A 51047-nucleotide genomic window follows, 5' to 3' on the forward strand; every position below is an offset into this window, starting at 1 on the left:
CGCTGGCAGCGATACCACTGCGGTTTATGCCAATAATATGGCAACCAAGTACTGTTCCAACCTTTGCTAAGTGTTGACCTATAGTACCAGTACCGATAATTACCATGGTTTTACCCACCATGGATTGATAAGGATGTGATTGCCAATGTGATCGCAGCTGCTGCGCTTTATACTGAGGAAGATGACGCTGGTGGTTGAGAATGTGACCCAAGATATATTCGGCGATCAACGGACCAAAGATCCCGCGAATATTGGTGAGTTGATAATCTTGTCTAATCTCGGGTTTAATGAGCGTATCAATACCGGCATAAGTGGATTGTAGCCATTGTAAATGTGGATATTTTGCTAAATGGGGGGCTATCAATGGAGGATCAGCAAGCAATACGGTAGCTTGTTGCGGATCTTCTGTTATTTTCAACAGAGGTAGCTGCGCGTTAGTCAGCAATTGTACATAACGTTGCTGTTGGCGAGAGACGATCTTAATTTTGATCATGCTTTTCCTTTTGTAGCCTTCGTTTATCAAGTAAACTTCAATCTAAATCACTACTGTAGATTATCCCATGCTTAAGAATCCAATCCAGTTACGTTTAGAAAAATTAGAACCTTGGCAACATCTGACTTTTATGGTGTCGTTATGTGAGCGTATGTATCCTAACTATGCCTTTTTCTGTGCAGAAACACAGTTTACAGATGGCCAACGTTACCGAGTGATCTTAGATAGTGTGTGGGAGATCCTCACGATTAAAAGTGCCAAAATTAACTTTGAAGGTCAGCTTGAAAAGTTAGAAGACATGGTACCAAGTGAAAATGATTACGATCTATATGCTGTACGTCCAGCGATTGATGCTTGTGTAGCACTTGCGGATCTTTTACATGCGATGTTAGATCGTGATCTGATGCTGGAAACTGTCGTTAAGTTAAGTGCTTTATCTGCTGAAACCGTGGCGGATTTAGAATCTGCGCAAACAGGCATTGAAATCACTAACGACAATCAAAAACAAAATGAAGCGGTATGTGCTGAGTGGGATACTCAGTGGGAAATTTTCCGTGCGTTAAAAGAAGCGGAAGGCCGTGATATTGATTTGATTAAAGATTTACGTGCGGAGTTACGTGATGAGCCAATCAGTAATATTGGCATTGAATTATAATTAGCCATTAAATGGTTAAATAAAAAAAGAAGCCTATGGGCTTCTTTTTTTTATTTGGTGTTATTTTTTTAGTGTAATTTAGGTTAATTATTATTTGAATTGTAATGAATAAATGGTGTTTATGATGTGATAATTAGGCAATGGATATTTTATGTTAAAAAAATGTTGAATTCACTTCAGTTGTTTATGCTAATTTGAAACTTTAAAAGCAGTGAATGTGACTGCTTGGCGGATAAAGTTTACGCCATTCCACTTATTTTGTTTTGGCTCTTGTAATCGTAGTCCGTTGGCGTTTATAACATAACCATTGCGTAGCACTTCAGTTACGCCATTCGTGGTCTGTTAGTTAGAAGGAGGCAAATATGAAACATTCTACTGTAACCGTTGTTATATCTTGCTTCAGTCCAACTATCGTTGCTATTTGCAAATCAATGGCGACTTCGCTCCTCCTGCTCTCTTTGAATCTTATTCAAGGCTGACAGGCCATACCTATTTTTCTGTCAGCTTGTGAGCAAGCTAGCAGGATCTACTACGTAACATCCCATCTCGCTTTCTCCAAGCTGCAAAGTAATTACCAAGGAATACTATGTTAAGTGCACGTAATATCGCCGCCTTAGGCTTCATGACTTTCGCCATGTATTTAGGCGCGGGAAATTTAATTTTTCCTCCTTATTTAGGTTACCAAGCTGGAGATAATTTTCTTAGCGGTATGGCGGGCTTTTTATTAACAGGTGTTGGCTTACCTGCAATAGCATTGGTGATTGTCGCTTGGGTACGTGGTTCTGATAATTTAACCGCTGCGTTGCCTAAACCATTAGCAACCGGCTTTTGGGTGATGCTGTTTATTGTTATTGGGCCAGCCTTTATTATTCCTCGGACTATTACCGTTGCTTATCAATTTAGTTTGGCGCCATTTATTGGTGATAGTGGCTTAATTCCATTTTCAATTGTGTTTTGTTTCGCGGCAATTTTATTTTCGTTATATCCCGGAAAGTTAGTTGATAGCTTAGGGAAATGGTTAACACCAGTATTGTTGACTATTTTAACGATTATGGCGGTAGTTGCATTGTTGTACCCCTCTGGTGAAGTACATGTTGCTTCTGGACCGTATGCGACTGGCGCAATGGCTGAGGGAATGACACAAGGTTACATGACCATGGATGCACTTGGCTCAATTGGTTTTGGGTGGGTTATCTTTAGAGCGATTGAAGGGATGGGGGTTAAGTGTCCTAAAGCTATCGCAAAATATACTTTTATTGCTGCGATCATGTATGCATCAGCGATGGCATTAGTGTATTTGTCATTGGCGTATATTGGTGTGACCAGTGCAGACTTAGGCACAGGCTTTGCAAATGGCGGTGAAATATTAACGGCATTTACTAACTTACATTTTGGCGCTTTTGGTACCATCATTTTAGGGTCGGTATTGGTGCTAGCTTGTTTGACTACCGCGATTGGTGTGACAACGGCAGGCAGTGAATTTTATAGTCGCAGCTTTAGTAAAGTCACTTACTCTAAAAGTGTGTGGGTAATTATGGCGCTATCAGGTCTTATTGCGAATGTTGGTTTAGCACAGTTATTAGAAGTGACCTTACCTGTTGTGGTGGCATTACACCCCATTGCGATTGCGTTATTAATGATTGCGCCACTGCGGCACCAATTATCTCAAGCAGCGGTATTGACGGTGGTGGCAACCGCTGCGGTATTTGGTTGTGTTGATGCTGCTCATATTCTAGGGGTCATGCCAACAGCTGTTGATAATGCGTTAAATGTATATTTACCACTGTATCATTATTATGCTGGTTGGGTTTTACCAACAGTATTGGTATTGATGCTTGGCTGGATCGTCAGTCGTATGAGTGGTTATAGTTATTGTGTGGATAATAACTGATCAATACATTGTGATTAACCGGTGTGGTTATTCTGAAATCTGAATAATAAAAAGGGACCGTTTATGGTCCCTTTTTTGTGGTTAGTATTAATGATGTGTTTTAAATATCGTCATCATTATTTTCAATCATCTTATGTTTTTTCTTCCACTTATCCCAACGTTGATAAGCTAACTGCTGCATGTCGGTGTTTTTATCGGCTTCATCAACGATTTCTTCGCCAACTAAACTTTCAAAAATATCCTCCAGAGTAACAAGCCCTTGGACAGTGCCGTATTCATCAACGATAAGAATTAACTGTGAACGCTCTTTCATTAAGCGCTCAAATGCCTTTGGTACACTGACATTATTCATTATTACTGGTAGAGGGCGCATTAATGCTCCCAGCTCTTGACCACCTTTACCTGCTTGGCTTTCTGCAAACAATTCTAAGCGATGCACAAACCCGACAATGTTGTCGCTTTGCTCGCTGAACACTAATGGGCGTGAGAACGGGCTACTTTTATGTTTGGTTAAAAATTCGTTGATGGTTTGCTCAGCATTGACACGGAATAATACCGGACGCGGGGTCATGATCTTGGTGACGCTGACATCTTTAAATTGCAGTAGGTTGGTGAGGATTTTCGACTCGCCAGCACCCAATTCGCCTGATTCGTGGGCTAGCATTGCCATGGCTGATAATTCATCTCGTAGTTTGGGTTGGACGTGACCATGCGCCAAACGACGGGTGATTTGTTCTGATATCCATACGAGTGGCATTAATACAATCACCATCCAACGTAATAAAATGGCACTGGTTGGTGCTAATTGGCGCCAATAGGTTGCACCAATAGTTTTAGGAATGATTTCTGACAGTAATAAAATACCAACGGTAAGTGCACCAGAGAATACCCCCAGCCATTCACTACCAAAGACAACGGTTGCTTGCGCACCTGCGGTTGCAGCACCCACGGTATGGGCCACAGTATTTAGGGTTAAGATTGAGGCTAAGGGTCGATCTATATTATCTTTGAGTGCGGCAAGTTTAGCTGCTGCGGGGTGGTTTTGTTGACGTAAAGTACCGATATATCCCGGCGAAATACTCAATAAAACCGCTTCTAAAACGGAACAAATAAACGACACCCCTATTGCTACAGAGATGTAAATCGTAAGCAGTACCATATCAACCTGTCAATTAATCAGCGAATTTCGGCTATATTAATCGGGGCTGGTGGAAATAAAAACAACTCTTTTTTGAATGTTATTAGTAACATTTTGTGAACTTTAGCTCAGTTTATGGTTAAAGAGTCTCCATTTAGACAGATAAAAGCCGACAAACCTTTGCCACACAGGCTTCTTTTGAATTAGAGTTGGGCGGTATTAAGCCCAAAACCTTAGAAGGGAAACCTAATGAACAAGACCCAACTGATTGACCTGATCGCAGAAAAAGCAGATTTGTCGAAAGCACAAGCAAAATTAGCATTGGAAGCTACTCTTGAAGGCGTTACTGATGCGCTTAAAGATGGCGACCAGGTTCAACTAATTGGCTTTGGTACATTTAAAGTGAATCATCGTGCAGCTCGCACTGGCCGTAACCCTCAAACAGGTGCGGAAATTCAAATTGCTGCTGCTAACGTTCCTGCGTTTGTAGCGGGCAAGGCACTTAAAGACGCGTTAAAGTAATTGAAAATAGCGCCGGTTTGCATTTGCGACTGGCGTTTTTTTTATGACACGTCTAACGCTTTCTCTGGCGGTTGTATTTTTACTTACAGGCTGTGCGGCAAGCGACATGGCTGAAAATGCAGTAATTACGCCTAAAACTGTCACTGTTGCTCAAATGGCAACTGATGGCCCTCATTTTTATTGGTATACCTTTCGTCCTGATCAGCCTATAACGCTCAGTGAGCGTGTTTTCACTCCAAATCAAGGACAATATCAAGCTAACTACCGTTGGCGTTCAGGACAGCTGTTTGAGCTCTATCAACAGGGTCAGCAACGTATCGATGGCAGCCTTATTCCATTTCAGTTGCAATTGCGATTTGATAGCCATGGTTTAGCGGTATTTCAGCGTTACCAGCAAGGGCAAAATATCCTTCCGTTATCCAACGAGAAAATTGATAAATTACGCCAGCAAGTACAAGCATTAGCAGCCACCGTCGAACAACTGTCTGATCGTCAGCAAACATGGGTACAAGGGCATTGGCAACAGCAGCAATTTATTCCGTGTCAGCAGCAACAACCGATCGAGGTAGTTGCTCAAGTGTCGGCTGAAAAATTATCAGGTCAGGGGTATATGGCCATCAGTGGTCAATTACGACAACAGCAATTGGTGGTTGATGATGTGTTACTGCAACGCCAACAGCAGCAGTGTTTGGTGGCACCCAACTTATTGAAAGACTGATCTGTTTCACTTCTGTCAATATTTATTCGTTATAAAAAACGCGCTTTATGAGCGCGTTTTTTTGGGATTGACGTGGAGGGGTTATTGTTCGCGAGCAATGGCACGATAGCCAATATCATCACGATAGAACATGCCATTCCATGAGATTTGCTGTGCTAATGCATAAGCACGTTGTTGTGCAGCTAGAACGGTATCACCCATTGCCGTCGCACATAACACTCGGCCACCATTAGTGATGACATCACCGTGAGCATTATTGGTGGTACCTGCATGGAAGATTTTTTCTCCCGCTAATTCTTGTTGAGGTAAGCCGTTAATAATATCGCCTTTGTTATAATCGGCAGGATAACCGCCAGCAGCTAGTACAATTCCAATAGCCGCGCGAGGATCCCATTTAGATTCAACACTATCAAGCTTGCCATCAATGGCCGCTAAACAAAGCTCAACCAAATCTGATTGCATCCGTAGCATAATCGGTTGCGTTTCTGGATCACCAAAACGGCAGTTATATTCAATTACTTTTGGGGTGCCGTCAGCCATTACCATCAAACCTGCGTAGAGAAAGCCAGTGTAAGGGGCGCCTTCTGCCGCCATACCTTCAACGGTGGGATAGATCACTTCTTGCATCACGCGATCATGAATTTGTTGCGTAACAACGGGGGCTGGTGAGTAAGCGCCCATACCGCCAGTGTTGGGACCTGTATCGCCATTACCGACGCGTTTATGATCTTGGCTGGTGGCCATCGGTAAAACGTTTTTACCGTCGACCATGACGATGAAGCTGGCTTCTTCGCCATCAAGAAACTCTTCTATCACAACCCGATGTCCGGCTTCACCAAAGGCGTTACCAGCTAACATATCGCGTACAGCAGCTTCGGCTTCTTGTTCTGTCATGGCAACAATTACGCCTTTACCTGCCGCGAGACCATCGGCTTTGACTACAATCGGTGCGCCTTTTTGTTTTAAGTAAGCTAAAGCAGGTTCAATTTCAGTAAAGTTTTGGTAATCGGCGGTGGGAATATTGTGGCGAGCTAAAAAATCTTTAGTGAACGCTTTAGATCCTTCAAGTTGAGCTGCGGCTTGAGTGGGACCAAAAATGGCTAATCCAGCAGCACGAAAGGCATCAACGACACCAATCACTAATGGTACTTCTGGGCCTACAATAGTCAGTTCGATGTGATTGTTCTGCGCAAATGCAACTAAACCAGTAATATTCTCAACCCTAATATCAATATTTTCTAATTTTGGTTCAAGGGCAGTGCCAGCATTACCTGGAGCGATGAAGATTTTTTCTACCGTTGGATTTTGTGCGACTTTCCAACCCAGTGCGTGTTCGCGGCCACCGTTACCAATGATCAGTACTTTCATCGTTAATCCTTATTGCTTTACGCTAAATACTTAAAAATCTCTGCTCTTTATAATAAAAGAGCAGAGACTAAATCGACATTGTTTGCTCACTTAAGTCCGTGATAACAACTTAGTGGCGGAAGTGACGCATACCAGTAAACACCATTGCCATGCCGTGTTCATCTGCCGCTGTAATGACTTCATCATCACGCATAGAGCCCCCCGGTTGAATAACACAGGTAATCCCCGCTTCTGCTGCGGCATCAATACCATCACGGAAAGGGAAGAACGCATCTGATGCCATCACACTGCCCGCCACTTCCAGATTTTCGTCAGCGGCTTTGATGCCGGCAATTTTGGCAGAATAAACGCGGCTCATTTGACCGGCACCGACACCGATAGTCATATTGCCTTTGGCATAGACAATCGCGTTCGATTTAACATATTTCGCCACTTTCCAGCAAAATAGTGCATCACGTAATTCGTCAGCGGTTGGCTGGCGCTTTGATACCACGGTGAGATCATTTACCGATACCATGCCTTGGTCACGATCTTGAACCAATAAGCCACCATTGACACGTTTAACATCAAAACCGGTAGTTTTAGTCGACCATTGACCACACTCAAGTAGGCGTAAGTTTTTCTTAGCAGCGATAATCGCTGTTGCTTGTGGTGAGACTTTAGGCGCAATGATCACTTCAACAAATTGGCGATCAACGATAGCTTGTGCGGTTGCTGCATCAAGTTCACGGTTAAAAGCAATAATGCCACCAAAGGCAGAGGTAGGGTCGGTTTTGTAAGCGCGGTCGTAGGCTTCAAGCAGATTCTCACCAAGGGCGACACCGCATGGGTTGGCGTGTTTTACAATCACACAAGCGGGAAGGTCAAATTCTTTAACACACTCAAGTGCCGCGTCAGTATCGGCAATGTTGTTGTATGAAAGCGCCTTACCTTGTAGTTGCGTAGCTGTAGCAACCGAGGCTTCTTGTGGGTGTGCTTCAACATAGAATGCGGCTGCTTGGTGGCTGTTTTCCCCGTAGCGCATGTCTTGTTTTTTCTCGAACTGTTGATTGAAAGTGCGGGGGAACGTTGACTCTTGATCTCCTTCTTTGTTATCGCCGTAAGAAGGCACCATAGTACCGAAGTAGTTGGCTATCATACCGTCGTAAGCGGCAGTATGTTCAAACGCAGCAATAGCTAAATCAAACCGTGTCGCCTGAGTTAATGAGCCGTTATTGGCACTCATTTCTGTAAGGACGCGATCATAATCGTCAGCATTGACCACAATCGTTACGTCTTTGTGGTTTTTAGCCGCTGAACGCACCATGGTTGGCCCGCCAATATCAATATTTTCTACTGCATCTTCTAAACTGCAATGAGGGTTAGCAACGGTTTCGGCAAACGGATAGAGGTTAACTACCACCATATCAATGGGGTTTATACCGTGTTGTGCCATGATCGCATCATCAATGCCACGACGGCCTAAAACACCACCGTGCACTTTAGGGTGTAGGGTTTTTACACGGCCATCCATCATCTCAGGAAAGTGGGTGTAATCTGAAACCTCAGTAACTGCAATGTTTTGTTCTGCAAGTAAACGAGCGGTACCACCCGTAGATAAGATCTCTATGCCGCGATTGGCGAGGGCGTGAGCTAATTCAACAATACCAGTTTTGTCTGATACGCTGAGCAGCGCACGGCGAATAGGACGAACGTTTTCCATTGCTACCATCTCTCTAACTACACAGTGAATAGGATATTTTTCAATACCAATCTACTGGGATTAGATTGGCGTTGAGAAATATCCTCGGCTAAAATCGAGCAAAGCTAAAAATAAGTAAACGATATGTATCAATCTGATGCCTATTCTACATGAATACTGACATTGCGCAAACGTTTGCTATTTGGGTGCGATCACTGAAATATCGAGGTAGTCGAAAGGACGTTTAAATGTATTTAATAGGGCAACTAGCAAAATTATGTAATGTCAGTAGTGATACATTACGTTTTTATGAAAAGAATGGGTTGATTGAACCTGCGGGTAGAAGTGACAGTGGTTATCGCCTCTATAGTGAGGATAACTTATCACGGGTTAAATTTATTTTACGGGCAAAAGCGATTGGTTTGAGTCTTGGTGAAATATGTGAGCTATTGGATATTCGCCTTGAGGCAAGCCAGCACAGTTGTGCTGAAGTTAAAGCGATCACGCAGGCTAAATTAGATGAAGTGGATAGTAAAATTGCTGAACTACAACGGATCCGTGGCGCGTTAACAAAAATCAATGATGCTTGCTGTGGTCATCGTAATGATGATGCTAGCCACTGTTCTATTCTTGGTGCATTGAATGATAGCGATGATATGGTAAACCCTGAAGTAAAACCTGAGCCTTGTCATTCAGGGCAATGCCAATGTGGTCATTAATCGCTGGTGGCTTGTTTGACATTACTGATCACATCTTTGGTTGTGTCTCGAAAGAAATGATCAGTAGCTTTGGTAGCATGACCGACCTCAGTTAAGCCTTATTTGAGATCTTGCTTATTTTGGCTTGAACAACCGACTACAGCAAAGGTGCTTATAATAAGGGCTGCGATGGTTATCTTTTTCTATCTGAATAATTGCAGCAAATAACAATGGCTCCAGTGCGGTGCTTTTTAGCTGAGGTCTAAGTAAAAACTGGCTTAATATGTCATGTTTTTGATGAATATTTTCGTTAGTGGTTCATTTGAAATTGTGATAGTTTCAGGGCTTCTAAAATTTGCTTTACCTGTTTAGCAATAAGGAAATTCAATGTTAAAAGTGAATGAATATTTTGATGGCCAAGTGAAATCTGTTGGCTTTGAATCTGCCGGTGATCATGCCAGTGTTGGTGTGATGGTGGCAGGTGAATATACTTTTTCAACCGCTGCCCCTGAGCGTATGACTGTCGTAAAAGGCGAGCTTACCGTAAAACTTCCGGGTCATGTTGATTGGGAAACTTATGGTACTGGTGATGATTTTGAAGTGCCTGGTGATAGCGCCTTCCATGTAAAAGTGACCAAAACGACGGCTTATTTGTGTGATTACCTATAAGTTACGTCATTGCTGAATTATGAATAAAAAAGCTTCGTTATGGCGAAGCTTTTTTATTGGTTGCGATTATTAGGCTGAATCGCGGCAGATAAGTTGTGGTGTGAGGATTACATGCTGAACGGCACTATCATTTGCTTTCATTCGCATAAGTAAGCGCTGACCAGCTTGATAGCCAATATTTCTGAGGGGTGAACTTACAACGGTCAATGATGGTTGGCTTAATGTGGCTTCTGCAATATCATCAAAACTAATGATAGCGACCTGTTGATCAATATAATTATCTTTTCCAACACTTTTCCCGCACCGTTTGACACCATATATGGCCCCTAATGCGACAGTGGGGCCATGACACAAGATCGCGGTTATTTTGGGGTGCTGAGTCAATAACTGCTGTACCGTTGTTGCTGCATGTAATTGTTGATTTTCAGCTTCAATGATCCATTCATTTTTAAATGGCAACCCATATTGGATCAGTGTACTACCAAAGCCCCCTAAGCGTTCTGCACGTGTTAAAGACTCCCCAGATCCTCCCACATAAGCGATATGACGATGGCCTTGCTTAATTAAATATTGACTGGCAATGACGGCAGCTTGGTGATTATCTGGAGCGATATAATCAACGTCGTTGCTAACTGTTGCACGTGCTAAACAGATGGCAGGGATCCCTGCTTGTTGTGCCATGGCAATAACCGTTGCGGTCGCTTCTCTTTCAGGGCTAAAAGCGATACCTGCGACACCTTGCTGAATCATCGATTGTACACATTGGATCAGTTTTTGCGGATTATGATTCGATTGCGCTAAAAATAATAAATACCCTTGTTGTTCTAATACCTCACTAATACCAGCGGTAATCTCTGTATAAAAAGGATCGGTAATATCGGCTAATACCAACCCGATCAAATTGGAGTGAGATGTGCGTAAATTTGCCGCCGCAGTATTACGAACATAGCCTAAATCAGCGACAGCTTGGTTAACTTTATCGATGGTTGCGGTTGATATTCGACCTTTATTACTGAGCACTAATGAGACGGTAGAGACAGATACATCAGCATAGGCTGCGACATCAGTTATTTTTATTTTGGGTGTCTTACTCTCCATAAGTGAATGTATCCTATTCATGTTGTTGCATTTGAGAATGTTAGATTGATAGTGATTATTCTAACAGGATCACAAATTTGGAAATGGGTGCTAACGCGCTATATTTCCGTGATCTTGTTAGCGATAAAAAAAGGTAAAACGTTTTATCATTGATTGCGTAATTTATCAAAAGCGTTGGCAGAAGTCTTGAGCTCATCTTTGTCGACGTTTTTTTTCAATAAAGAGCTAAAACGATTTACCTCTTTATTATTGACGTTGATTGTTTCGATAGTGAGTGATCCATTATGGCTAAATCTGCACCTAAAACGACGCTGTGGGAATTTTTCCAAAGCTTAGGCAAAACCTTCATGCTTCCTGTCGCATTATTGGCATTCTCAGGCATTTTATTGGGGATCGGTAGTTCACTGTCTAGTGCTGCTGTAAAAGAGAGCATGCCTTTTTTAGATAACACCATTTTGCAATTGTTGTTTATGTGGATGACTAAAATTGGTCTAGTGGCCTTTATTTATCTACCTATTATGTTTGCGGTTGCGATTCCTCTGGGGCTTGCGCGAGAAGAAAAGGGCGTCGCTGCTTTTGCTGGCTTTGTTGGTTATTCCGCATTAAATCTTTCGATTAATTTCTATTTAACCGTTGCGGGTGTTATTGGCGATCCAACGGCAGAAAAAGCGTATGGGGTTAAGTCAATTCTTGGGGTTGAATCGATTGATACCGGTATTTTAGGAGCGGTAATTGTCGGTATTATCGTTGCTAAACTGCATGCGCGTTTTTATACCTATAAGATGCCGGATGCATTGGCTTTCTTTGGTGGCGCACGTTTTGTTCCTATTATTTCAACCTTAGTCTTGGGTGTGGTTGGTTTAGTCGTTCCTGTGGTGTGGCCATATTTCGCGATGGGTATTACTGGTATTGGTAACTTGATTTCTCATGCTGGTCCGTTTGGTCCATTCTTATTTGGTACTGGTGAACGCTTGTTGTTACCTTTTGGTTTGCATCATGTTTTAGTTGCTTTAGTACGTTTTACTGAGGCGGGGGGGTCGTTAGAAGTGTGTGGTAAAACGGTCAGTGGTGCGCTGAATATTTTCTATTCAGAACTAGCATGTCCAACGTCTCAAGGCTTCTCTGGCTCTGCAACTGCCTTTTTATCTCAAGGTAAAATGCCTGTCTTCTTAGGGGGGTTACCTGGTGCAGCTTTAGCGATGTACCATTGTGCGCGTCTTGAGAATCGTAACAAGGTTAAAGCATTATTATTATCAGGTGTGATTGCTTGTATTATTGGTGGTATCACAGAGCCATTAGAATTTTTGTTCCTGTTTGTTGCTCCGGCGTTGTATGTCGTGCATGCGATTTTAACTGGGGTTGGCTTTATGGTGATGGGCTTGCTTGGGGTAACGATTGGTAATACCGATGGTAATATCATCGACTTCTTAATTTTTGGTGTGCTACAAGGTACGGCAACAAAGTGGTATTTAGTGCCGTTAGTTGCTGCGATTTGGTTTGTGGTTTATTACAGCGTGTTCCGCTTTGCAATTACGCGTTTTAATCTTAAAACGCCAGGGCGTGAAGTTGAAACTGAAGCAGCATTGGCCTTTGCTGTAACGGGTGAAAAAACCACCGGCTATAAAGGCGATATAATTTTAGCGGCATTAGGTGGTGCGGATAATTTAGTCTCGTTAGATAACTGTATTACGCGGTTACGCTTATCGGTTAATGACATGGGTTTAGTTAATGATGCCGTACTAAAAGCCAATGGTGCTTTAGGCGTAGTTAAGCTTGATGAACATAACTTACAAGTGGTGATTGGGCCACAGGTTCATATGGTGAAAAACGAAATTCAAGGGTTACTACCCGCTAGCGCATAACGTAACGAGCGGAGCTTAACGCTCCGCTTTTTTTGGACATTTTTTAAGGTTACTTGCGAGGTTGTTATGTTTGATTTTTCTACGCCTGTGAATCGCTACGGTACTTATTGTACGCAATGGGACTATGTGGCTGATCGTTTTGGTAGCGATGATTTATTACCCTTCACTATTTCTGATATGGATTTTGCTGTTGCGCCGTGTATTCAACAAGCGTTAACAACGCGGTTAGCTCATGGCGTGTTTGGTTATAGCCGCTGGAATCATGATGATTTTAAATTTGCTATTACAGGATGGTTTTCTCGCCGTTACCATACTGAGATAAATCCCGATCATATCGTCTATGGACCATCGGTTATTTATATTATTTCGCAGCTGGTACAGCAATGGACTGAAGCCGATGATGGCGTATTAGTCCATACGCCGGCTTATGATGCCTTTGCCAATATGCTTAATGTAAACCAACGACAGTTGCTTACCAGCCCATTACTGAAAACTCATTGTGGTAGTTATGAGATTGATTGGCCGCAGTTTGAAGCGCAAGCTGCACGTGTTGAGTGTAAGGTGTTGCTATTGTGTAGTCCTCAAAATCCGACTGGACGAGTATGGACGCGTGATGAATTAGTACGTATAGCGCAGATTTGTCACCAATATGGTGTGAAGGTGATTTCTGATGATATTCATATGGATGTTGCTTTTAGTGATTATATTCCATGGTCACAAGTTGCCGTTGATCAACAGTGGGCTTTAGTTTCTTCAGCGTCTAAATCATTTAATATCCCCTCACTGACAGGCGCGTATGCGGTGATTGCTGAACAATGTACCCAGCAAGAGTATTTAACCCAACTTAAAGCTGCTCATGGGCTGTCCTCACCTTCTATTCTCGGCGTTATCGGTCATATTGCAGCTTACAATGACGGTGAAGCGTGGCTGATGAGTCTTAAGGATTACTTGTGTGACAATTTGGAATATGTGGCTAATCAATTAAATCAGGCTTTTCCGGAACTGAATTACCAAGTGCCGCAAGGAACCTATTTAGCTTGGATTGATTTAAATCCATTGCAGATTGATATGGATGCATTACAGCAATTATTGATTAATGATTATCACGTCGCCATCATGCGTGGAGATACATATGGTGTTGAGGGCGTTGGTTATGTGCGTTTAAATGTAGGCTGTCCACGCAGTAAGGTTGAAACAGGTGTATGGGCGCTGGTGACTGCATTGCATCAATTGGTCGATCGTTAATATTTGCTAATGATAAGTGACGTTACCAAGGATGGTAATATTTTTATGAAGTGTTACGTTTCTGTTGTGAATATGGTCAATAATGTATAACTGGCCGTACTTCTATATTCTTTCTGAATACTTGTTGTCACCAGTAGTGATATGATTAGGCACACTTTTATACGTAGAGTGAATGCCAATTATGCCTAAGTGTAATAACTGCCAGTCTTATGATGTTGAAAGAAGGCATCGAAAATTGTTCCAACGCTTATTAATTAAACGCGTTAATGTTTGTAATGAATGTGGCCATGTCCATAAACATTTTAAGTATGCGTTTTTAAATAAATTAGATAATTAAATTTTGATCCAAATCTATTTTATGCTGTACGTATACTGATTTATATTAATTCGTGTAATAACTGCCAATCGTATGATATTGAAAGAATAGATCGCAAATTTTATCAACGCCTTTTTATTCGACGTTTATTCAGTGTCGTCAATACGATTATGTGCAGAAATTTTTAAATATGCATATTGAAATTAAATATAGCCAATGTGCTTTTCCTTCTATAATGAAAAAGCCCATTTCATCATCACGATGAAATGGGCTTTTTTTATGATCATTAAATCAATATGGTTTAGTTCATGCCGTATTTTTTAAGCTTCTTACGTAGCGTACCACGGTTGATACCCATCATGGTTGCAGCACGTGTTTGGTTACCACGAGTGTACTGCATGATAGTGTCTAGTAGTGGTTGTTCAACTTCTGCAAGCACAAGCTCGTACAGATCGTCGACTTCCTGACCATTTAATTGAGCAAGGTAGTTTTTAAGGGATGCCTTCACTGAATCACGTAATGGTTTCTGCGTGATTTGGTCTTGTGAAGTTACAGTTGTTACTGTTAACGCTTCGGAAGTCAGATTTTGTTCGAACATAATTCTGTAAGCTCTTCTAGTATTTATGCAACGTTTTCGAAGTAGCCTTGCAGCGCATCGATTTGCTGTTGAGCATCCTCGAGTGCGTTGAAGGTCCGGCGGAAATCACCTGCAGGTGCATGTTCTTTCAAGTACCAAGACACGTGTTTACGTGCAATGCGTAATCCTAGGTAATCACCATAAAATTGGTGAAGTGCCTTAACATGCCCCAACATAATTTCGCTGATTTCGTCAATTGACGGCGCAGCGAGGTGTTCACCGGTTGTTAAGTAATGGTGGATTTCTCTAAAAATCCACGGCTTTCCTTGTGCTGGTCGGCCAATCATTAGAGCATCGGCACCCGTATAATCGAGTACAAAGCGTGCTTTTTCCGGGCTATCGATATCACCGTTAGCGATAACTGGGATCGAGATGGCTTGTTTCACCGCTCTAATGTAGTCATATTCCGCTTCACCTTTGTACATGCAAGCCTTGGTACGTCCATGAAGGGCGAGGGCTTGTATGCCGCATTGTTCGGCGAGTTTGGCTATGTTGACACAGTTCCTGTTGTCCAGATCCCAGCCGGTACGGGTTTTAAGCGTCACCGGGACATCTACTGCGTCCACGACTGTACGAAGAATGTCTTCGATAAGATTGGGATACTGCAATAGCGCAGAACCTGCTAATCGTTTATTTACTTTCTTGGCTGGGCATCCCATATTGATATCGATGATTTGCGCACCGTTCTCAACACTGAATTGCGCAGCTTCGGCCATCAATTTTGGATCAGCCCCTGCTATCTGAACCGAGCGAATCCCTGATTCACCTTCATGAACCATACGATTGAGCGATTTAGACGTTTTCCAGAGATCTGGATTCGACGACATCATCTCGCTAACAGCCATGCCTGCACCGTAGCGAAGGCATAATTCACGAAATGGCCGATCGGTCACACCCGCCATTGGCGCGACTATCAGTTGGTTTTTAAGTTGATATGGACCGATATGCAAAATGTCTCTACCTGACTGTGCCAGTAAGGGCGCGCATTTTACGCATTTTTTACGCTGCTGAAAAGGCCAATAATTGAGCATGATGATTTTGTTTGTCAAAATCGCATGATTTTCAATCAATTGACCCGTTAAATTAATTAATAATAATCAACAGCAGTAACCAATTACCGTAATTTTTATGCTTTATGACCCGAGATACGACACCACTCTTCGCGTGCCATTACTGGATCTAATGTGATTTCATCGCTGTAGTAAGTCGCAACATCTTCAGCTTGGCTTTCAAGCACACCAGAAATTGCTAGGTCACCACCATTTTTTACCAAGCTCTTAATCACTGGTGATAATTCACGCAATGGGCCGGCTAGAATGTTAGCAACTACCACATCGGCTTGAATGCCTTGTGGTTGATCTTGTGGCAGATATAGCTCTAGATTATCTGAAACACCATTGCGTTCAGCATTATCACGAGAGGCTAAAATAGCTTGTGGATCGATATCAATACCAATCACTTTTGCAGCGCCTAATTTCAGTGCGGCAATGGCTAAAATACCAGAACCACAACCAAAATCGATGATGGTTTTACCGGTTAGATCTTGACCGTCTAGCCACTCCAGACACAATGATGTGGTTGGGTGAGTACCTGTACCAAATGCTAAACCTGGGTCTAACAGTACATTAACGGCTTCTGGTTCTGGTGCTTCACGCCAGCTTGGACAGATCCATAAACGACGACCAAAACGCATTGGGTGGAAGTTATCCATCCATTCACGTTCCCAGTCTTTATCTTCTAATTGCTCGATTTTATAAGCAAAATCATCAGCAATTAGTGCACTATTTTTTAGCATGTTCAGCACGAAATCCATGTCGGCTTCAGCATCATACAAACCAATCACATCAGTATCGCCCCATAGACGGGTTTCGCCTGGCATTGGCTCGAAAACTGGCGTGTCTTGTGCGTCAAGGAAAGTGGCGGATAGAGCACCAGTCTCTTCCATTAGCATGTCGCCAATTGCTTCTGCATTCTCTGCAGTAGCGTTCAGTTTAATTTGAATCCAAGGCATGGTTTATTCGCTTATTTTGTGACTACTTGAACATAGGGGGCGCAGTTTAGCATGAAATTTCACCAATCCCCATTAGCAGATGCTAAACAACCGATAAAAAAAGAGAGAGCCGATTGGCTCTCTCTGATTAATTTGCGGCTATGTTAGTGTAATTGTCGATGAAATATCAGTTAATCTTGACTGTTTTTAATTTGTTTGGGCGTACATAACTGCCGATGATAAATGCGATTAATCCGATAATTAATGTGGGAACGATTGCATGCATACCACCCATGTTTGGCTTGCCTAATGATAGCGCTAGATAGGTTGTTAATCCGACAATCATTGAAGCAAAGGCACCCGTTGCAGAGGCTTTTTCCCAATAAAGGCCGAGCACTAATGGCCACAGGAATACCGCCTGTAAACTACCAAACGCCAATAAATTGAGCCAGATAATCATATTGGGTGGGTTCATCGCTGCCACAAACACCAGTGCCGAAAAAATAGCAGTTACCCAGAGTGATAGCTTGGGTAATTTAGTTTCAGCGGCTTCACCTTCAGCAATCTTAGGATTGATATAATTAATATATAAATCTTTAAGTAAGGTTGCTGACGCTTGAATTAATTGAGAGTCAATGGTCGACATAATAGCCGCCATTGGTCCGGCTAAAAAGATCCCCGCAACCGCTGGTGGCAATACTGTCACCATTAAGGTTGGCATGATTTGGTCTGGACTGGCGATATTAGGCACAATGGCGCGGCCGAGTGCGCCAGCTAAGTGCATACCGAACATCAGTAGGGCAACCATGATCGTGCTGATTACCATTCCCTTATGCAGTGAACGGCTGTCTTTGTAAGACATACAGCGTACTGCGGCATGAGGTAAACCTATTACGCCAAAACAGACCAGGATCCAAAAGCTAAGCATAAAAGGCTGGCTTAAAAAATGATTGGGTCCATAAGGTGAGACCAAGGCTGGATCAATATCGTGTAATTTAGTTACTAGTGCGCCAATACTGCCGCCCGTGTGAACGATCCCGACTAGCAGCGCGATCGTACCAATGATCATCATGATCCCTTGAATGGTATCGGTCATGACGACTGCGCGAAAGCCACCAATGGTGGTATAGAGCCCAACCGTGATCGCAAATAGCATTAAACCATGAGTATAAGATAGCCCTGTTACGGTTTGTAGTAAGCGTGCTCCGCCAACAAATTGCACCACCATGGTGCCAAAAAAGGCCAATAATAATGATAAAGAGGCGAAAATCACTACGCCTTTGTGTTGGTAGCGAGCATATAAAATATCATTGAGGGTTAACGCATTGTGACGGCGAGATTCAATGGCAAACTTTTTACCAAGCACACCTAATGTTAACCATGCTGCGGGAAGTTGGATCATGGCGAGTAATACCCACCCTAGGCCCATTTTATAAGCCGCGCCTGGTCCACCAATAAAAGTACTGGCACTGGCATAAGTTGCCGCTAGGGTCATAGCAAGAACAAAACCGCCCATACTGCGGCCACCGACGAGATATTCAGTTAAGAAGTTACCTTTACCTTGAAAACGGCGAGTATAGAGTGCAACGCCAAAAACAGCGGCTAAATACAGTACTAAAGGAATGATAAGTTGGCTATTCATGTGGTTTATCGTCTGTTATTTCAAGAGGGAGATCACGGTAAATAAATTTCACCATCAAGGCACACAGGATGGTGAAAACAATTGGGCCGACAATGCATGACAGTAAAAACCACAATGGGAAACCAAAATAAAGGGTTGGCATACTGAGATCATTGCTAGCGGGGGCAAACCCATAGGCGGAAACATACCACCAAAGAAAATAAGCTAACGCAAGTCCTATCGCCCAGCGCGCTTCTTTATGTGCTTGGCGGTAGCGGGCAGAAAGCGTTTTCATGCGGTTTCTCCAGTTATTATTGAGAAAGAATCTACCACTGAAGGGGGAGGGTCAGTGATAGAGGTCAAAAAAGGGGGCTATTGTGGCAAAAGATAGGGGTTTATGCCAAGCCTAGAACGCTAACCAATAAGGGATGGCAGCGTTAAAAATAAAAAAGGCCACCCTTAGGCAGCCTTTTGATGTCATATCAAGTCTTACTGTAAACCAAGCTTCTTCTCAAGGTAGTGGATGTTAGCGCCACCTTTTTGGAAGTTTTCATCAGCCATAATCTCTTGCTGAAGTGGAATATTGGTTTTAATACCATCAATGATCATTTCACTTAATGCATTACGCATACGTGAGATAGCCACATCACGGTTTTCACCATAAGCGATTAATTTACCAATCATTGAATCATAGTAAGGCGGTACAGTATAACCAGTATAGATGTGAGATTCCCAACGAATACCCATACCACCTGGAGAGTGGAAACGTGTGATCGTACCTGGGCAAGGTAGGAAGCGCTCAGGATCTTCTGCGTTAATTCGACATTCAACCGCGTGACCACGAATTTGAATATCTTTTTGGCTAAATGATAATGGCTGACCTGCCGCAATACGTAATTGCTCTTTAATCAGATCAACACCGGTTACCATTTCAGTCACTGGGTGTTCAACTTGAATACGGGTGTTCATTTCAATGAAGTAGAATTCACCGTTTTCATATAGGAACTCAAATGTACCTGCGCCACGGTAATTGATTTCTAAACATGCACGTGTACAACGTTCACCGATGTATTTACGCATTTCTTCAGTGATGCCAGGTGCTGGTGCTTCTTCAACTACTTTTTGGTGACGACGTTGCATTGAACAGTCACGTTCGCCTAAGTGAATTGCGCCACCTTGGCCGTCAGCAAGAACTTGAACTTCGATATGACGTGGGTTTTCAAGGTATTTTTCCATGTAAACCATGTCATTATTAAAGCAAGATTTTGCTTCTGCACGAGTCATCGCAATCGCTTCAGTCAGTTCTTTTTCAGAACGAACTACGCGCATACCACGACCACCGCCGCCACCAGAGGCTTTAATGATAACTGGGTAACCAATACGCTTAGCGAAAGATTTGTTTTTCGCTTCATCGTCATCAAGTGGACCGTCAGAACCGGGGACACAAGGTACGCCGGCTTTTTTCATTGCGTTAATCGCTGAAACTTTATCGCCCATTAGGCGAATAGTTTCTGCTTTAGGACCAACAAAAATAAAACCTGAACGTTCTACTTGCTCTGCAAAATCAGCATTTTCAGATAGGAAACCGTAGCCAGGGTGAATGGCTACAGCACCAGTGATTTCTGCTGCACTGATAATGCGAGGAATATTAAGGTAACTATCAATACCACGAGCAGGACCAATACAAACGGATTCATCTGCTAATAATACGTGCTTAAGATCACGGTCAGCTGTTGAGTGAACCGCAACGGTTTTAATACCTAGTTCTTTACATGCGCGAAGAATTCGAAGTGCAATTTCACCTCGGTTCGCGATTACTAATTTATCTAACATAGCCAGGAGCCTCGATTACTCGATGATTACAAGCGGTTGATCGAATTCAATTGCATCGCCTTCTTGAGCAAGAATTGCAACGATTTTACCTGCTTTATCTGCTTGAATTTGGTTCATCATCTTCATTGCTTCAACGATACATAATGTATCGCCAATGTTGACTGATTGACCTACTTCAATGAAGTTCTTTGCTTCTGGGCTTGGTGCGCGGTAGAAAGTACCTACCATTGGCGAAAGAATTTGATGGCCAAGAGCAACCGGTGCTTCTGGTGCTTGGAATGATGCTGGAGCTTCAGCTACTGGTGCGACAGGAGCTGCTTGAACAGGTGCAGCCATAGGAGCAACAGCATATTGTTGTGGCATAGCCGTGACGGGAACACTACGACTGATTCGAACAGATTCTTCACCTTCAGAAATCTCTAGCTCTGCAATACCAGATTCTTCAACCAGTTCAATTAGCTTCTTAATTTTACGAATGTCCATTATTTTTCTCTTTATATATTGTTCAGTTAGCTATCTGCATGCAGGCGATTAATCGCTGCCTGTAGGGCGAATTCATAACCGTCAGGGCCTAAGCCACAAATCACTCCTACCGCTTTATCCGATAAATAAGAGTGATGACGAAAAGGTTCACGTGCGTGAACGTTAGATAAATGTACTTCAATAAACGGAATAGCAACCCCAAGTAAGGCATCACGAATAGCAACGCTAGTGTGAGTGAAAGCTGCTGGATTTATAATAATGAAATCCACGTTAGCGTAGGCTTGGTGAATTGCATCAATTAACTCGTGTTCCGCATTTGATTGAATGTGTTCTAATACCACGCCTAAATCGATGGCTTTGGTCGTTAATTTCTGAACCAGTTGCGTGAGTGTTTGCTGGCCATAATGTTCAGGCTCACGTAGACCTAATAAATTTAGGTTGGGTCCATTAATCAGTAAAATTCGTTTAATGGTTGGCATCTTGAGGTCTCATCACTTGTTTATGAGGTTAAACTCGAACAACTTGCTGCTATCTACAAGTTGACTTCCATGTGTCCGTTTTTTTACTACCAAACATTAATTGTGAACCAATTATAGAGAATTCAACGCAAATCGCAGCAAAATACTGGTCTAATCACCACTTTTTGCGCGAACAGGTGTAAGCCGCTGTAAGAATGTTAGTAGATATTAATACGTTTATCCTACGTCAATGTAACGTAACTAAGTGCAAGAATTTAGTAATAAAACTGTGTTTTTGTCAGTTATTATTACGGTGTGATAATTAGGCTTAAAAAAGATCATTAATAAGTTTATTTAATGAGGCTTTTTTAAAAAATATTATCAATATCGAATAGGTTAACGCGATATTCTAGCGTTAACTAGCTTATCCTAAGCTGAATTCGATTTAAATTATCATTAATAACTGCATAAAAAAAGACCACAGTTGCGGTCTTTTGATCTTAGTTAGATTGCTTTTTTAGGGATAAACACGATTTAGAATAATTGTTGTTTTTCTGCTATCAGTTTATCAACCACACTTGGATCTGCGAGTGTTGATGTATCCCCTAAAGAGCCAGTGTCTCCTGTGGCAATTTTGCGTAGAATTCGGCGCATAATTTTGCCTGAGCGAGTTTTAGGTAATGAATCTGTCCAGTGAAGAAAATCAGGGGTAGCAATGGGCCCTATTTCTTGTCGAACCCAATCTTTAACTTGTTTATGTAATTCAGCACTTGGATATTCACCATCATTAAGGGTGATATACGCATAAATCGCTTGGCCTTTGATAGCATGAGGGACACCGACGATCGCCGCTTCTGCTATTTTATCAAAAGCGACTAAAGCCGATTCAATCTCAGCGGTTCCCATACGGTGACCTGAAATATTTAGCACATCATCAACTCGACCTGTGATCCAATAGTAACCATCTTCATCACGTCTAGCGCCATCACCAGAGAAATACATGCCGGGAAAGGTTGAGAAGTAGGTTTGTTCAAACCGTTCGTGATCACCCCATAATGTACGCATTTGTCCCGGCCATGAATCGGTCATTACAAGGTTACCGTCAGTCGCACCGTCAAGGATATTACCGACGTTATCAACTAATGCTGGTTGTACACCAAAAAATGGTCGCGTTGCTGAGCCGGGTTTAAGTGCCGTTGCGCCAGGTAGCGGGCTGATAAGAATGCCGCCAGTTTCTGTTTGCCACCAGGTGTCAACAATCGGGCAACGGCTATCACCAATGGTGCGGTGATACCATTCCCATGCTTCTGGGTTAATCGGCTCACCGACAGATCCCATGATCCGTAATGATGAACGGTGGGTTCCTGCAATCGCTTCATCGCCTTTGGCCATTAAAGCGCGTATCGCAGTGGGAGCAGTATAGAGGATGTTGACTTGGTGTTTATCAACCACTTCGCTCATCCGGCTAGTGGATGGGTAATTCGGTACACCTTCAAATAAAACCGTGATCGCGCCATTGGCGAGGGGCCCATAAACTAAATAGCTGTGACCGGTGATCCAACCAACATCGGCAGTACACCAATAGACTTCACCGGGTTGGTAGTCAAAAACATATTTAAAGGTCATGGTGGCATAAACCAGATAACCGCCTGTGGTGTGTAATACCCCTTTAGGTTTGCCCGTTGAACCTGATGTATAGAGAATAAACAGCGGATCTTCAGCATTCATTGGCTCAGGAGCACAATGATTAGAAGCGATCGCGGTCGCCTGATGCCACCACACATCACGTTCACTGTGCCATTCAACATTGCCACCAGTACGTTTAAATACCACTACTTTTTCAACGCTGGTAACCAATGGATTAGCGAGTGCATCATCGACATTTTGCTTTAATGGCACAGCCCTGCCACCACGAACCCCTTCATCGGCGGTGATCACGACTTTTGCATTAGAGTCAATAATACGACCAGCGAGGGCTTCAGGGGAAAAACCACCAAAGACAATAGTATGTACCGCGCCAATACGGGTACATGCCAGCATGGCAACCGCAGCTTCTGCGACCATTGGCATGTAAAGGCATACAACATCACCTTTACGTACCCCTTGGCTTTTAAGGGCGTTAGCAAATTGGCAGACTTGCTGGTAAAGATCATTATAGGTTAGGGTGGCGTCATCATTAGGATCATCGCCTTCCCAAATAATCGCGGCTTGATCGCCACGATCAGCAAGATGGCGATCAATACAATTGGCGGATACGTTAAGTTCACCATCTTCAAACCATTTTATGCTGACGTGACCACTATCGAATGAGGTGTTTTTTACTTTGGTGTATGGAGTGATCCAATCAATAATTTGGCCATGTTGACGCCAGAAACCTTGTGGATTAATCGTCGATTGTTGGTACATCTCACGATATTGGTCGTCGTTAATATGGGCATTATTCGCTATTGCACTATCAACTGGATAAATATGAACCTCACTCATCTCTGTTCTCCTTGAGTTATTTCCCTAATTAGGTGGTATTAGCCATATGAAACGAACAACGGTTTAAACAGTATTTATTGTTAAAGTGGAGGATTATATGATTTACGGCAATTAGACTTTAGGATGAGATTTCGGGGTAATTGGGTCGGCTTAAGCTGTTGCAAGCAGGTTACATTGTATTTTGTGCACTGATGATAGTATTGGTTGAATAATGACATTGATCTTGAGTGTGATCGTCGTCGCAATTAGGTTGCGAATATTTGTTATTTTAGAGTAAACACCACTGAACTATTGCGGAGTAGTGGTCGATTTACGGCATAATAGAGCAGTTTTTCATCTACCACATTTTGAGATTTATTATGTTTAAAAGTAAGCCTTATGGCTGGACATCCCAATATCTATTGGGATTTTTCTTTTCTTATGGGGTCTATTTACCCTTTTGGGCGATTTGGTTTAAACATATAGGGGTCGATGATTCTGATATTGGCTTGTTACTTGGCTTAGGTTTTGCTGTGCGTTGTATTGCTAATTTAGTGATTACACCACGGATCCATAAAGTCGAACATTTAATTCCAGCCTTACGTGGCTTTACGTTACTAGGGTTAGTGGCATGTATTATTTATATTGTGTGTGGTGGTAACCTCTGGGCTCTGGCAGCCGTCACGGTGTTGTTTAATTTATCTGCCGGCCCTATCGTACCTATCTCTGATGCAATAACAAACCACTATGCTAAAGAAGGCCATTTAGATTATGGACGTACCCGCTTATGGGGGTCTATTGCCTTTATTGCAGGATCTACCGTTGTTGGCGTTCTCGCACAACGTTTTGGGGCAGATATTATTCCTTGGGTCGCATTAGCGGGTTTAGGTTTTGCGCAAATAATGGCAGCACGCAACCCTGCTGTGATGCCGCTTGATGTCGATAGTCATCAGCAAACACGTCCTGCGTTAATGCAGATTCTACGTGATAGTTCAGTAATTAAATTGATGTTAATTGCAGCACTATTGCAAGGGAGTCATGCTGCATATTATAGTTTTAGTTCGATTTATTGGCAGACAATAGGTTTTGATGAATCGGTAATTGGTTACTTATGGAGTTTCAGTGTTGTGGCAGAAGTCGGCATGTTTCTGATAAGTAAGCGCTTATTTGCTAATTGGTCGATTAATAATATGTTTCGTTTGGCGGCCGTGGGCGTGTTAGTCCGTTGGGGCTTGACGGCGACCATTACAGATCAATGGGCAATGTTTGCTGTGCAGTCATTACACAGTGTGACATTTGCAGCGGCTCACTTAGCCACAATTCGTTATATCGAGCGTTCACCTAGCAATCATATGGTGGCACTACAGTCATTGTATAACGCGATTCCGTTAGGGGCGGTGATGGCAATTTTGACCTCAATTAGTGGCTGGATTTATGGTGACTGGGGGGCGGATGTATTCTGGATCATGGCAGTAATGGCTGTGCCTGTATTCTTTATCCGTTTACCGTTACCAGGTAAGCAACCCCAGATACTCACACCACAAATTAATTAAGTACAATTGGCTAATAATGATGATAAGCGTGTCTATTAATGGATGCGCTTTTTTTATGGTCAAAACGAGGGGGGGGATGAAAATAGCCTTTTGCGTCATTTTTGTGATCGACCTCAATTGAGCCAAGGTTAATAACTCCGTTACAGTGGCATAAAGGACAATGAAGGAAGATTGAGAATGGATACACAAATTACTGTAAGGGAGCTTGAACTCTTGGCAGCAAGGTTTGTTGGACGTAAACGTATTCAACACGCTTTTGCTCAATTTTCCAAGCAGCAACAATGTCAGCTTGTTGCTGAACAGCAAGCATCACCTGCAATGATTTTACATACAGAACAAGTGCTAGCATCTGTTTTTGGTGATCTATCAGCAAAGCTGGTGCTTACTTCTGCATTGCAAGGTCGTGACTTGCAATTAGAGGACGTGGCAACCATTGTTGATGAAGCGTCTGAGATATTTGATTTTAGTCGTGGCTTATTACAAGGCGCAATTGAACATATTAGCCAAGGCATTGCTGTGGTAGATAATCAATTACGGCTGGTAGCATGGAATAAACGCTACCTTGAGTTATTTTCATTTCCGGTTGGCCTAATTCAAGTAGGACGTCCGATTGCTGATGTGATTTGGCATAACGCTAGCCAAGGTTTGTGCGGTAGTGGTGATTTGGAACAGCATGTTGCTAAGCGAATTCAGCATCTGCAACAAAGAACCTCTCATACATCATCTCGAGTTCGGGCTAATGGCCAAGTGATAGAAGTGCAAGGTAACCCGATGCCAAGTGGTGGCTTTGTGATGAGTTTCAGTGATATTACGGCGTTTCGCCAAGCTGAGATGGCATTAAAAGAATCAAATGAAAACCTAGAAGCTCGGGTTAAGAAACGCACGCAACAATTAGAACAATTAAATCAGCAATTGGTTATTGCAACACGACAGGCAGAATCTCAAGCGCATTCTAAAAGCCGATTCTTAGCCGCGGTCAGCCATGATTTAATGCAGCCGCTTAATGCTGCTCGATTGTTTTCATCATCACTCGTTGAAGTCAGTTCTGATCCACAAAGTGCTCGTCTCGCGGCTCATATCACTAGCGCATTAAGTGCCGCTGAAGATTTGATTGGCGATCTATTAGATGTTTCACGCCTAGAAGCCGGTAAGCTGGAAGCTCACGTTATGCCACTACGAGTCAGTGATGTCTTAAGTGTATTACAAGCTGAATTTGGTGTATTAGCTCAACAACAGCAGATTGATTTTAGCGTGGTGATGAGTGAGGTGGTGATCCTTTCGGACAGTAAATTACTTCGGCGGGTGTTACAAAATTTTCTAACTAATGCTTTTCGCTATAACCCTAAAGGACGGGTGTTATTAGGTGTACGTCGTCAAGGTGAACGGATTTTAATTGAGGTTTGGGATAATGGCCCTGGCATCGAGCGTGAGAGGCAGGCTGATATATTTGATGAATTCACCCGCATGGATCCGACGGAGGCTGAACACGGTTTAGGGTTAGGGCTTGCGATTGCTCGTGGAATATCTCGGGTGTTACACCATCCATTAGGATTACGGTCATGGCCGCAGCAAGGCACTGTTTTTTCCTTATCTGTACCACGAACCACATCATCAATCTTGCCTCTATCTGCAATGGTATCACCGTCAGCATCGAACTCGTCATTAGAGGGATTGAAGGTACTTTGTATTGATAATGAGTCTGAGATTCTAGATGCGATGATGACGTTATTAGAATTGTGGCATTGTGAGGTACGTATTGCAGAGGATAAAACACAGACCCTAACGTTATTAGCTGAGGGTTGGCAGCCTGAGGTGATCATCAGTGATTATCATCTTGCAAAGCACCAAACAGGATTAGAAATATTACAACTATGCCGATCTCAACTTAAACTCCCTTTTAAAGGGGTTGTGATTAGTGCTGATAGGCTAACTGAAAAACAAACATTGATTCGTCAACAAGGGTTTAGTTTTTTAAGTAAGCCGGTTAAGGCACTTAAATTACGGGCGATATTAAATCAATGTTTGCTGAGTGAGCGTGTTGAATGTTGATGATAAACACCGGTAATGGCGCTCACATTAGAGCGTCATTAGGAAAGTGGATAAAAGCGAGATTAATGGCGGCATTGGTGAGTATTATTAGGCGAGTGAATGAAGTTCTAATTGTTGTAATAAGATCACCGCTTGAGTGCGATTTTTAACGTCAAGTTTTCGAAAAATAGCGGTTAGATGTGCTTTGATTGTTGCCTCTGAGACATTGAGATCATAGGCAATTTGTTTGTTGAGTAAGCCTTCTGTCAGCATGGTTAATACTTTATATTGCTGTGGGGTTAACGTCGCAATTTTAGTGGGTAACTGCTGGTGGATATAATGGGTGTCATTGAGGGATGTCGGAAAGTAAGGTTCACCATTAATAATTTGTTTTAAGGCATTTAACAATACCTGCATATCACTCGATTTAGGGATAAAACCAAATGCACCATGGTTATAAACTTGCTGCACAACTTCCGTTTCCTCACTCGCTGAAATAACCACAATAGCCAGTTCTGGGTACTGTTGTCGTAACTGGATAAGACCTGATATGCCATTAGATCCCGGCATCTTGAGGTCGAGTAACAGTAAGTCGATATCCTTCGTTTTCTCTAATAGTGAAAATAACGAATTCTGCGAGTCAGCTTCTAGGAGGTGGGTGTCGCTGATGGCCATATGAATCGACTGCAAGAGAGCGTTACGAAACAAGGGATGATCATCGGCGATAACAATGGTGTATTGAACGTCCATAGTTGAGCCTATTTCTTATTATTAGTGTTTTACGCTAACATTTGAGTAACAAAGGCGCAATTTACTCACCGTTGAGATTGGATCTTGATCATGCTTGAGTACGCGCTTTTGTAATTTGAGGGGTTATTGCGCATGGTTTTGTGAGACTGATGAGACTGATGAGACTGATGAGACTGATGAGGCTGTGGGGAAAATGATCGTTTGTTGCAAATGACGACGAAAACTATCGGCATTAATAAAACCATTTATTTTTACTTGTGGTAATGGATTTCCTTGTGTATCCCAGAACAATAAACTGGGAAAACCAATCACGTTAAGGTGGTGCATTAATGCAATGTCAGTACTGGTATTGGCCGTAACATTGGCTTTTAAGCGCGTGAATTTTTTGAGTTGAGGAATAACATTTGCAGCAGGAAAGGTCTGTTGAGTTAAAGCTATACAGGGCGAGCACCATTCTGCATAAACATCGAGTAGTACTGGACGTTGTTGTTGAGTGGCTACTTTAAGTGCCTGTTTGAGTTCAGATATTGAATTAATTGCTGTAAAGGTAAGTACAGCAGGTGTTGGTTTACTACTAAGTAAGTGGCCACTCACTATGGTTATTGTTGTTATGATTAATATCACTAAGACGTGTTTTGTTTTAATATTTGCCACCCAATAACATCCTTATTGTCGTTGGTTTGGTTATACGTAAGCGCATATGACCTTATCATCAGTTTAGCAATGATTTATGACCTGCAAAAAAAAGCTGCTCGAAAGCAGCTTTTTAATCATTCATTATTAATAGCCAATTATAAAATAAAGCTACCAAACAAGAAGCCTAAAGCCACTGATGTCGAAATAGTAACAACCCCAGGAACAAAGAATGGGTGGTTAAATACCAAATTACCAATTCTCGTTGAGCCTGTGTCATCCATCTCTACTGCCGCAAGTAGCGTTGGGTAAGTTGGTAATACAAACAGTGCACTAACTGCCGCAAAAGAAGCCACCATAGTTAATGGTGCTACGCCAATAGCAAGAGCCGCTGGCATTAATGCTGTCGTGGTTGCGCCTTGTGAATAAAGTAACATTGAAGCAAAGAATAGAATTAATGCTAGCATCCAAGGGTGACTACTTAATAGTGAACCTGCCACTTCTTTAATACCATCAACGTGCGCATTTACGAACGTCGCGCCAAGCCATGCCACACCAAGTACACAAATACAAGCTGTCATGCCAGAACGGAACGTTGGTGCTGATGGAATTTCAGCTGCATCGATTTTAGTTACCCATACTGTTACCGCAGCCGATGTTAACATCACGGCGATAATCGCTTCGTTACGACCCAGTGTTGGATCGGTAATTAAACCGATAGAGTGAGAGATAGCTGCGGCATAACAAACCACTAAAACAATCGCAGTAATAAAAATATACGTTGCTTTGCGCGCGGTTGGTTTAATTTCACGTTTGCCCGCTTGCTCAATGTTAACTAAGCCTTTTGCTAAACGATCTTGATAAACGGGATCATCTTTTAGTTCACATCCCATAAAGTTAGCCACAAAAGCACCAACCATGCAGGCAATAAAGGTTGTTGGAATACAAATAGCCAGTAGCGTAATGTAACTTACACCTACAGGCTCCAGGATTCCTGAGAAGAACACCACAGCCGCTGAAATAGGTGAAGCAGTGATCGCGATTTGTGATGCAATAACGGCAATAGAAAGGGGACGTGAAGGGCGAATGCCTTGGCCTTTAGCTACTTCGGCAATAACAGGAAGTGTTGAAAAAGCCGTGTGTCCAGTACCTGCTAATACTGTCATCAAATAAGTAACGATAGGCGCATAGAAAGTGATACGTTTGGGGTGTTTTCGAAGGAAATTTTCAGCAATTTCTACGAGCCAATCCATACCACCGGCAACTTGCATTGCTGCAATAGCGGTGATTACTGACATGATAATAAGAATAACATCGATAGGGATTAATGATTCACTGGTGGGCATACCAAAAACGAGTGATAACACCAACACACCAGCACCGCCGGCAAAACCGATACCAATACCGCCAATTCTCGAACCTAAATAAATAAAGCCCAGAACGACCAAGAGTTCAATTCCAGTCATAGAATTTTTCCTGTCTAAAGTTTAAAAGATAAAAATCAAAAAGAGGATTTAGTTGCAAAAAAAAAGCGGATAATCAAGTGACAATCCGCTGGTATTCTCAGGCGTTAACGTGTTTAGTTATAACGTTTAGCTTTATATTGAGGATGCATTAAGTTCTCGATAGAGAAGATATCATCTAATTGCTCTTCAGTCAGTAATCCACGCTCAAGCACGACTTCACGTACGCTCTTACCTGTTTCTGCACAAATCTTACCAACAATGTCACCTTCGTGGTGGCCAATGAATGGGTTTAGGTAAGTAACGATACCGATTGAGTTAAAGACGTAGCTTTCACAGACTTCTTTATTAACAGTAATGCCTTCGATGCACTTATCTCGTAGGTTGATACATGCATTTTTAAGTAGGCTAATTGACTCGAAAATCGCTTGACCAATAACGGGCTCCATTACGTTTAACTGTAATTGGCCCGCTTCTGCTGCAAAAGTAATTGTGGTGTCGTTACCAATAACTTTAAAGCAAACTTGGTTAACCACTTCAGGGATAACTGGGTTTACTTTTGCTGGCATGATTGAAGAGCCCGCTTGCATTTCAGGTAGGTTAATTTCGTTTAGACCCGTACGTGGGCCTGAAGAAAGTAAACGTAAGTCGTTACAAATTTTAGATAATTTAACTGCAGTACGTTTTAGTGCGCCGTGAACCATTACGTAAGCGCCACAGTCTGATGTTGCTTCGATTAAATCTTCTGCAGCAACAACAGGTAAACCTGTGATTTCAGCAAGACGTTGAACTGATAATTGTTGGTAACCAGTAGCCGCGTTTAGACCAGTACCAATCGCTGTTGCGCCAAGGTTAACTTCAAGTAATAGTTGTGCAGTGTATTGAAGATTTTTAATTTCTTCTTTTAGTAATACGCCGTAGGCATGGAATTCTTGACCGACAGTCATAGGCACTGCGTCTTGAAGTTGGGTACGGCCCATTTTCAATACACTAGCAAATTCAGTTGCTTTAACATCAAATGCTGTTTTTAGGTAATCTAGTGCTTCTAACATGCTGATGATGCTGTTGTAAACTGCAACACGGAAACCAGTAGGATAAGCACAGTTAGTCGATTGTGATTTGTTTACGTGATCATTTGGGTTAACGATGTCGTAACGACCCTTCTCTTCACCCATGATTTCAAGTGCAAGGTTAGCAATAACTTCGTTGGTGTTCATGTTGACTGATGTGCCAGCACCACCTTGGAAAACATCTGATGGGAATTGATCCATACAACGGCCGCTTTCAAGGATAAGATCACATGCTTGAACAATGTAATTACCAATATCAGAAGGAATAGCACCAAGCTCTTTGTTGGCCATTGCTGCTGCTTTTTTGGTGAAAACCATACCACGTACAAATTCAGGAACATCTGAAATTGTTGTGTTAGAAATATTGAAGTTCTCAATTGCGCGTAGAGTATGAATACCCCAGTAAGCATCAGCAGGAACATGGCGCTCGCCAAGTAGATCTTCTTCTATACGAGTTGCGACATTATTTTTTTCAAGATCAATCATCTGAGACATAATATAGCCCTTTGCAAAAACTTCATAATTAAAATCAATAAGTAAGCCAACAGTTGTAGCGATAATCCATTGTCGCAAAGTTGTGGCGAGATGATCATACCTGACACCTTAATTGGTGCCGATAATACTCCCCTCAACGGTTAAAAACATAATCCAGATCACTTTTTACGAGGGCTTGTTAATCTTTGCACAGAAACGCGATCTCTTTCACACTTTCTGTTAACAGTAGCACGTCATTTTATACGTAAAATGAATAAAAATGACAAGATGTGAACAAATTGTAGGTGTGGCTTTGTATTTTTTGGAACCAACTCAAATTGTGTTTTTGTTGTATTTGTTAACATATTTGAAGTGAAGAATGAAATTTGTCATGAGTAATTAAACAGATAATCAGGTAATGTCTATGGTAGAGCATCAGCATAAAATCATTTAAAGATAAGGGGCGGGGTGTGTTTCCACTACTAATGTTACTGTTTATTGTGGTGCCAATGGTTGAAATTGGCTTATTCATTCAAGTGGGTGGCTTATTGGGATTATGGCCAACAATAGCCATTGTTTTTTTTACCGCAGTGATTGGCGCTTCGTTAGTGAGAAGCCAAGGTATTGCGACGTTAACATCGGTTCAAAACAAGTTGCAACAAGGCGAAATGCCAACCCAAGAAATTGTCGAAGGGATGTTGCTTGCGGTTGCGGGTGTTTTATTATTAACACCTGGATTTATGACTGATGCGTTAGGTTTAGTTTTATTATTGCCGCCGTCACGGGCTAAAGTAGCACAATTATTAATGCAAAAAGTCACGTTAAAAAGTAACTTTACTCATTTTGGTGGCGGTTTTTCACATCATCGTCATTCAAATGATGCTGCTAATGGTGATGTATTTGATGGTGAATATGAGCGCACAGATAATCATGATAATAACAATTCCCAGCATCGTTTACCGTAGCCGCAACATTAAATAAACAAATATAGTATTAATAAAAAAGCAGCCATGGCTGCTTTTTTTATTCATGCTATTCATATTAATTAAGCGAGTGATAGCTGTTTTTTTCGTAGTTTTCGAGCATATAAATAAGCACCAATGCCGCTGATCATATTGGCGATGGCGATACCAATAAAGAGCCCTTTGGTACCATAAAGATGACTGCCAAACCATGCGAGAGGCACTAATAACACAAAGAGTCGTAATAGATTCCAGCATAGAGCATTAATAGTTTTGTGTAGCGCATTGAGGGCGCTAATTAGCAACATACAAATTGCCTGTAATCCATAACTTGCTGGCACCACTAATAAGTAATGCCATAGCTGATTTTGAACCATGGCATCTTTTGAAAAAAGTGCAGCCAGTGGCATGCTCAGTGGCACCATTGCAATAAATATCAGGAGTTGGAATCCAATAGCAAAATGCATCGCGGCAAATAATGCACTAAATGCGCGCTGTGGCTTTTGTGCACCTAAGTTTTGTGCCATAAAAGGCATTAATGCAGAGCTAAGTGCCATCATGACTATCACTAATAATGATTCAACTCGCATTGCTGCGCCATAAGCGGCCACCGAAGCGGTACTTTGGCTTGCTAGCATCGCCATTAATAAGGCGCCAGAAAGTGGATTTAGGGCTGTCGATAAACCAGCAGGTACACCAATGTGTAATATTTGCTGCCAATCGCTTTTTAATGCATGCCATTGCGGAACAATCAGTAATTTTTCGCGGTTATAAAGCAGATGTAGTGAAACAATAAGCGCAAATACCCAACTGATGCCACTGGCAATAGCAGCACCTTTTACACCTAAAGCAGGAACTGGACCATAACCAAAGATCAATAATGGATCTAATAAGCCGTTCATGACCCCCGCGATCACCATGATCTTGGCGGGACTTTTGGCATCGCCAGTGGCACGAATAGCACTATTGCCAGCCATCGGGATCACCAGTAATGGAATCGCGATGTACCACACTGTCATATATTGTTCGATAATGGGCAATAACTCAGCTGACGCCCCCATTAAGGTAAATAACGGTTTAATGGTGAGCAAGCCGATAATCGATCCTATGATCATCAACAATAGACTCAGTAACAATCCGTGAGTGGCTATACGTGCGGCACTGTGATTATCACCTTGACCAAGCATGCGTCCAATACTGGTTGATATGCCAACGTTCATTCCCATGGTAATGCAGTTTAAGCCAAAGGTGACTGGGAAAGTAAAACTGACGGCGGCGAGTGCGTTAGTGCCCAAGCGCGAAATAAAGAAAGTATCGACTAAATTAAACATTAAAATCGCGATCATGCCAAACACCATTGGCACGGTTAAACGTCGTAATGCGTCATGAATGGGAGCCGATAATAATCCATGTTTATCTGACTTGGGTAATGTTGCCATAATGGTCTCAAAATAAGGATGCCTGCATACCCTAATGCAAAGTGTGTGATCGGGCAAAATTTCTCAAATAAATAACAAAAAAAAACGCTCTTAACCTTGGGATTTAGAAATTAGACCCAACATCTTAACCATATAGAAAGTCATACAAGTGAGTGCTTGTTGGCTTCAAATCATGGACATTACCTTAATTATCAGGAGAGACGACCAATGAACATTCGTCCTTTACACGACCGAGTTATCGTTGAACGCCAAGAAGTTGAATCTAAGTCTGCCGGTGGCATCGTGTTAACTGGTTCTGCGGCTGAAAAATCTACTCGCGGTAAAATCCTTGCTGTAGGTAAAGGTCGCATTCTAGAAAATGGCACTGTACAACCACTAGATGTACAAGTGGGTGACGTGGTTATTTTTGCAGAAGGCTACGGCACTAAGACTGAAAAAATTGACGGTAAAGAAGTTCTTATCATGTCTGAAAATGACATTATGGCAATCGTTGAATAATCCGATCACATTAAATTAAGAATTAAGAAAGGAAATCCCAAGATGGCTGCTAAAGACGTTAAGTTTGGTAACGACGCACGAATTAAAATGCTAGAAGGTGTCAACATTCTGGCTGATGCGGTAAAAGTAACATTAGGGCCTAAAGGTCGCAATGTTGTGCTTGATAAATCATTTGGTGCACCCACTATCACTAAAGATGGTGTATCTGTAGCGCGTGAAATTGAATTGGAAGACAAGTTCCAAAACATGGGCGCACAAATGGTTAAAGAAGTGGCTTCGCAAGCGAATGACGCGGCGGGTGACGGTACAACAACAGCAACAGTACTTGCTCAAGCAATTATTGCTGAAGGTCTAAAAGCTGTTGCTGCGGGTATGAACCCAATGGATCTTAAGCGTGGTATCGACAAAGCGGTTATTGCTGCGGTTGAAGAACTAAAAGCATTATCTGTTCCTTGTGCTGATACTAAAGCAATCGCGCAAGTAGGTACTATCTCTGCAAACTCTGACACAACTGTTGGTAACCTTATTGCAGAAGCAATGGAAAAAGTAGGCCGTGACGGTGTTATTACGGTTGAAGAAGGTCAAGCACTTCAAGACGAACTAGATGTTGTTGAAGGTATGCAATTTGACCGTGGTTACCTATCACCGTATTTCATTAACAACCAAGAAGCGGGCTCTGTAGATTTAGAAAGCCCATTTATCCTATTGGTTGATAAGAAAGTTTCAAATATTCGTGAACTTCTTCCTGCACTAGAGGGCGTAGCTAAAGCTTCTCGTCCACTACTTATCGTTGCAGAAGACGTTGAAGGCGAAGCGCTAGCAACATTGGTTGTAAACAACATGCGCGGTATCGTTAAAGTTGCTGCTGTTAAAGCGCCTGGCTTTGGTGATCGTCGTAAAGCAATGCTACAAGATATTGCAGTCCTAACATCGGGTACTGTTATCTCTGAAGAGATTGGTCTAGAGCTTGAGAAAGTTCAACTAGAAGATCTTGGTCAAGCTAAGCGTATTACTATTACTAAAGAAACCACCACTATCATTGATGGTGCTGGTGAAGAAACCATGATTCAAGGTCGTGTGACTCAGATCCGTCAACAAATTGAAGATGCGACTTCTGACTACGACAAAGAAAAACTTCAAGAGCGTGTCGCTAAACTTGCTGGCGGCGTTGCGGTTATTAAAGTTGGCGCTGCAACTGAAGTTGAAATGAAAGAGAAAAAAGACCGCGTAGAAGATGCATTACATGCAACACGTGCTGCGGTTGAAGAAGGTGTGGTTGCCGGTGGTGGTGTAGCACTTATTCGCGCTGCATCTAAAGTTGTTAACCTTGTTGGTGATAACGAAGAGCAGAATGTGGGTATCCGCGTAGCACTTCGTGCAATGGAAGCACCACTTCGTCAAATCGTGAAGAATGCGGGTGATGAAGAGTCTGTTGTTGCTAATAACGTTCGTGCTGGTGAAGGTAACTATGGTTACAACGCTGCAACGGGCGAATACGGCGATATGATTGATATGGGTATTCTTGATCCTACAAAAGTAACCCGTTCGGCACTTCAGTTTGCAGCGTCTGTAGCGGGTCTTATGATCACGACTGAAGCAATGATCACTGATAAAGCCTCTGATGCTCCTTCTATGCCTGATATGGGTGGCATGGGCGGTATGGGTGGCATGGGCGGTATGATGTAATCCATTTATAACAGTAGAGATAACGGTCTCTTTGTTATAAAAATTCGCGTCATAAAAAAGTCGAGCATAGCTCGACTTTTTTATTGCCATTATTTTGTCTTCTTTCATTTATTGTTACCTATCTTATGTGCACAGTTCATTGGGAATATTCCTCGAAAAGCTGCACAAAAATAAAATCAATTAAAAACAATTACTTATAGTGTTATTAAGTAATAATGTAATATTTTAATAATTAGTGCACCTATTAGCTGTTTTTTTGATTAAAAGGTGATCGTGTTTTAATGGTTAGGCGTAATTATATTTCTTTATTATAGAGATAGAGCCAAGTGCTTAATAAATTAAAACGGATGATGATTGGACTAAGTATATGGATAAAAAATAAAATAAAATGAAGTTCAGCTTTGTATGTTAATTTAATCTTTTTACTGTTTATCGTTATTTAAATTGTTTTATGTGTTATTTGATAATTTATTATATTTTTTAACTAAATATATATTTTTGATTAATTAATTCCATTTTGCATTTAAATAATAATATGTTAGTTGTGTTGCTTTTAGTTGCTAGTGAGGTATTTAGATGAACGGTACAAAATTATATTAAAATTTCATAGTACTGGTTAAAAATGGGGGTAAATGTAATTATTCACAGAGAGGTAATAGCGACTAAGTTAATACAACATGCTTAAGGATAGTTAACATGGCAAAAAGCCTAAAAAGCTGTACGTGTTTTTTGTTGTTTATAATCAAATATTTAACTGCCTGTTGAGTTATTAGGTTGGAGTGTTTAAATTAGCACACAAAAAAGCTGATATCATCACGTATCGCTGTACGTACTAGTTGAAATTCGCTCAACGGTGACAGTCAATCTTGTCGGCATAAAAAAGCCCCTGTAATAAACAGAGGCAATCTAAATATGTATGCGAGAAAAGATAGCTTTTACTCGTTAGGTAGATGTTCTTGATTTAAAGCAACCCATGCCGCCATAAAGCAAATCACAAATGATTGAATGTAACCTCGTAAATCAACATCACCTTGTACTAGCACATCATCAGCATTTGGTTCCATGTTGAATGAAACCTTGCTTTCTTTGATGCTAAAGAAGACACGGCCAATTAAAACAAAATTGTCACCATTATCATCTGGGTTATAGACCATTCCTACACCAATTTGATCGTGCTCTGTAATTTGTAAGGCACTAAATGCTAATTTTTCTGCGCCTTCAAAGCCAAAGCCGGCATAACGCTTACCTTGTTCTGGCTGTTGCAGTAATTGTGAAAGTAGCTGGGTGTAAGTGGTAAGTGCTTCAGCTGGAACGTCATTAGTATTTACCTGCCCCATACTATATGCCTGTTCATCTTCTACCATTTCAACGGCATAATTAAAATCAATCATTACTTATCCTTTCTTTGTTTTATGAACACTATATGGCTTATACGTTAACGTAATTCGATTGTACGAGGTAGTACTAATCAACACCTTGATTACTAAGTGTTTTAAAGATCACATTTATTATCGATAACAGTCTTTTTGAGGGCGGTATTGAAGCGGATTTTTTGAATAATATAGCAATACTGAGTAGTAGCAACATCGCAAACCTAAAGATTTAGTTCGTCGAGTAAAAAGCAAAAAAAGCTGTACGGTTATTTTTTAATTAATATCAATGACTTATGTAGGTCATTTTCTTTTACAATAAAGCGTTGGAAATGTACACCTTTTAGCTGTTTTGTTTTTAAAAACATGATCGTTATTAGCTAAATGATAAAAAAAGCAGCCATGTGAGAGCTGCTTATTAAATTCATAATGACTGTAATTTATTGATTTTGTAGATGACGACGGCTCTTGCCTGCATTTTTTTCAATATAATCAATGATCATACCTGCAATATCTTTGCCTGTTGCCGCTTCAATACCTTCTAGACCAGGAGAGGAATTTACCTCCATGATCAGTGGTCCGCGTTTAGAGCGTAATAAATCAACGCCAGCGACACTGAGCCCCATAGCTTTTGCTGCAGCAATAGCCGTTTTACGTTCTTCGGGTGTAATGCGAACTAATGATGCGCTACCACCACGGTGTAAGTTTGAACGGAACTCACCTTCTGCTGCTTGACGTTTCATTGAAGCGATAACTTTATCGCCAATCACAAAACAACGAATATCTGCACCGCCAGCTTCTTCTATATATTCTTGAACCATGATGTGAGCTTTTAAGCCCATAAATGCTTCAATAACACTTTCCGCTGCTTTTTGAGTTTCCGCAAGTACGACCCCAATGCCTTGAGTGCCTTCTAATAGTTTGATAACTAATGGCGCACCGCCAACCATTTTAATCAAGTCCAATACATCATCAGGTTTACTTGCAAAACCTGTAATTGGCATGCCAACACCTTGGCGACTCAATAATTGTAATGAACGTAGTTTGTCACGAGAGCGTGAAATCGCAATAGATTGATTTACAGAAAACACATCCATCATTTCAAATTGACGTAATACAGCACAACCATAAAAGGTAATGTCTGAGCCAATACGGGGAATGATGGCATCAAAGCCAATAAGATCAGTACCTTCAAAATGAATTGATGGTTGAACTGAGTTGATATTCATATAACAGCGAAGGGCATTGATAATAACCGCTTCATGACCTCGTTGTTGACAAGCCTCACGCAAACGGCGGGTTGAATATAAGTTTGCGTCCTGTGACAAAATGCCAATTTTCATTGCGATACTCATGTTAGGGAGCGAGTTGGCAGCAGCGACGACGTTTGGCGAACGCCTAATACGATAAAGGGCTGCTGTATGAGGCGCGACTATGCACGTAAATCAGTAAAAAATCGAGATCTGCCACGATGATTTTTTTTAATGGTGAGATGTAATAAAATTAGTAGAAAATTAAAAGTAACATCATGGGCTAATAGTTCTTGAGGTATATAGCTAGTAAAGCTGTACAAGCTGTACGTTTATTATAAAACAATGGGTTACGCCGCTTTATTGTATGGCCCATTATAGGAAAAAAGATAAGGGTATGTTTTTGGTGTTTTTAGCTGGGAAAGCTGTACGTTGTGAGTTTTTCGCTAATATTGAGGTGGGGATTTTGCTGACTCGTAATAACAAGTCAGCATTAATTCGATGCAATAATCAGAGAAATTAGGTGGCGAAGGACAAGAATATCAATCAATAGCGGTTATTCAAGGTGAAGATCGAGTGGGGTTTTGCTGCTTCTACCGCCGATTTCACGGGTTAATGTTGGAACTAAATAGCCCGAAACATTATTGATTAATCCGGCCATTAAGATACGTGCCTGTTGATCACTGACAAAGAAGTGTGCAGCGCCTTGTACGTGATCCAGTACGTGTAAGTAGTACGGTAATATTCCAGCATCAAATAAGGCTTCGCTGAGGTCTGTTAGCGCTGTGACGGAGTCATTAACCCCTTTAAGGAGCACACTTTGGTTTAGCAGGGTAACCTTAGCCTGCTTGAGCTGTGTCATCGCCGAGGTTAGCTGATTATTGATTTCATTGGCATGGTTAATATGGGTCACCATGATAATTTGTAAACGACTGCTAGCAAATAACTCACACAGTGCTGGTGTGATGCGATGTGGGATTACAACGGGTAAGCGGCTGTGAATACGCAACCGTTTAATATGTGGAATAGCGGCAATATGTTCGAGCAACCATGTTAATTCGTGATCTTTTGCCATTAGTGGATCACCACCAGATAAGATCACTTCGTTAATGTGTGGTTGGGTTGCGATGTAATCAATACTTTGCTGCCAGACGGTTTTATTGCCTTTGTTATCTTGATAAGGAAAGTGGCGTCGAAAACAATAACGACAATTTACTGCACAACCGCCTTTAACGATCATCAACACACGATTGTGATACTTGTGTAATAGCCCAGGAATGGGGTTATCTTGTTCATCAAGAGGATCGGTTGAGTAGCCTGGATGAACCTCAAATTCTTGCTCTAGCGGCAGTACTTGGCGCAACAATGGATCGTATGGGTTGCCAACTTCCATTCTTTCGACAAAACTTATAGGAACACGAAGCGCGAATAAATTTTTAGCAGCAAGGCCTTTTTGCCAAGGTGTTGGATCAATTTTAAGCCAATTGAGTAGCTTTAAGGGATCAGATATCGCATTAGCTAGATCATTCAGCCAGTTTTGCTCAACAGATGGCACGTTTCGGGGTATGATATGCGACATTAAATACAACTCGAAGATGTTAAGAGGATTAGAATGGCGTCTTTCAGCACCAATGAATTCCGCAGCGGAATGAAAATTATGCTTGATAATGAACCTTGTGTCATTATCGAAAACGAATTTGTTAAACCTGGTAAAGGTCAAGCGTTCAACCGAGTACGAATCCGTAAACTTATTTCAGGTAAAGTTCTTGAAAAAACGTTTAAATCAGGCGAATCAGTTGAAGCTGCGGACGTAATCGATACTGAACTTGATTACCTATACAACGACGGTGAATTCTACCATTTCATGAACAATGAAACATTTGAGCAAATCGCAGCAGACGTTAAAGCTGTTGGTGATAATGCGAAATGGTTAGTAGAAAACGATGCGTGTACGCTAACGCTTTGGAACGGTAACCCTATCGTTGTTACTCCTCAAAACTTTGTTGAGCTTGAAGTAATAGAGACTGATCCTGGTCTTAAAGGCGATACTCAAGGTACTGGTGGTAAGCCAGCGACACTAACTACAGGCGCTGTAGTACGTGTTCCTTTATTCATCGCAATTGGCGAAGTTATCAAAGTTGATACTCGTTCAGGTGAATACGTAAGCCGTGTGAAGTAAATTCATATTGAGCTTTAAAAAAGGTCGCTTTGGCGGTAATGCCGTTCACTTAAGGTGAACGGCTTTTTTCTTTTTAGCGTACCGCTGAGGTCTCGGCTTTACTGTTCTAGGGAATGTTCTTTCCCTTCGACCCTCTAATATCAAGCTTTCAGCGAGTTGCTGAAAGCTCTTTAATTGTCGAGGGATTGCTCCTGGTGTTGAATAAGGAAGTCCAACAAGTAAAGACGTCATACGCGCAAGACTGCCATTAAAACTAAGTTGATAAGGCAAATAATTACCTTTCAAACTAAAGCAAAGTTCCACCATTTGATAACGGATCAAATTATAGGTTAATAATATCCCCCATAACTCTTGTTTTACGAGTTCAGGTAATCGACTACGTAACGTTAATCGATTACCAAGCATGTATTGCTTTTGCTCTCGATACCCCAACTCTATTTCCCATCGATGACCATAAAGTTCTTTAATATCAAGGGCTGGATAACGCATAGCATCAACCATTGAAGTTAATACCTCATACGTTTTACCTTTTATTTTACATCTTACAAGACGAGCTTTTACTGTTTCAGGCAACGCTGGCCAGAGTTTACGAGATCGAGGATTACTACGAAGAATGACTAATTTATCATTTCGTCCTAACGACTGAATGACTTCATATTGCGTATTCTTTTTGAGTGGAATTAACCAATGGCGTTCAGTTCCTGTTTGATGCCACTCATTTAAAAGACCCAATGAATAGAACCCCTTATCAAACATAGTGACACTATAATCTGGTGTAGTTTCTATCAATTTTTCAGCGATGATCATTTCACTGACTTTATAATCATCGAAAGCACTTCCAGTAATTAAATGGCTACTGAGTTCCATTTGGCAAACCATTCTTACTTGAGGGTATTGAGTGTCTTTTTGACGCGAAAAAGCTTTATTATTTTGAGGACTATCAGGTGCCCTCCAAACAACGCCATCAACAGCTAAAAGAGTTAAACCATTCCATTGAGGTAGTTGTGCACTCTCAATCCAAGATGCGGTCATTCGTTCAAAAACAGCTTTCATTGCTGGTTCTCCTAATGTTTTTCGACGTTGTGTTAACGCACTAGGAGCAACAAAAGCTTTACCTGTTCTATCTACTATATCCAGTTGATTAACCAAGTCTTTCATGGGCTTATCGTTATAGATAGCCATACCCACAAGCAGCCAAACCATCGACTCTAGAGTAAGCTTTCGCTTTCTCATCGTCACGGTATCAGTCAATGTATAAGCTTCATTAATTAACTCTAAAGGTAATAAATCAGCCAGTGTTTCAACTTGATTTGGTTTCCAATCATTAATGATATTTAAGGCTTGTGAGACGTCCATAAAAAAATCCGAGAATATAAATATTCTCGGATTCTTACACACTGCGAGGATCGTTCAACCTAAATATTTAGATCTTAACTGATCGGCATTAGCTTTGGCGGCCTTTTTTGTTGGTTGAAATTCAGGGTTATGATGTTTTAAATCTTTAAATAACAGTCATAAAAAAAGCACCGCAAGCGGTGCTTTTTTAGATTGTGTATCAGTGATTATTTAATCATGAACACAAAGATGATTGATAGTGCAGTCACTAAGAACGCAGCAGCGTAACAAGCGATTTTACCTACAACACCGGTATGAAACTTAAGGTCATGCATACCATGGTGTAGACGGTGCATACCATGCCACATTGGTAGTGATAGGGTTGCAATCACAAATAATGCGCCAATAAAGCTGGTTGCGAAATCTGCAGCGCGATCGTAGCTAACGGCTTCTGGGCTAATAATACCCAGTGGAACCATGATGCCAAGCACTAAAATAGTGACTGGCGTGATCATTGCAAACCAAGTACCACCGGCACCAAATAAACTCCACCATACTGGCTCATCGGAACGTTTTGGATGTAAATTAATCACGAGCGGCTCCTTAAACTAGCGCTAAAACAATGGCAGTGATGACAGCAACAACTGCCCACTGTGCAAGAACGATAATTTTCTTATCGAGTTTCTTGCCTTTGATGCGAATTGGCACCACTTGCGGCATCATGCTAAAGAACGTTTGTGCGTGGAATAAACTTCCCGCTAACGCAATAATATTTAGAATGATCACAATTGGGTTAGCCATAAAGTTTAGCCAACCTTGCCATGCTTCAGGACCTTTTACTAAACAACCTAAGCCAAAGGTTAAGCAGATAGTAAAGAAAATTAGCGGTAATACAGTTGCTTCACGCAGCATGTAAAAACGGTAGAAAGAACTGTCTTTCCACCAAGTACGCGTCATTTCACGAACGTAAGGTTTACGGTTGCTCATCCTTATGCCTCCTGAGGCTTCAACATTGCAATAACGAAATCTTTTGATGATTCCACTTTGCCTTGGTTTACAGCTGCTGCTGGATCAACACTCTTTGGACATACTTCAGAACAGTAACCCACGAATGTACAGCCCCATGCACCATTTTCACTGTTGATCAATTCCATACGCTCATGTTGACCATGGTCGCGGCTATCAAGGTTATAACGGTGTGCAAGTGTTAATGCAGCAGGACCGATAAATTCAGGGTTTAAACCGAATTGTGGGCATGCTGCGTAGCAAAGGCCACAGTTAATACAGCCAGCAAATTGCTTGTACTTTGCCATTTGCTCTGGTGTCTGAAGGTTAGTGCCGTCTTCAGGCGTACGATCGTTGCCGATAATGTAAGGCTTAATTGCTTCAAGACGCTCAATAAAGGGAGTCATATCGACAATTAAATCTTTTTCAATGGCAAAGTTAGCTAATGGTTCGATTTTAACGCCATTAGGATAATCACGCAGGAAGCTCTTACAAGCTAACTTAGGCACGCCATTAACCATCATGCCACATGAACCACAGATCGCCATACGGCAAGACCAACGGTAGCTTAGATGCTTATCAAGGTGGTCTTTGATGTAACCAAGCGCATCAAGTACTGACATCGTTTCATTGAACGGTACTTCAAATGCTTGTAAATACGGTTCTGCATCTGTCGCTGGGTCATAACGCAGAATTTCAACTTTTTGAATGCGATTGTCTGACATTATGCCTTTTCCTCTTGAGCTTCTGACTGTGCTGCTTGCTGCGCTTTTTCATGTGCTTCGTGAGCTTCAGCTTCCGCACCATATAAACGCGCTTTTGGCTGTGATTTCGTGATCTTCACATCGCTGTAATCAATAATTGGCGCATCGCCATTGTTGTAGAATGCCAAACTATGTTTTAGGAAATTTACATCATCACGTTCAGTACAACCGTCATCTAAGCGTTGGTGCGCACCACGAGATTCTGTACGTAGAATCGCTGAGTGTGCCATTGCTTCTGCAACATCAAGACCGTAACCCACTTCAATGGCATATAGCAGGTCAGTGTTAAAGACTTGGCCTTTATCTTGAATGCTAATATGCTTAAAGCGCTGCTTAAGTTCTGCTAGCTTATCAATAGTTGCTTGCATCAAATCTTGTTGACGATAAATACCACAACCCGCTTCCATGGTGTGACCCATTTCAGTGCGGATTTGAGCCCAGTTTTCATCGCCTTCTTGTGCCATTAGGGCATCAATACGTGCTTGTACTGCGTCAATTTGGGTATTGATTGAAGCATCGTTCCAACCTTTGAATTCTTCAGCGCGTTTAACCGCGTGTTCACCCGCAACTCGACCAAATACGACAAACTCAGCCAGTGAGTTTGAGCCTAGGCGGTTAGCGCCGTGAAGACCAACAGAAGCACATTCACCAACAGCAAATAGACCTTTAATACGGGTCTCACAGGTACCGTTAGTTTCAATACCACCCATGGTGTAGTGTACCGTTGGGCGAATTGGAATTGGCTCTTTTGCTGGATCAACGTTTACGTATGCTTTAGCGAGTTCACAGATGAACGGTAGACGCTCATGTAAGTACTCTTCACCAAGGTGGCGTAAATCAAGCATTACTACATCACCTAGTGGGTGCTGAATAGTGTTGCCTTTTTGTTGTTCATGCCAGAATGCTTGTGAAACTTTGTCACGAGGACCCAGTTCCATGTATTTGTTTTTTGGCTCGCCTACTGGTGTTTCAGGGCCCATGCCATAATCTTGTAGGTAACGGTAACCGTTTTTATTAACGATAATACCGCCTTCACCACGACAACCTTCAGTCATCAAAATACCAGTGCCTGGTAGACCTGTTGGGTGGTATTGAACAAATTCCATATCACGTAGTGGTACACCGTGGCGGAACGCCATTGCCATACCGTCGCCTGTTACAATACCGCCGTTAGTATTACAGTGGTAAACGCGACCCGCACCACCAGTAGCTAGAATCACTGATTTTGCTTTAATACAAACCAGCTCACCTTCCGCCATGTGAATCGCAATTAGACCTTGAACTTCACCATTCTCAATTAGAAGATCAACCACGAAATATTCATCGTAACGTTTGATTTGTGGGTATTTGATAGAAGTCTGGAATAGAGTGTGTAGCATATGGAAGCCAGTTTTATCTGCCGCGAACCATGTACGCTCAACTTTCATACCACCAAAACGACGTACGTTCACTTCACCGTTTTCTTTACGGCTCCATGGGCAGCCCCATTGTTCCATTTGGATCATTTCGCGGGTTGAATTTTCTACGAAATATTCAACCACATCTTGTTCGCATAGCCAGTCACCACCACCAACGGTATCGTTGAAGTGATTATCAAAGCTATCTTCGTCTTTGATAACAGCAGCAGAGCCACCTTCAGCTGCAACTGTGTGCGAGCGCATTGGGTAGACTTTTGAAATAAGTGCAATTTCTAGTTCTGGGTTTGCTTCTGCAGCAGCGATGGCAGAACGTAGGCCTGCACCACCCGCGCCAATTACAGCGATATCTGTGGTAATAGTCTTCACAGCTATCCTCCGAAGGTAAGACGGTAAAAAAATGAAAAGGTACGTCATGCGTACCTATCCTTGAAATCCAGCGCGTATTTTATGAAACCTCATTAAGAGAAAATATGATGTAGACGCGTCTTTTTAACGAAATAATCAAAAAATGTAATCTGATTACAAAATTTGTGATTATTGTCACAAATTTTCATGTTTGTTCATTGTTAATGGTTTGTTTTATTTGGCGCTAATTGTTTATGGCTCATTAATAATGTGTTTCATGTTTTGGTTGTAATACTTTGCTGTAAAAGATTTTATAAGCCATAAGCTGCACCGGATGGATATCTGATGTGATAATTACGATGGTGATTGTGCGTTATTTGTTATTTTTATAGAAGGTTCGTGATGTTTTTCACTGTCGATTTTTATGATGAGAATGTGATGTTCCATTAATGCTATTCATTTACATTCATAATTATTGGTGGTTATAAGTAAATATAACGAGGGCAATGCTTGGTTAAGATCGTGACTTTGTTAAAATCAGGCCATTATTTCCTTTTATATAAGAAGAAACGGCTATGTCTCAGCCTTGGCAACCTACCGCAGAGATCTCTCAATTAAAACAGCGAGCGGTTTTACTCGCGACTATTCGTCAGTTTTTTGCCGATCGTGATGTTATTGAAGTGGATACACCTGCGATGAGTCAGGCGACGGTAACGGATGTACATCTACATGCGTTTAAAACCCAATTTGTCGGCCCTGGCTATGCTGCTGGCCAAACATTGTATTTGATGACCAGTCCTGAATTTCACATGAAGCGCTTACTGGCAGCGGGCAGTGGTGCTATTTATCAGATTTGTAAGTCATTTCGTAATGAAGAATCTGGGCGTTATCATAATCCTGAATTTACAATGCTAGAGTGGTATCGACCTGGGTTTGATCATCATCAGTTAATGGCTGAGATGGATTTGTTGTTACAACAAGTATTAGGCTGTGGTGCTGCAGAAAAAATGACCTATCAACAAGCGTTTATTGACGTGTTAGCGGTGTGTCCACTTGATGGCTCTATGGCTGAGTTAAAAGCCGTTGCTGCTCGACTTGGGTTGGCAGATATTGCAGAACCAGAGCAAGATCGCGATACCTTACTACAGTTATTATTTAGCGTTGGTGTTGAAGCTAAAATCGGTAAAAAAGTACCCGTTTTTGTGTATGACTTTCCCGCATCGCAAGCAGCTTTGGCGCAGATAAATCCGCAAGATCCACGTGTGGCTGAGCGATTTGAGGTTTATTTCAAAGGCATAGAATTAGCTAATGGCTTTCATGAACTTGCTAATGGTGATGAGCAGTTACAGCGCTTTGAAGATGATAACCAAAAACGAATTAGCATGGGGCTACAACCTCAGCCGATTGACATGCACCTTGTTGAAGCATTACGGGCTGGATTTCCTGATTGTGCTGGGGTTGCATTAGGTATCGATCGCGTGATTATGCTGGCATTAGAGCGTGATCATATTGATCAAGTCACCGCTTTCCCGATTGAAATAGCGTAAATATTATTCTTACCTTACAGCTTGATTCCAAAGATGTAGACGTAAAAAAGCACGGTAATGATAACCGTGCTTTTTTGTCATCAAATATCCAATATACACCAGTTGATATTAGTAATGATTAATCACTCGTTTCATACTGAGGGAACGTGCATTTTATATCGAAGATCTGATTTGGCGTAATAATGATTAAGCTAAACGACGAGTTGGATTTCAAGGCGTTTTAACCGTAAAACAACTATACCGCTCCCTTATTGTTATTGCAACTGATTATCATTTACAGTTGTTTGTTAGTCGATCACAATCCGCGCATTGATGGGTTGTAATGGACGATTATTGTCTCCCATCATTTGATTAAGCTGTTCTATTTGAGCGGCAGAACTGGTGAGATGACTTTGCATAACATACCAACGAACACCTTCTGTACATGGCGGTGTCGTTAACGATCCATTATAACGAAAATACTGACGTTCACGTGGCAGTAGTGCGTTAGGGGTCAGATCACCGTTAAAGTCAATTGTTTCACCCTTGGTTGGTATGGCTTTTAATAAGGTGGTTAATTCATTATTTGCACGAGGTCCATTTTCAAACATCACTGAAATAACCGCAATATGGCCGTTGGCATCAACGTTAACAAAATGCGCTTCTAACGGATATTGTTTGCCATCAATATAGTTTTCAGAGGGAGTATGAAAATGAAACTGTTTGAGCGTGTACGTATCACCATTAATCACCAAGGTATTATCGCCACTTACATTGGCTTCTATCGTGTGACCGTTATTGGTTAAGCTGGTGATTTTGCCATCATAGCTAATTTGTAATGGCTGTGTTTGGGCTTGAATTGGTGATTGAATGTCAATCGGACTTTGGTTTTCGCCACCACAAGCAGGGTAACTATCAACCCAATGTTCAGTGCCTTGTTGATCGTCATATCCCCATGCGGCATTGGCGTGTGCAGAAAGAGAGAAGCAAGTCGCTAATACGAGTACTAACGCTGATACTGTATTTTTTTTCATGATGATTACCTTTGAGTATGCGAATTATCTCGACCTAATCGTAGCACTTGAACGGTGAGACGATGGACTAACGTTAACATAGTAATCTTTTGATTTGATATTGAAAATACGATGGGGGAATAGAGCTAAATTGCAGGTGTAATATAAATGAGATAATGGCACTTATCGGAATAATGATGTTCAGTATTGGGTGTTAATGAGAATACGGAGTAATGTTCACTCCGTATCTCAATATCTTTATATTATTTAACTAAATATTCAGCGTAAGGTTGTCCCATGCGCGTAACTTGACGAGGCTGCATGTTTTCTACAAAACGGATGCTGTCTTTAGGAAATAAATTGATCACGGTAGAGCCCAGTTTGAAACGACCCATTTCTTGACCTTTCTTTAAACTGATCGCTTGTTCACCTGTGGTTGGGTAATCCCAGCGGCGAACTTCAGGGCCCGTTGGTGGTGTTACCGTTCCCGCCCACACTGTTTCAATACTGCCCACTATCGTTGCTCCAACTAGCACTTGAGCTAATGGACCAAATTCAGTTTCAAATACACACACCACACGTTCATTACGCGCAAATAAATTTGGCACGTTAGTTGCGGTCAGTGGGTTTACAGAGAAGAGATCACCGGGAATATAAATCATTTGGCGTAATACACCATCACATGGCATATGCACACGGTGATAGTCACTTGGTGAAAGGTAGAGTGTTGCAAATTCACCATCAATAAATTCATCTGCTAATGTACGATCACCACCAAGTAGTTCACAAGCATCAAAATAATGACCTTTAGCTTGGAATAAACGTCCGGCTTTAATCGGACCTAATTGGCTCACGCAAGCATCTGCAGGATGGCTAATGATATACTGGTCGTTATTAATTGGACGAGCCCCTTCCATAAGTTCACGCACAAAAAAAGCGTTAAAGGTTGGATAGGCACTCGGATCAGGATTACGCGCTTCTGCCATATTGACGTTATATTGCTTGATGAACCAACGAATAATGGTAGTGGTGAGTTTTCCACCTTCAAAAGCCGCCAATTTACCCACAAGACGGGTTAAAGCATGTTTCGGTAGACTATATTGAAGGCCAATCTTAATCTTATCTAACACAATTATTCTTCCAGTAAATATTAATTAATCAATAAATTAGTTATTCTTTGCTTATTTGGAAGAATAACGTCAACCCGTAATAATACCGAACTATTTTAATAATGTCAGTTATTCTGGCATTACCGAGGTCATGGATAAGTTAGGCTTGTCAGTGTTAATTTGGATCGCAGTAGATAAAAAATAAGCCTAAATAAAAAATAAATTTCGTTTAGGCTTTATCTTGGTTATCAGTTTGGCTTATTGCGTGAAAATTGGCGATTTGCCACATTTTCCGACATGCTTTCAATAATCTTATGATAACTGTTATAGCGATCGCGACTAATATCACCACGTTCAACTGCTTCGCGAATGATACAACCGGGATCATTGCCGTGTTTACAGTCACGGAATTTACAGCCACCTAAATATTGACGAAATTCAACAAAAGCCTCTGTAATCTGTTCAGGCTCTAAATGCCATAAACCAAATTCGCGCACTCCCGGTGAGTCAATTAAATCACCGCCATCAGCGAAATGATACAACCTTGCTGCGGTTGTGGTGTGTTGGCCTAAACCTGAGTTTGTTGAAACATCACCAATATCCGCTTCAACTTCCGGCATCAGAGCATTAACCATACTTGATTTACCTACACCAGATTGGCCAGCAAAAATACTGACATGATCTTGTAAATCAACTTTAAGATCATCAAGCCCTTCACCCGTATCAGTACTGACTAAACGTACGCTATAACCAATGTTTTGGTATTGCGTTAATTTACGTTCAACGTCAACCCGTTGTTCTGGTGTAAGTAAGTCAACTTTATTGACCACAATTAATGGCTTAATGCCGATAGTTTCAGCTGCAATAATGTAGCGGTCAATAATGTTAAGCGATAGCTCTGGCAATATTGATGACACAATCACAATACGGTCAACGTTAGCAGCTACAGCTTTTACACCATCGTAATAGTCTGGGCGAGTCAACATTGATTTGCGTTCATGTACCGCTTCTACAACACCAGCAATACCTTGCAATGCTTCAACACCGGGACGCCATACGACGCGATCGCCAGAAACAAGGCTCTGAATACTACGACGTAGGTTACAACGGTGAATAATACCCGTTTGTGGATCTTCAACATCAGCGTGTTGACCAAAACGAGTAATGACCAGCCCTTCACGGGCATTTTCCAACAGGGCTTCATCCCATTGGACTTCATTTTTAGCGCGATCTAGGCGCTTATTTTGGTTAGAGCGAACGCGTCGGCTCTGACCTTGAGTAAGTTTTTTCTTTTTTGCCACAAGAATATCGTTCTGTTTGGTTGGCTTTCGGTATTAT

44 protein-coding genes and 1 pseudogene (1 of these 45 only partly in view) are annotated in these 51047 nt (G+C 41.7%); 15 read left to right on the forward strand and 30 right to left on the reverse strand.

The window, feature by feature from the left end; all coding sequences use genetic code 11:
- Nucleotides 1–493 carry the 5' portion of a D-2-hydroxyacid dehydrogenase gene (locus Q0V26_RS02035; protein ID WP_297476200.1) on the reverse strand. Its footprint begins 419 nt before the window's first position, so 493 of the gene's 912 nt are visible here — the first part of the coding sequence; its start codon is at nucleotides 491–493; its stop codon lies off the left edge, out of view.
- Between the two features lie 67 nt (nucleotides 494–560).
- Between Q0V26_RS02035 and Q0V26_RS02040 the strand changes: the two genes are divergently transcribed.
- Complete coding sequence (locus Q0V26_RS02040; RefSeq protein ID WP_297476203.1) at nucleotides 561–1148, forward strand: DUF416 family protein; 588 nt, start codon at nucleotides 561–563, stop codon at nucleotides 1146–1148.
- A gap of 586 nt (nucleotides 1149–1734) precedes the next feature.
- The gene (gene brnQ, locus Q0V26_RS02045) at nucleotides 1735–3039 is read left to right on the forward strand and encodes a branched-chain amino acid transport system II carrier protein (protein WP_297476204.1); all 1305 of its coding nucleotides are present in this window, start codon (nucleotides 1735–1737) and stop codon (nucleotides 3037–3039) included.
- Between the two features lie 100 nt (nucleotides 3040–3139).
- On the opposite strand, the gene Q0V26_RS02050 is transcribed toward brnQ, so the two are convergent.
- A complete protein-coding gene (locus Q0V26_RS02050) occupies nucleotides 3140–4198 on the reverse strand; it encodes a hemolysin family protein (protein WP_080158709.1) in 1059 nt (352 codons plus the stop codon).
- Nucleotides 4199–4426: 228 nt separating this feature from the next.
- Here Q0V26_RS02050 and hupA point away from each other — a divergent pair, with 228 nt between their 5' ends.
- Nucleotides 4427–4699: a nucleoid-associated protein HU-alpha gene (hupA, locus tag Q0V26_RS02055; protein WP_036788936.1), complete on the forward strand. Its 273-nt coding sequence runs from the start codon at nucleotides 4427–4429 to the stop codon at nucleotides 4697–4699.
- A gap of 43 nt (nucleotides 4700–4742) precedes the next feature.
- Nucleotides 4743–5417 carry a DUF1481 domain-containing protein gene (locus Q0V26_RS02060; RefSeq protein ID WP_297476212.1) on the forward strand — a complete coding sequence of 225 codons (675 nt, stop codon included), beginning with the start codon at nucleotides 4743–4745 and terminating at the stop codon, nucleotides 5415–5417.
- An 81-nt stretch (nucleotides 5418–5498) separates the two neighbouring features.
- Here the strand turns inward: Q0V26_RS02060 and purD are convergent, their stop codons facing one another.
- Nucleotides 5499–6785 (reverse strand): phosphoribosylamine--glycine ligase, encoded by a 1287-nt coding sequence (gene purD, locus Q0V26_RS02065; RefSeq protein WP_297476215.1) that lies wholly within the window; start codon nucleotides 6783–6785, stop codon nucleotides 5499–5501.
- A 109-nt stretch (nucleotides 6786–6894) separates the two neighbouring features.
- Entirely contained in the window at nucleotides 6895–8487 is a 1593-nt protein-coding gene (gene purH, locus Q0V26_RS02070; protein WP_297476219.1) for a bifunctional phosphoribosylaminoimidazolecarboxamide formyltransferase/IMP cyclohydrolase, read from the reverse strand.
- 227 nt (nucleotides 8488–8714) lie between these two features.
- On the opposite strand from purH, the gene zntR reads away from it, so the two are divergent.
- A complete protein-coding gene (zntR, locus tag Q0V26_RS02075) occupies nucleotides 8715–9185 on the forward strand; it encodes a Zn(2+)-responsive transcriptional regulator (protein WP_297476222.1) in 471 nt (156 codons plus the stop codon).
- 366 nt (nucleotides 9186–9551) lie between these two features.
- Nucleotides 9552–9833 (forward strand): pyrimidine/purine nucleoside phosphorylase, encoded by a 282-nt coding sequence (locus tag Q0V26_RS02080; protein ID WP_297476224.1) that lies wholly within the window; start codon nucleotides 9552–9554, stop codon nucleotides 9831–9833.
- Between the two features lie 69 nt (nucleotides 9834–9902).
- Here the strand turns inward: Q0V26_RS02080 and malI are convergent, their stop codons facing one another.
- The gene (gene malI / locus Q0V26_RS02085) at nucleotides 9903–10931 is read right to left on the reverse strand and encodes a Mal regulon transcriptional regulator MalI (protein ID WP_297476227.1); all 1029 of its coding nucleotides are present in this window, start codon (nucleotides 10929–10931) and stop codon (nucleotides 9903–9905) included.
- Nucleotides 10932–11215: 284 nt separating this feature from the next.
- Between malI and malX the strand changes: the two genes are divergently transcribed.
- The gene (malX, locus tag Q0V26_RS02090) at nucleotides 11216–12793 is read left to right on the forward strand and encodes a maltose/glucose-specific PTS transporter subunit IIBC (RefSeq protein WP_297476230.1); all 1578 of its coding nucleotides are present in this window, start codon (nucleotides 11216–11218) and stop codon (nucleotides 12791–12793) included.
- Between the two features lie 66 nt (nucleotides 12794–12859).
- Nucleotides 12860–14038, forward strand: coding sequence for a MalY/PatB family protein (locus Q0V26_RS02095; RefSeq protein WP_297476233.1), 1179 nt, complete (start codon nucleotides 12860–12862; stop codon nucleotides 14036–14038).
- Nucleotides 14039–14655: 617 nt separating this feature from the next.
- On the opposite strand, the gene fis is transcribed toward Q0V26_RS02095, so the two are convergent.
- The 9 genes from fis to acs all read right to left on the reverse strand — a co-directional run bounded on the left by fis (nucleotide 14656) and on the right by acs (nucleotide 23860).
- Nucleotides 14656–14952 (reverse strand): DNA-binding transcriptional regulator Fis, encoded by a 297-nt coding sequence (fis, locus tag Q0V26_RS02100; protein WP_005372656.1) that lies wholly within the window; start codon nucleotides 14950–14952, stop codon nucleotides 14656–14658.
- A gap of 23 nt (nucleotides 14953–14975) precedes the next feature.
- The gene (dusB, locus tag Q0V26_RS02105) at nucleotides 14976–15941 is read right to left on the reverse strand and encodes a tRNA dihydrouridine synthase DusB (protein ID WP_297476355.1); all 966 of its coding nucleotides are present in this window, start codon (nucleotides 15939–15941) and stop codon (nucleotides 14976–14978) included.
- A 176-nt stretch (nucleotides 15942–16117) separates the two neighbouring features.
- Nucleotides 16118–17002, reverse strand: coding sequence for a 50S ribosomal protein L11 methyltransferase (prmA, locus tag Q0V26_RS02110; protein WP_297476274.1), 885 nt, complete (start codon nucleotides 17000–17002; stop codon nucleotides 16118–16120).
- 166 nt (nucleotides 17003–17168) lie between these two features.
- Nucleotides 17169–18623, reverse strand: coding sequence for a sodium/pantothenate symporter (gene panF / locus Q0V26_RS02115; protein ID WP_297476277.1), 1455 nt, complete (start codon nucleotides 18621–18623; stop codon nucleotides 17169–17171).
- Nucleotides 18616–18897: a YhdT family protein gene (locus Q0V26_RS02120; protein ID WP_297476279.1), complete on the reverse strand. Its 282-nt coding sequence runs from the start codon at nucleotides 18895–18897 to the stop codon at nucleotides 18616–18618. The genes panF and Q0V26_RS02120 overlap by 8 nt, the downstream gene beginning before the upstream one ends.
- 194 nt (nucleotides 18898–19091) lie before the next feature.
- A complete protein-coding gene (accC, locus tag Q0V26_RS02125; RefSeq protein WP_297476282.1) occupies nucleotides 19092–20435 on the reverse strand; it encodes an acetyl-CoA carboxylase biotin carboxylase subunit in 1344 nt (447 codons plus the stop codon).
- A gap of 15 nt (nucleotides 20436–20450) precedes the next feature.
- On the reverse strand, nucleotides 20451–20918 hold the full coding sequence (gene accB / locus Q0V26_RS02130; RefSeq protein WP_297476285.1) for an acetyl-CoA carboxylase biotin carboxyl carrier protein: 468 nt from the start codon (nucleotides 20916–20918) through the stop codon (nucleotides 20451–20453).
- 26 nt (nucleotides 20919–20944) lie between these two features.
- Nucleotides 20945–21397 (reverse strand): type II 3-dehydroquinate dehydratase, encoded by a 453-nt coding sequence (aroQ, locus tag Q0V26_RS02135; protein ID WP_297476289.1) that lies wholly within the window; start codon nucleotides 21395–21397, stop codon nucleotides 20945–20947.
- A gap of 513 nt (nucleotides 21398–21910) precedes the next feature.
- On the reverse strand, nucleotides 21911–23860 hold the full coding sequence (acs, locus tag Q0V26_RS02140; protein ID WP_297476293.1) for an acetate--CoA ligase: 1950 nt from the start codon (nucleotides 23858–23860) through the stop codon (nucleotides 21911–21913).
- Between the two features lie 359 nt (nucleotides 23861–24219).
- On the opposite strand from acs, the gene Q0V26_RS02145 reads away from it, so the two are divergent.
- Together Q0V26_RS02145 and Q0V26_RS02150 are read left to right on the forward strand one after the other, a co-directional pair.
- Nucleotides 24220–25392, forward strand: coding sequence for a 3-phenylpropionate MFS transporter (locus tag Q0V26_RS02145; RefSeq protein ID WP_297476296.1), 1173 nt, complete (start codon nucleotides 24220–24222; stop codon nucleotides 25390–25392).
- 183 nt (nucleotides 25393–25575) lie between these two features.
- A pseudogene (locus tag Q0V26_RS02150) lies at nucleotides 25576–27441 on the forward strand (PAS-domain containing protein); the annotation flags it as partial.
- A gap of 87 nt (nucleotides 27442–27528) precedes the next feature.
- Here Q0V26_RS02150 and Q0V26_RS02155 read toward each other — a convergent pair.
- The 4 genes from Q0V26_RS02155 to aspA form a co-directional block, all read right to left on the reverse strand.
- Nucleotides 27529–28170: a response regulator transcription factor gene (locus tag Q0V26_RS02155; protein WP_297476298.1), complete on the reverse strand. Its 642-nt coding sequence runs from the start codon at nucleotides 28168–28170 to the stop codon at nucleotides 27529–27531.
- Nucleotides 28171–28293: 123 nt separating this feature from the next.
- Nucleotides 28294–28824, reverse strand: a complete 531-nt coding sequence (locus tag Q0V26_RS02160) for a thioredoxin family protein (RefSeq protein WP_297476301.1) — start codon at nucleotides 28822–28824, stop codon at nucleotides 28294–28296.
- Between the two features lie 137 nt (nucleotides 28825–28961).
- Nucleotides 28962–30269, reverse strand: coding sequence for an anaerobic C4-dicarboxylate transporter (locus Q0V26_RS02165; RefSeq protein ID WP_297476304.1), 1308 nt, complete (start codon nucleotides 30267–30269; stop codon nucleotides 28962–28964).
- Nucleotides 30270–30382: 113 nt separating this feature from the next.
- Nucleotides 30383–31831, reverse strand: coding sequence for an aspartate ammonia-lyase (aspA, locus tag Q0V26_RS02170; protein ID WP_297476307.1), 1449 nt, complete (start codon nucleotides 31829–31831; stop codon nucleotides 30383–30385).
- Nucleotides 31832–32280: 449 nt separating this feature from the next.
- Here aspA and Q0V26_RS02175 point away from each other — a divergent pair, with 449 nt between their 5' ends.
- Nucleotides 32281–32775, forward strand: a complete 495-nt coding sequence (locus tag Q0V26_RS02175; protein ID WP_080158687.1) for an FxsA family protein — start codon at nucleotides 32281–32283, stop codon at nucleotides 32773–32775.
- Nucleotides 32776–32855: 80 nt separating this feature from the next.
- Here Q0V26_RS02175 and Q0V26_RS02180 read toward each other — a convergent pair whose 3' ends face one another.
- Nucleotides 32856–34211: an MATE family efflux transporter gene (locus Q0V26_RS02180; RefSeq protein WP_297476311.1), complete on the reverse strand. Its 1356-nt coding sequence runs from the start codon at nucleotides 34209–34211 to the stop codon at nucleotides 32856–32858.
- A gap of 207 nt (nucleotides 34212–34418) precedes the next feature.
- On the opposite strand from Q0V26_RS02180, the gene Q0V26_RS02185 reads away from it, so the two are divergent.
- The gene (locus tag Q0V26_RS02185; protein WP_036788874.1) at nucleotides 34419–34709 is read left to right on the forward strand and encodes a co-chaperone GroES; all 291 of its coding nucleotides are present in this window, start codon (nucleotides 34419–34421) and stop codon (nucleotides 34707–34709) included.
- Nucleotides 34710–34751: 42 nt separating this feature from the next.
- Entirely contained in the window at nucleotides 34752–36395 is a 1644-nt protein-coding gene (gene groL / locus Q0V26_RS02190; protein ID WP_297476318.1) for a chaperonin GroEL, read from the forward strand.
- 935 nt (nucleotides 36396–37330) lie between these two features.
- On the opposite strand, the gene Q0V26_RS02195 is transcribed toward groL, so the two are convergent.
- From Q0V26_RS02195 to epmB, 3 genes are all read right to left on the reverse strand, one after another.
- Entirely contained in the window at nucleotides 37331–37786 is a 456-nt protein-coding gene (locus Q0V26_RS02195) for a molecular chaperone GroEL (protein WP_297476321.1), read from the reverse strand.
- Between the two features lie 419 nt (nucleotides 37787–38205).
- Entirely contained in the window at nucleotides 38206–39108 is a 903-nt protein-coding gene (gene rimK / locus Q0V26_RS02200) for a 30S ribosomal protein S6--L-glutamate ligase (RefSeq protein ID WP_107277092.1), read from the reverse strand.
- 463 nt (nucleotides 39109–39571) lie between these two features.
- The gene (gene epmB / locus Q0V26_RS02205) at nucleotides 39572–40594 is read right to left on the reverse strand and encodes an EF-P beta-lysylation protein EpmB (protein WP_080158682.1); all 1023 of its coding nucleotides are present in this window, start codon (nucleotides 40592–40594) and stop codon (nucleotides 39572–39574) included.
- A gap of 33 nt (nucleotides 40595–40627) precedes the next feature.
- Between epmB and efp the strand changes: the two genes are divergently transcribed.
- The gene (gene efp / locus Q0V26_RS02210; RefSeq protein ID WP_297476327.1) at nucleotides 40628–41194 is read left to right on the forward strand and encodes an elongation factor P; all 567 of its coding nucleotides are present in this window, start codon (nucleotides 40628–40630) and stop codon (nucleotides 41192–41194) included.
- A 45-nt stretch (nucleotides 41195–41239) separates the two neighbouring features.
- On the opposite strand, the gene Q0V26_RS02215 is transcribed toward efp, so the two are convergent.
- From Q0V26_RS02215 to frdA, 5 genes are all read right to left on the reverse strand, one after another.
- A complete protein-coding gene (locus Q0V26_RS02215; protein WP_297476330.1) occupies nucleotides 41240–42550 on the reverse strand; it encodes an IS4 family transposase in 1311 nt (436 codons plus the stop codon).
- A 206-nt stretch (nucleotides 42551–42756) separates the two neighbouring features.
- A complete protein-coding gene (frdD, locus tag Q0V26_RS02220) occupies nucleotides 42757–43122 on the reverse strand; it encodes a fumarate reductase subunit FrdD (RefSeq protein ID WP_080158681.1) in 366 nt (121 codons plus the stop codon).
- A 10-nt stretch (nucleotides 43123–43132) separates the two neighbouring features.
- Nucleotides 43133–43516, reverse strand: a complete 384-nt coding sequence (frdC, locus tag Q0V26_RS02225; protein WP_080158680.1) for a fumarate reductase subunit FrdC — start codon at nucleotides 43514–43516, stop codon at nucleotides 43133–43135.
- A gap of 2 nt (nucleotides 43517–43518) precedes the next feature.
- Nucleotides 43519–44259 (reverse strand): succinate dehydrogenase/fumarate reductase iron-sulfur subunit, encoded by a 741-nt coding sequence (locus tag Q0V26_RS02230; protein WP_080158679.1) that lies wholly within the window; start codon nucleotides 44257–44259, stop codon nucleotides 43519–43521.
- Nucleotides 44259–46082, reverse strand: a complete 1824-nt coding sequence (frdA, locus tag Q0V26_RS02235) for a fumarate reductase (quinol) flavoprotein subunit (protein ID WP_297476335.1) — start codon at nucleotides 46080–46082, stop codon at nucleotides 44259–44261. Before frdA ends, Q0V26_RS02230 begins: the two co-directional genes overlap by 1 nt.
- A gap of 554 nt (nucleotides 46083–46636) precedes the next feature.
- On the opposite strand from frdA, the gene epmA reads away from it, so the two are divergent.
- On the forward strand, nucleotides 46637–47608 hold the full coding sequence (gene epmA, locus Q0V26_RS02240; protein WP_297476338.1) for an elongation factor P--(R)-beta-lysine ligase: 972 nt from the start codon (nucleotides 46637–46639) through the stop codon (nucleotides 47606–47608).
- Nucleotides 47609–47895: 287 nt separating this feature from the next.
- On the opposite strand, the gene Q0V26_RS02245 is transcribed toward epmA, so the two are convergent.
- The 3 genes from Q0V26_RS02245 to rsgA form a co-directional block, all read right to left on the reverse strand.
- Complete coding sequence (locus tag Q0V26_RS02245; protein ID WP_297476341.1) at nucleotides 47896–48621, reverse strand: carbonic anhydrase family protein; 726 nt, start codon at nucleotides 48619–48621, stop codon at nucleotides 47896–47898.
- A 242-nt stretch (nucleotides 48622–48863) separates the two neighbouring features.
- Nucleotides 48864–49730: an archaetidylserine decarboxylase gene (asd, locus tag Q0V26_RS02250; RefSeq protein WP_297476344.1), complete on the reverse strand. Its 867-nt coding sequence runs from the start codon at nucleotides 49728–49730 to the stop codon at nucleotides 48864–48866.
- Between the two features lie 227 nt (nucleotides 49731–49957).
- On the reverse strand, nucleotides 49958–51010 hold the full coding sequence (gene rsgA, locus Q0V26_RS02255; RefSeq protein WP_080158674.1) for a small ribosomal subunit biogenesis GTPase RsgA: 1053 nt from the start codon (nucleotides 51008–51010) through the stop codon (nucleotides 49958–49960).
- Between the last annotated feature and the right edge of the window lie 37 nt (nucleotides 51011–51047).

Source organism: uncultured Photobacterium sp. (assembly GCF_947039875.1).
In the GTDB taxonomy this organism is placed as follows: Bacteria; Pseudomonadota; Gammaproteobacteria; order Enterobacterales; family Vibrionaceae; genus Photobacterium.

Bases quoted from the DNA above. Each gene is read 5' to 3' on its own strand.
- epmA (WP_297476338.1), top strand. From the start codon at position 46,637: ATGTCTCAGCCTTGGCAACCTACCGCAGAGATCTCTCAATTAAAACAG.
- Q0V26_RS02040 (WP_297476203.1), top strand. From the start codon at position 561: ATGCTTAAGAATCCAATCCAGTTACGTTTAGAAAAATTAGAACCTTGG.
- Q0V26_RS02185 (WP_036788874.1), top strand. From the start codon at position 34,419: ATGAACATTCGTCCTTTACACGACCGAGTTATCGTTGAACGCCAAGAA.
- aroQ (WP_297476289.1), bottom strand. From the start codon at position 21,397: ATGCCAACCATTAAACGAATTTTACTGATTAATGGACCCAACCTAAAT.
- frdC (WP_080158680.1), bottom strand. From the start codon at position 43,516: ATGAGCAACCGTAAACCTTACGTTCGTGAAATGACGCGTACTTGGTGG.
- Q0V26_RS02050 (WP_080158709.1), bottom strand. From the start codon at position 4,198: ATGGTACTGCTTACGATTTACATCTCTGTAGCAATAGGGGTGTCGTTT.
- accC (WP_297476282.1), bottom strand. From the start codon at position 20,435: ATGTTAGATAAATTAGTAATCGCGAACCGAGGTGAAATTGCACTTCGA.
- brnQ (WP_297476204.1), top strand. From the start codon at position 1,735: ATGTTAAGTGCACGTAATATCGCCGCCTTAGGCTTCATGACTTTCGCC.
- malI (WP_297476227.1), bottom strand. From the start codon at position 10,931: ATGGAGAGTAAGACACCCAAAATAAAAATAACTGATGTCGCAGCCTAT.
- epmB (WP_080158682.1), bottom strand. From the start codon at position 40,594: ATGTCGCATATCATACCCCGAAACGTGCCATCTGTTGAGCAAAACTGG.
- Q0V26_RS02155 (WP_297476298.1), bottom strand. From the start codon at position 28,170: ATGGACGTTCAATACACCATTGTTATCGCCGATGATCATCCCTTGTTT.
- Q0V26_RS02215 (WP_297476330.1), bottom strand. From the start codon at position 42,550: ATGGACGTCTCACAAGCCTTAAATATCATTAATGATTGGAAACCAAAT.
- Q0V26_RS02230 (WP_080158679.1), bottom strand. From the start codon at position 44,259: ATGTCAGACAATCGCATTCAAAAAGTTGAAATTCTGCGTTATGACCCA.
- acs (WP_297476293.1), bottom strand. From the start codon at position 23,860: ATGAGTGAGGTTCATATTTATCCAGTTGATAGTGCAATAGCGAATAAT.
- panF (WP_297476277.1), bottom strand. From the start codon at position 18,623: ATGAATAGCCAACTTATCATTCCTTTAGTACTGTATTTAGCCGCTGTT.
- zntR (WP_297476222.1), top strand. From the start codon at position 8,715: ATGTATTTAATAGGGCAACTAGCAAAATTATGTAATGTCAGTAGTGAT.
- hupA (WP_036788936.1), top strand. From the start codon at position 4,427: ATGAACAAGACCCAACTGATTGACCTGATCGCAGAAAAAGCAGATTTG.
- Q0V26_RS02180 (WP_297476311.1), bottom strand. From the start codon at position 34,211: ATGGCAACATTACCCAAGTCAGATAAACATGGATTATTATCGGCTCCC.
- efp (WP_297476327.1), top strand. From the start codon at position 40,628: ATGGCGTCTTTCAGCACCAATGAATTCCGCAGCGGAATGAAAATTATG.
- Q0V26_RS02080 (WP_297476224.1), top strand. From the start codon at position 9,552: ATGTTAAAAGTGAATGAATATTTTGATGGCCAAGTGAAATCTGTTGGC.
- fis (WP_005372656.1), bottom strand. From the start codon at position 14,952: ATGTTCGAACAAAATCTGACTTCCGAAGCGTTAACAGTAACAACTGTA.
- Q0V26_RS02095 (WP_297476233.1), top strand. From the start codon at position 12,860: ATGTTTGATTTTTCTACGCCTGTGAATCGCTACGGTACTTATTGTACG.
- purH (WP_297476219.1), bottom strand. From the start codon at position 8,487: ATGGAAAACGTTCGTCCTATTCGCCGTGCGCTGCTCAGCGTATCAGAC.
- Q0V26_RS02060 (WP_297476212.1), top strand. From the start codon at position 4,743: ATGACACGTCTAACGCTTTCTCTGGCGGTTGTATTTTTACTTACAGGC.
- Q0V26_RS02195 (WP_297476321.1), bottom strand. From the start codon at position 37,786: ATGATTGATTTTAATTATGCCGTTGAAATGGTAGAAGATGAACAGGCA.
- aspA (WP_297476307.1), bottom strand. From the start codon at position 31,831: ATGTCTCAGATGATTGATCTTGAAAAAAATAATGTCGCAACTCGTATA.
- Q0V26_RS02165 (WP_297476304.1), bottom strand. From the start codon at position 30,269: ATGACTGGAATTGAACTCTTGGTCGTTCTGGGCTTTATTTATTTAGGT.
- rimK (WP_107277092.1), bottom strand. From the start codon at position 39,108: ATGAAAATTGGCATTTTGTCACAGGACGCAAACTTATATTCAACCCGC.
- Q0V26_RS02120 (WP_297476279.1), bottom strand. From the start codon at position 18,897: ATGAAAACGCTTTCTGCCCGCTACCGCCAAGCACATAAAGAAGCGCGC.
- malX (WP_297476230.1), top strand. From the start codon at position 11,216: ATGGCTAAATCTGCACCTAAAACGACGCTGTGGGAATTTTTCCAAAGC.
- prmA (WP_297476274.1), bottom strand. From the start codon at position 17,002: ATGCCTTGGATTCAAATTAAACTGAACGCTACTGCAGAGAATGCAGAA.
- Q0V26_RS02145 (WP_297476296.1), top strand. From the start codon at position 24,220: ATGTTTAAAAGTAAGCCTTATGGCTGGACATCCCAATATCTATTGGGA.
- accB (WP_297476285.1), bottom strand. From the start codon at position 20,918: ATGGACATTCGTAAAATTAAGAAGCTAATTGAACTGGTTGAAGAATCT.
- Q0V26_RS02245 (WP_297476341.1), bottom strand. From the start codon at position 48,621: ATGAAAAAAAATACAGTATCAGCGTTAGTACTCGTATTAGCGACTTGC.
- groL (WP_297476318.1), top strand. From the start codon at position 34,752: ATGGCTGCTAAAGACGTTAAGTTTGGTAACGACGCACGAATTAAAATG.
- purD (WP_297476215.1), bottom strand. From the start codon at position 6,785: ATGAAAGTACTGATCATTGGTAACGGTGGCCGCGAACACGCACTGGGT.